The organism is Novosphingobium sp. FSW06-99, from assembly GCF_001519065.1.
In the GTDB taxonomy this organism is placed as follows: Bacteria; Pseudomonadota; Alphaproteobacteria; order Sphingomonadales; family Sphingomonadaceae; genus Novosphingobium.
This window is the reverse complement of record NZ_KQ954264.1, coordinates 1-56,584: the sequence shown is the minus strand read 5'-3', so window position 1 is coordinate 56,584 and position 56,584 is coordinate 1. Positions and strand designations below refer to the sequence as shown.

Sequence of the window (56,584 nt, the reverse complement as noted above, 5' to 3'; positions counted from 1 at the left end):
CGAAAAGCTGCCGGTCGAATCTCTGGGGGCCGATCGTGTTGCGGTGGTGGCGGTCATGCTGTCCTGTCTTGCCCCTTGGCGCGCTGCGGTCGTGTTCAGCGAGGCTGGGCGATGGCGGGCCTTTAGCCTGCCTTGCCGCGCAATGCCACCGGGCATGCTGCCGGCGCCCGATTGTCCCGCTGCGGGACGTTTGCCCGGCATTATTGCCAGGGTCGTGACATTACTGCGCAGCATGGGCCAATGATCGCGAAATCGATGGAATTTCATGGTCCGGCTTAACGCTTTTTCAAAGCGCGACGGGCCATGCCCGATTGCATGAGCGAGGCGGGCATCAACGATATCCATGCGGCAGGGGCCCGCACCAAACCCTATGCGCGCAGTCGACCGCGTCGCGAACGGGCCGGGGGCTATACGCCCGACCAGCCGGGCGCGGGTTTCCTGTTTGGCGCATCGTACCACCGATCGATGGTCGCGCCCGAATGGTGGCAGATTGCCCTGCCGATGGTGTTGGGCGTTGCCGTGCTGTTGCTGGCCAACCGCGCCTTTGCCGATTGGCTGTCGCCCGTGGTTGCGCTGGTTTCGGCCGGGGTTGCTTTGTCGGCACGGCTGATCGGGCGGCTTGACCATGCCGCCCACGGCACGCGCGATCGTATGGTGATGGTCGCGGTGATGATCGTTGCGCCGATGTTCGGGTATGGCTGGGGCATTGCCCACTGGGCGCAAGTCGGCGCTGTGCCCTGGCTTCAGGCGCTGGCGGTGCTGGTCAGCGTCGCGTTGATCGCAACCATGATCCAGTCGGTGCGTCTGGCCGGGCTGCTGTGCGGGCAAGTGGCGATGTGGGCGGCGATCACGTGTGTGGTGTCGGCGCTGGGCGGTATGCTGGCGATGATCATCGGCGTGGCGATCGGCAGCATCGCCTATGCCCGCCAGCGCGAGATCGATCTGGCCGAATACCGCCGGTTGCAGGACGCCGCGCGCGAACAGACCCGCGCGCAGGAAATTCTCGCCGATTTCGAAGAAACCGGGCAGGGCTGGTTCTGGGAAACCGACCGGCGCGGGATGATCCTGTATATTTCGGCGCCGGTTGCCGATTTGCTGGGGCGTACAGCCGAAGACCTGGTGGGGCGGCCGCTGACCGACTTGTTCCAGGTCGAGGATCAGGCCGCCGGGCAATCGGGCAACCGGGGCGAACGCACGTTGACCTTTCATCTGTCGGCGCGGTCCAGCTTCAGCGATCTGACCGTGCGCGCGGCGGTGCGCGACGAGGAACGCTGGTGGGCGATCACCGGGCGGCCGATCTATGACACGTTCGACAATTTTCAGGGCTTTCGCGGGTCGGGTGCCGATCTGACGCAACAGCGGCGTACGCAGGAACACGTGTCGCGGCTGGCCCATTTCGATTCGCTGACCGGGCTGTCGAACCGGTTTTTCATGTCGCAGTCGCTCGAAAAGATCCTCATCGCGCCGCAGATGCGCCAGCGCGCCTGTGCGGTGTTCCTGATCGATCTCGACAGGTTCAAGCAAGTCAACGATACGCTGGGCCACCCGGCGGGCGACCAGTTGCTGAAACAGGTGGCGCAACGGCTGGAACGCGGGGTCGGCTCGGCTGGGCGCGTCGGGCGGCTGGGCGGCGATGAATTCCAGATCATTCTGCCGGGCCGGATCGAACGGCCGATGCTGGCGCAGATTGCCGCGCATATCATCGAAAGCCTGTCGCAATCGTACAACCTCGATGGCAGCCGGGTAATGATCGGCGCCTCGATCGGTATCGCCATCGCGCCCGATGACGGGGTGACCAGCGAAGCGCTGATCCGCAACGCCGATCTGGCGCTCTATGCCGCCAAGGATGGCGGCCGCGGGCGGTTCCATTTCTATGCGCCCGATCTGCACAGCGACGCCGAGGAACGCCGCCAGCTTGAAGAAGACTTGCGCGATGCGCTGGCGCACGGGCAGTTGGAACTGTTCTATCAGCCGGTGGTGCAGACCACGACCGAGAAGATCACCGGGTTTGAGGCACTGCTGCGCTGGACTCATCCCGAACACGGCAGCATTTCGCCGGCCAAGTTCATCCCGATTGCCGAAGATGCCGGGCTGATCGCGCAGATCGGCGAATGGGCGCTGCGCCAGGCCTGCAGCGATCTGGCCAAATGGCCGGGGTCGGTGCGCGTGGCGGTGAATGTTTCGGCACTGCAATTCGCCAATCCGGCGTTGCCGGGCATCGTCACCAGCGCGCTGGCGTCGTCCGGGGTCGCCGCCGACCGCCTGGAGCTCGAAATTACCGAAAGCGTGTTCATCAACGACGATGACGGCAACGAGGCGATGTTCCGCGCGCTGAAACGGGTGGGGGTGCGGCTGGCGCTCGACGATTTCGGCACCGGCTATTCCTCGCTCGGCTATCTGAAAAAGGCGCCGTTCGACAAGATCAAGATCGACCAGTCGTTTGTACGCGGCGCGACCCAGCCGGGCAGCCGCAACGGCGCGATCATCGCCTCGATCGTCAGCCTGGCCGAAGCGCTCAATATGGAAACCACCGCCGAAGGGGTGGAAACGCTCGACGAGCTCGATCTGGTGCGCCTGCTCGGGTGCAGTCATGTGCAGGGCTATATCTACGAACGCCCGCTGTCGGCGCAGGCCGCTGCCGACCGGCTGGGCAGCGGGCTGGTGGCGATTGCGCGCGGGCCGCGCGCGGCGCGTGCGTTGCGCCAGTCGATCCTGCGCCGCGTGGTGCTGGAACATGGCGGCCAGCGCTATGATGCCAATGTGCGCAATATCAGCCAGTCGGGCGCGCTGGTCGAAGGCTTGCGCAATGTTCCTGCGGGCACCGTGTTCCGCATCCAGCTGTCCGATGGGCAAGTTGTCAACGGCACCACCCGCTGGTCGGAAGAGGAACGCATGGGCATCGAATTTTCCGAGCCGCTGGAACTCGACGAAAATGGCCGCATCGCGGTGATTTCGACGCGGCGCGCGCGCCAGGCACCACTTTCTCCCGCCGGGACGACGGTCGATGGTGCACAGCGGCGCACCGGTTGATGACAGGACGCGGACACGCTGCTAACGGCCACGCATGACCGACCTCGCGCTGATCCGCAATTTCTCCATCATTGCCCACATCGACCACGGCAAATCGACGCTGGCCGACCGCCTGATCCAGTTCACCGGCGGCCTGTCTGAACGTGAAATGTCGGCCCAGGTGCTCGACAACATGGATATCGAGCGCGAACGCGGCATCACTATCAAGGCGCAGACCGTGCGCCTCGATTACCCGGCCAAGGACGGCAAGACCTATCAGCTCAACCTGATGGACACCCCCGGCCACGTCGACTTTGCCTATGAAGTCAGTCGCAGCCTGGCCGCGTGTGAAGGCGCGTTGCTGGTGGTCGACGCGGCGCAGGGGGTCGAGGCGCAGACGCTCGCCAATGTCTATCAGTCGATCGAGCACGATCACGAAATCGTGCCGGTGATCAACAAGATCGACTTGCCCGCCGCCGAACCCGAACGCGTCAAGGCGCAGATCGAGGATGTGATCGGGCTCGATGCCAGCCAGGCGGTGATGACCAGCGCCAAATCGGGGATCGGCATTGCCGAAGTGCTCGAAGCGATCGTCACGCGCATTCCTCCGCCGTCGGGCGATCGAAATGCGCCGTTGAAGGCGATGCTGGTCGATAGCTGGTATGACCCCTATCTGGGCGTGGTCATTCTGGTGCGCATCATCGATGGCGTGATCCGCAAGGGGCTGCAGGTCCGCTTCATGGCCGGCGATACCGAACACCTGATCGACCGCGTGGGCTGCATGCGGCCCAAGATCGAGCAACTGGCCGAACTGGGGCCGGGCGAGATCGGCTTCATCACCGCGCAGATCAAGGAAGTGGCGCAGGCCCGCGTGGGTGACACCATCACCACCGTCAAGGGCGGCGCGACCGAGGCTCTGCCCGGCTTCAAGGAAGTGCAGCCGGTGGTGTTCTGCGGGCTGTTCCCGACCGATGCCGCCGATTTCGAAAAGCTGCGCGATTCGATCGGCAAGTTGCGGCTGAACGATGCCAGTTTCAGCTTTGAAATGGAAACCAGCGCGGCGCTCGGCTTTGGCTATCGTTGCGGGTTTCTCGGGCTGTTGCATCTGGAAATCATCCAGGAACGGCTGAGCCGCGAATATGATCTCGACCTGATCACGACGGCGCCCAGCGTGGTCTATCGCCTGTCGATGACCGACGGGTCGATCGTCGAACTGCACAACCCGTCCGACATGCCCGACCCGGTCAAGATCGACACGATGTACGAACCGTGGATCAAGGCGACGATCTACACCCCCGACGAATATCTCGGCTCGATCCTGAAGCTGTGCCAGGACAGGCGCGGCATCCAGACCGGGCTGACTTATGTCGGTGGCCGGGCCCAGGTGAACTATGAACTGCCGCTCAATGAAGTGGTGTTCGATTTCTACGACCGGCTGAAATCGATCAGCCGGGGCTATGCCAGTTTCGATTATGAACAGATCGGCCTGCGCGAGGGCGATCTGGTCAAGATGAACATCCTGGTCAACAACGAACCGGTCGACGCGCTGAGCATGATCGTCCACCGCAGCCAGGCCGATGCGCGTGGGCGCGGCCTGGTCGAACGGCTGAAGGATCTGATCCCCCGCCACTTGTTCAAGATCCCGATCCAGGCCGCGATCGGCGCCAAAGTGATTGCCCGCGAAACCATCGCCGCAATGCGCAAGGACGTTACCGCCAAATGCTATGGCGGCGACATCAGTCGCAAGAAAAAGCTGCTCGACAAGCAGAAAGAAGGCAAAAAGCGCATGCGCGAATACGGCAGCGTGCAAATCCCGCAGGAAGCCTTCATTGCCGCGCTGCGGATGGGCGAAGAGTAAGACTGCTTCGGGTTCGAGAATCGGTCGCCATCATTGCCAAGGTGGACAACGTGGCATTACGCGGTGATTGCCGCCGCAAGCGTTCCGGTTCTGCGGCAATGACCTTGGGATAGACCTGCACTGCAGGCGGCGGCATCGTGCGGCCGATCTTGTATTGCCGGATATTGGCCACCGGAATGCCATAGCGGTCCGCGAATTCGGTCCGGCTGAGGCCAAGCGCATGACGCAATTTACGGATGTTGCGACCCATCAGCGCACGTTCAACCCCGGCTTCGGACACCGCGAAATCATCCGGATCGTCAAGGTCAGCCGGAATGGCGATGATAGGCTCTTTGTTCACCTGTGTTGTTCCTGCGCACGTCAATCCGCGTCGTAAGGCGCCAGCAGGTGGCGCCAGATCAGCGCGCCGATTGCCGCACCTGCCAGCGGCGCGGCCCAGAACAGCCACAACTGGCCCAGCGCGCCGGTCTGCGCGATCAGCGCGACGCCGGTCGAGCGGGCCGGGTTGACCGAGGTGTTGGTGACCGGGATGGCGATCAGGTGGATCAGCGTCAGCGCCAGGCCAATCGCGATCGGGGCAAACCCGGCCGGCACCAGGCGCGAGGTCGAGCCCAGGATAACGACCAGAAACCCGGCGGTCAGGATCACCTCGATCAGGGCAGCAGCAAACAGCGAATAGTGGCCGGGCGACAGATCGCCATAGCCGTTCGAGGCAAAACCGCCGACTACAAAGCCGGGCTTGCCGCTGGCCACGGCATAGAGCGCGACGGCGGCGATCACCGCGCCGAACACTTGCGCGATCCAGTAGGGGATCAGATAGCGCCATTCGAACCGGCCAGCCACCGCCAGCCCGAGTGATACGGCGGGGTTGAAATGGCCGCCGGAAATGCCGCCCACCGCGTATGCCATCGTCATCACGGTCAGGCCAAAGGCGAGCGCGACGCCCGCAAAACCGATGCCGAGCGTGGGGTACGCCGCAGCCAGCACCGCCGCACCGCATCCGCCAAACACCAGCCAGAACGTGCCGAAAAATTCGGCCGCCAATTTGTGTCGCATGTCCTGTCTCCCACCTTGTTGCCTGCACATGGTTAATTTCATTCTATGGCCATGACAACCGGTGCCGGGTGTGCTGGGATGGGACGATGGCTGAACATTCTCCCGCACTTGCCCCGGTATCGCCCGCTTCGATGGGAATTGCCGCGATTTCCACCGTGGTCGAATGGTACGATTTCACACTCTATCTCTATTTCGTCACGGTGCTGGCGCGGGTGTTTTACGGCGGCGGCAGCGGGTCGGTCGGCGTCGCGCTGGCCGGATTTGCGGTGTCCTATGTAATGCGGCCGCTGGGCGCGGTGGTGCTGGGGGTGTTTGGCGACCGGCACGGGCGGCGGCGCGCGATGATGGTGTCGATGGCGGTGATGACGCTGGCAATGGCGGCCACCGCCTGTCTGCCGACACGCGCCGTGGCGGGGCCGGTGGCGGGGTGGCTGTTGCTGGCCCTGCGCTGTGTCATGGCCTTTGCGGTGGGCGGCGAATATACCGGGGTGGTTGCCTATCTGGTCGAAGGCGCCCCCGCCGTGCGGCGCGGGCTGATCGCCTCGCTGGCCTCGGCGGCCAGCGAAGTCGGCGCCCTGCTGGCCGCGGCGGTCAGCGCGGCAGTCGTGCTGACCCTGCCGATCGCGGCGCTTGATACCTGGGGCTGGCGGGTGCCGTTCGCGGTGGGCGCGGTGCTGGCCGGGGCGATCTGGATCGGGCGGTCGCACATGGCCGAATCGCCCGAATTTCTTGACAACGTGGCGCATGGCGCGATCGACGCCCAGCCGCTGGCGCGTGCCATCGGGGCCGAACGCGCAGGGGTGTTGCGCGGCTTTTCAATTTCGTCGCTGGGGTCGATCTCGTACTACGTCGGCATCAACTATGTTCCGGCCTTTCTGGTCGGATCGGGCGCGATGGGCGAAGGCGCGGCGCTGTGGCTGTCGACCCTGGCGGCGTTGATGGTGATCGCGATCACGCCGATTGCGGGCGCGATGTCCGACCGATTGGGGCGGCGGCCGATGCTGGTGGGGATTGCCCTGGCCGGATCGGTGCTGCCGATCGTGCTGTTTCCGCTGATGCTGCGTGGCGGTATGGGCATGGCGCTGGGCGGGGCGATGATGCTGGCCGCGATTGGCGGCGCGTGGAGCGCGGTGGCCGCTTCGGCCACGGCCGAACAGTTTTCCGGTCGCGCGCGGTTGTCTGGCCTGGCGCTGGGGTTTTCCACAGCAACAACCGTGTTCGGCGGTTTGTCGCCGTGGGTGGCGCATGTGCTGATCGTGGCAACCGGCGCGGCCTGGGCGCCCGGTGCGATGATCGCGCTGGTGGCCGCCGCTGTGGTGCCAGTGCTGATCATGATGCCCGAAACCGCTCCGCGCAAGCTGACGGCACAATAGACGGTTGACCCGCGCAATGCTTCGCGACACGGATGGCAACGATGATCGATCCAGCTTTGTTTCGCAGCGTGCTCGGCGCCTATCCCACCGGTGTTGCGGTGATCACCGCTGTCACGGACGATGGCGTGCGCCATGGGCTGGTGGTCGGCTCGTTCACGTCGATTTCGCTGGACCCGCCGCTGGTCGGCTTTTTCCCCGATCGCAAATCGCGGTCCTGGGCCCAGATTGCCCCGGTCGGCCGGTTCTGCGTCAATGTGCTGGGATCGGACCAGCTCGACTTGTGCCGCCGATTCGCCGCGCGTGCCGAGGACAAGTTTGCCGACCTGGCGCATGGCCACACCCCGTCGGGCCAGCCGCTGCTGGAAAATGCGATCGCCTGGATCGATTGCGTGGTCGAACGGGTGACCGACGTCGGGGACCATTTTCTGGTGGTCGGCTCGGTCGAATCGCTCGGTCGCCGCGACGTGGGCACGCCGCTGCTGTTCTTCAGCGGCCAATATCACGACCTGGCCGAGCTGGATTATTGAGTTCGGAGCGTATTTGTTGGCGTCAATTTGACTTTGGTCAACGCCGACCTCTTTCGCATCTGCGAGAACGGTTTTCGACGGAAGGGCGACGGTCACCACTCTCGACAGCGTGTCTTTCCGCCGATTTCTCCCCAACTTGGGCGGCCGGTGACCCCGGTCGCCCTTATTTTTGTGGGGAGGCCGATTTACCAAGGTGGAATTGTCGTTTCACCAAATATTTGGTAGATGGCCCTCTATGTCATCTTGCGAAACATGCGTTGTACGCAACCGAGCGATCTGTGCAGGCCTCGACAGTCGTGAACTGGTCGCCCTCAATACGATGGGGCGGCGCAGGAACGTGTCTGCGGGCGAACCGCTGATCTGGGAGGACGATGATTCGCTGCTGGTCGCCAACGTGATCGACGGTGTGCTGAAATTGACCACCTCCACCGAAGACGGGCGCGAACAGATTGTCGGCGTCGCCTATCCGTCGGATTTCATCGGCCGGCCGTTTGGCCAGACCAGCCGGGCCAGCGTGATCGCGCTGACCGACGCGCGGGTCTGTGTGTTTGCCCGCAACGATTTCGACCGTTTTGCGCGCGAACATCCCGGGCTTGAGCACAAGCTGCTCGAACGTACGCTGGCAGAGCTTGATCGCACGCGGTCATGGATGATGCTGCTGGGCCGCAAGACCGCGTCGGAAAAGATCGCGACGTTCCTGCTCGATATGTCGGATCGCTTTGGCGAGACCGGCTGTGCGCCGACGCTGATGCCGGCCAAACGCTTTGCCTTGCCATTTTCGCGCCAGCAAGTGGCCGATCTGCTGGGCCTGACCATCGAAACGGTCAGCCGCCAGTTCACCCGGCTGAAACAGGACGGGGTTATCGGCCTGCCATCGCGGCGCGAAGTCGAAGTGCTCGATCGCCGGGCGCTGGTTGCGCAGGCGGGCTGACCCGCACAAGCGCACATTCCAAAAAAGCGGCGGGCGGAACGCTGCCGGAGGATCCCAGACTCCGGCGCATCCCGCCCACCTTCCCCGGCGATTAGGCCGGGGATCTCGTGGCATTCAATCAGAAGCGGTACGCGACACCCGCGCTCAGCACCCAGGGATCGAGCTTGTTCTTGGTGGTCAGCACGTCGGCGCTGCCCGCATAGAAGTTCGCGGTGGTGTCCACCCAGTACTTTTTGGCGTCGAAGCTGAGGCTGTAGGGGCTCTTGCCGATCGGGATATCGACGCCGGCCTGCACCGCAACACCCACATCGCTCGACAGCTTCGTCCTGGTCACGCCCAGCGCAAGCGCATCGGCACCGGGCCGTTCGCCACCGACGATGAACCAGGTCGGGCCAACGCCGACATAGGGTTTGATCGGCCCAAGCGGCAGGTGGTATTTCACCGTAAGGGTTGCCGGAACGATCAGCACGTGATCAATCAAGGCGGTTCCGGCCAGCGAGCCCGCGCCACCGACATGGTGTGCGGTGACGCCTGCGATGGTTTCAACCGACACGTTGGGCGTGAAGAAATATTCGACTGCCAGCGTCGGGGTGAACGCGTTGTCGCTGGCATAAGTCTGCGGCGCGGACACCAGCGGGCCGGTCAGCGTGGTCTGTTCGACTTTGCTGATCTTGCCGTCGGGAATCACTGCCGTGTAGAACAGTTTGACCTGCCAGGGACCTGCCGCTGCGTCGTCGGCAAACGCCGGAGCGGCTGCGGCCAGAACGGGGGCGACCAGGCACATTGCCAGGGTCCGGCGAACAAATGTCTTCATGTCTCATGTCCTGCCGCCGCGGTTGGCCAACCCCTCGTTGGCCCGTCTGTTCAGCCGTGGCGTTGGCAGCCTGATGGGGCATCGCCAGACCCCCGGCATTGACGGAGCGCAAAATTGCGGACGCATTCGATGTTCCAATCCGGTGATGTTGCAATTGCACAACAAGGAACCCTGGCGCCCATTCCTTAATTGACCGGTGTCAATGCGCCGCCCCTGTCCCTCGCGCAGGGCCGATCGGTGAGATTGGCTATGGAAGGGAAGGCTCCATGGAATTGGTTGTGATACGTGCGGGCGTGTGGTTCGCCGCGCTCGTGCTGGCATTGATGGCGTGCGCGCTGTCGGTCGACTGGGGTTTTGCAGTGCATATGGTGATCTGCGCGCTGGCGGCTGCCATCGCGCTGATCGTTACGCTGCGCGGCAAGGATGTCGATGCGATCTCGCGCGGCATCCTGCGGTCGCCCGACCCTGGCAAATACGATGACGAAGTGATTCGCTGGGCGGTTATCGCCACGGTGTTCTGGGGCATGGCCGGTTTTATGGCCGGGCTCTACATCGCGCTCGAAATGGCGTTTCCGGCGCTCAATTTCGGCATCGAATATATCAACTTCGGCCGCCTGCGCCCGCTGCACACGTCGGCTGTCATCTTCGCCTTTGGAGGCAATGCGCTGATCGCCACGTCGTTTTACGTCGTGCAGCGTACGTGCCGGGCCAGGCTGGCCTTCCCCGGTCTCGCCCGTTTCGTGTTCTGGGGCTATCAACTGTTCATCGTGCTGGCCGCCACCGGCTATCTGATGGGGATCACCCAGGGCAAGGAATATGCCGAGCCCGAATGGTATGTCGACATCTGGCTGACGATCGTGTGGGTCAGCTATCTGGCGGTGTTCGTGTTCACGATCCTGCGCCGGTCCGAACCGCATATCTATGTCGCCAACTGGTTCTACCTGTCGTTCATCCTGACCGTGGCGATGCTGCATCTGGTCAACAACGCGGCCATTCCCGTCAGTTGGTTCGGCAGCCGGTCGATTTCGGTCGCGGGCGGGGTGCAGGGCGCGCTGATCGAGTGGTGGTATGGCCACAACGCGGTGGGCTTTTTCCTGACCGCCGGGTTCCTTGGCATGATGTACTATTTCGTGCCCAAACAGGCCAATCGTCCGGTCTATTCCTATCGCCTGTCGATCATCCATTTCTGGGCGCTGATCTTCCTCTACATCTGGGCGGGGCCGCACCATCTTCACTATACGGCGCTGCCCGACTGGGCGCAGACGCTGGGCATGGTGTTTTCGATCATGCTGTGGATGCCGAGCTGGGGCGGCATGATCAACGGGCTGATGACGCTCAACGGCGCGTGGGACAAGTTGCGCACCGATCCGATCCTGCGCCTGTTCGTGATGAGCCTGGCCTTTTACGGCATGAGCACGTTCGAAGGCCCGATGATGTCGATCAAGTCGGTCAACAGCCTGTCGCATTATACCGACTGGACGATCGGCCACGTGCATTCGGGTGCGCTCGGGTGGAACGGCATGGTCACTTTTGGCGCGCTCTATTACCTGACGCCGCGCCTGTGGAACCGCACCCGCATGTATTCGGTGCGGATGATCAACTGGCATTTCTGGCTGGCGACGCTGGGGATCGTTTTCTACGCCGCCAGCATGTGGGTCGCCGGGCTGACCGAAGGCCTGATGTGGCGCGAATATGGTCCTGACGGCTATCTGGTGAACTCGTTCGCCGAAACCGTCGCGGCGGTCCACCCGATGTACGTGCTGCGCTGCTTTGGCGGGCTGCTCTACCTGTCGGGCGCCAGCATCATGGCGTGGAACATCACCCGCACCATCCTGGGCCACGCGCAACGCGATGAAGCCCCGTTTGGCGACATCACCTTCGACCCCGCCAGGGACGTGCCGCTCACCCCGGCACCCGTCCAGTGATCTGAAGGAGCAACGACAATGGCAAACTCATTCCTTCAGCGCCACAAGGTCATCGAGCGTAATATCACGCTGCTCGCGGTCCTGGCATTCGGCGCGGTGACGATCGGGGGGATCGTCGAGATCGCCCCGCTGTTCTGGATCGACAACACGATCGAGAAAGTACAGGGCATGCGGCCCTATACCCCGCTCGAACAGGCCGGGCGCGACATCTATGTCCGCGAAGGCTGCTATCTGTGCCACAGCCAGATGATCCGTCCGTTCCGCGACGAGGTCGAACGCTATGGCCACTACAGCCTGGCCGCAGAATCGATGTACGACCACCCGTTCCAGTGGGGGTCAAAGCGCACGGGCCCCGATCTGGCGCGCGTGGGCGGCAAATATTCGGATGAATGGCATGTCCAGCATCTGAAAGACCCGCGTTCGGTCGTGCCTGAATCGATCATGCCGACCTATCAGTTCCTGGCCGAGCACGATCTCGATGCGGGCGACATGCGCGCCGAGACCAAAGTCCTGTCCGAAGTCGGTGTCCCCTATACCAGGGACGACATCGCCAAGGCCAACGACGATCTCAAGGCGCAGGCCGATCCCGACGCCGACACCACCGACCTGAAGAAGCGTTATCCCAAGGCGCAGTCGCGCGACTTTGACGGCAATCCCAAGCGCCTGACCGAAATGGATGCGCTGGTCGCCTATCTGCAGGTGCTGGGCACGATGGTCGATGTCAACGCGCCCGCCGCGCAGGAACAGTTCTCGAAGGAGAAGGGACGATGAACAGCGGATCGACCTATGAGGTGCTGCGCGGGCTGGCCGACAGTTGGGGCCTGGCTGCGATGACCGTGGTGTTTGTCGTGCTGTGCCTGTGGCCGTTCCGGCCGGGCGCGCGCAGCGAAGCCGACAAGGCCGCCAACTCGATTTTCGAGGATGACAACGATGGCGCATGATCATGGTGCGGCCGGCACCGAAACCGGCCACGCAAAGCAGCACGGTGCCCGCCTTGACGAGGCCACCGGCACGCATACTGTCGGCCACGAATGGGACGGGATCGAGGAGCTCGATACCCCGCTGCCGCGCTGGTGGCTGATCCTGTTCTATATCTGCATTGCCTTTGCAGTGGTCTATGTGATCCTCTATCCGGCGCTGCCCGGCCTGCGCGGCGCGACGCCGGGCGTGCTTGGGTGGACCAGCCGGGGCGCGCTGGCGACCGAGATCAAGACTGCCGACGCCAGCCACGCGGCAGTGCGCGCCGCGATTGCGCAGACCCCGGTCGAAGATCTGATCAGGAACCCCACCCTGCAACGCGCCGCGATCGAGGGCGGGCGCGCAGCGTTCAAGCAGAACTGCGTGCAATGCCACGGCGCGGGCGCGGCTGGGGGCAAGGGCTATCCCAACCTCAACGACGATGACTGGCTGTGGGGCGGCGATATCGGCGCGATTTACCAGACGCTGCAACACGGCATCCGCTATCCCGGTGATGATCAGACCCGCACCAGCCTGATGCCCTCGTTCGGCCGCGACGGCATCCTGACCCCGGCGCAAGTCCAGGATGTGGTCAGCCATGTCCGTGTGATCAGCAAACAGGACCCGGCCTCGGCCTCTTCGCAACGCGGGGCGGTGATCTTCGCCCAGAATTGCGCGGTGTGCCATGGCGCCAATGGTGAAGGCGGACGCACGGTCGGTGCGCCACGGCTCAACGACGCGATCTGGCTTTATGGCGGCGATCGCGCGGCGATCACCAACACCGTCACCAACGCCCATGCCGGGGTGATGCCGGCCTGGGGGCAGCGGCTCGATCCCGTCACGGTCAAGATGCTGGCCGCCTATGTCCATTCGCTGGGCGGCGGTGAAGCGACCCCCACTGTGCCGGTTGCGGCCAGATAACCACAGGACATGCCAGACATGAACGCGCCAGATCCCAGGCTCGTGGCAAGGACAGACCCGGACCCCGTACAGCTTTATGCCAGGCGGGTTCCGGTCTTTCCGCGCAAAGTTGACGGACCGTTTCGTCGTTTCAAATGGGCGGTCATGGCGCTGTGCCTGATCGTCTATTGGGGCACGCCGTGGCTGCGCTGGAACCGGGGGGAGTGGGCTCCGCACCAGGCCGTGCTGATCGATCTGGCGCACCGGCGGTTCTACATGTTTGCCATCGAAATCTGGCCGCACGAATTCTATTTCGTGGCCGGCCTGCTGATCATGGCGGGGATCGGGCTGTTTCTGGTGACCAGCGTGGTCGGCCGTGCGTGGTGCGGCTATGCCTGCCCGCAAACGGTGTGGACCGATCTGTTCCAGCATGTCGACCGGTTGATCGATGGCGATCGCAACGCCCAATTGCGGATGCAAAAGGCGCCGTGGACAGCGGGCAAGCTGGCCAGGCGACTGCTCAAATGGGCGATCTGGCTGGGCATTTCGTTCATGACCGGCGGGGCGTGGATCTTCTATTTCGCCGACGCGCCCACGCTGCAGCGCGCGTTCTGGACCGGCACGGCCGATCCGGTTGCCTATGCCACGGTCGGCGTGCTGACGCTGACCACATTTGTGCTGGGCGGGTTCATGCGCGAACAGGTGTGCGTCTATATGTGCCCCTGGCCGCGCATCCAGTCGGCGATGCTCGATGAAAAATCGCTGCTGGTCACTTACAAGCACTGGCGCGGCGAACCGCGCGGCTCGCTCAAGACCGCGCAACGCCATCTTGAAACCGGGCTGGCGCCGGTCGGCGATTGCATCGATTGCCACCAGTGCGCGGCGGTCTGCCCGACCGGGATCGACATTCGCGAAGGCGCCCAGATCGGCTGCATCACCTGCGGGCTGTGCATCGATGCCTGCGACAGCGCGATGGCGCAAGTGGGCCGCCCGCGCGGGTTGATCGATTATTGCACGCTGGAAGACGCCACCCGCGAAGCGCATGGCGAGGCCGATACTCCGGTGCTCAAGACCATCCTGCGCCCGCGCACGCTGATCTATTTCGCGGTGTGGGCGGGGATCGGCGCGGGGCTGCTGTTCATGCTGGGCACGCGCACGCGGTTGACGCTGTCGGTGGCCAAGGATCGCAACCCCGAATTCGTGCAATTGTCTGGCGGCGCGGCGCGCGACGGGTTCACCGTCAAGGTGCGCAACATGGAAGATCGCCCGCGCCCGGTCACGCTGACCACCAGCGGCGTGCCCGGCGCCTTGATCTATACCGACGACATGGATGAGCACGGAGCGCGGGGCACGCTGGCGATGAGCGTCCCTGCCGACACCACGCTGCGCCTGCGGCTCTATATGCTGGGCCCGGTCGGCACAAAACCCGGCCCGGTGTTGTTCCAGCTCAAAGCGGGCGATCGTGAACAAGGGCACGATCAGGTGCGATCGACATTTTCCAATGCGGAAGGAAACGGCCAATGACCCGCCAAGCTATCGTTCCACACCGGTTGTGGCGCCCGTTCACCGGCTGGCACATGCTGGCGATCCTGACTGCCGGGTTTGGCGTGGTGCTGGTCATCAATGTCGCCATGGCGCGGCTGGCGCTGTCGACGTTCAGCGGCGAAGTGGTGGAAAATTCCTATGACGCCAGCCAGCGCTACAATGGCTGGATCGATCAGGCGCGGGCCGAACGCGCGCTGGGCTGGACCGCCGGGTTCGGCACGGCGGGCGACCGGCTGTCGGTCACGCTGGTCGATCGTCAGGCACGGCCCTTGCGCGGTGCGCGGCTCAGCGGCGATGCCACGCATCCGCTGGGCGCGACGACCGATCTCGGCCTGGACTTCGTCGAGACCGCCCCCGGTACTTATACGGCCACGCTGCCTGCCGGACGCTGGCGTATCCACCTGGCCGTGCAGGCCGCCGGGCATTCCTGGCACCATGTTGCCGAAGTGACCAGCGGAGCGCGTCCGTGACCAGCCTGGCCGTGCCCGGCACCGATGCGGGGCACACGATCGCGGGCGAGACTGTGCACACCGTGCTGTCGGTGCCCGGCATGCATTGCGCCGGGTGCATGGCCAAAGTCGAACGCACGCTGGGGCGGATCGAAGGGGTTGCCACCGCGCGCGTCAATCTGACCGCGCGGCAGGTGGCGGTCGATCATCACGATACCGTCGCGGTGCCCGATCTGGTGGCCAGTCTGGCGCAGGCGGGGTTCGAGGCACAGCCCCGGCTTGACCGGGCCGAGCCGGTGTCGGCGGTGCGCCCGCTGATGGCCCCGCTGGCGGTGGCAGCGTTTGCCTGCATGAATGTCATGTTGTTGTCGGTGTCGGTGTGGTCGGGGGCCGATGGGGCCACGCGCGTGCTGTTTCACTGGCTGTCGGCGGTAATCGCGGTGCCGGCGGTGGCCTATGCCGGGCGCCCGTTCTTTGCCTCGGCGTGGGGCGCACTGCGGCACGGGGCGACCAATATGGACGTGCCGATCTCGATCGGCGTGCTGCTGGCGACCGGGCTGTCGTGCTATGAAACGATGACCGGCGGCAAGGAGGCCTGGTTTGACGGCACGCTGATGCTGTTGCTGTTCCTGCTGGCGGGCCGCGCGCTCGATGCGATGATGCGCGATCGTGCGCGGGCCGGGGTCGATGCCCTGCTGCGCCAGGCGCCGGCCGGGGCCACGGTGGTGGCCGCCGATGGCACGCCTGCGTGGTTGCCGGCGACCGATCTGGTGCCCGGCATGGTGATGCGCGTGGCGGCGGGCGAACGGCTGGCCGCCGACGGCGCGATCGCGCGCGGCGCCAGCCGGTTCGACCAGTCGCTGCTGACCGGCGAAAGCGCGGCGGTGCGGGCCGATACCGGGGATACGGTGCTGGCAGGCACGCTCAATCTGGACAATCCGGTCGATGTGCGCGTGGGCGCCAGCGGCGAGGACACCTCGCTGGCCGAAATCGCCCGGCTGATGGCCAGCGCGGGGCAGGGGCGATCGCGCTATGTGCGGATCGCCGACCGCGCGGCGCGGCTCTATGCCCCGGCGGTGCACAGTCTGGCGCTGCTGGCCTTTGTCGGCTGGCTGATCGCGGGGGCGGAGCTCTATCACGCGCTGGTGGTCGCGATTGCGGTGCTGATCATCACCTGTCCTTGCGCGCTGGGGCTGGCGGTGCCGGTGGCGCAAGTGGTGGCGGCGGGCGCGTTGCTGCGGCGCGGGGTGCTGGTCAAGGACGGGGCGGCGCTCGAACGGCTGGCCGGGGTCGATCACGCGCTGATCGACAAAACCGGTACGCTGACCCATGGGTGTCCGGTGCCCGACGCGGCCTGCCTGGCGGCGCTCGATGGGACCGACGCGGCGATTGCGCTGTCGCTGGCCAGCCACAGCCGGCATCCGCTGTCGCTCGCCCTGACGCGGGCGCTGGCGGCGCGCGGTGTGCGCACCGTCGATCTGACTGATGTGGCCGAGATCGCCGGGCGCGGGGTCGAGGCGCGCCATGGCGCGCTGGCGGTGTCGCTGGGGCGTCCGGCAGGTGCCGAAGGCATGGCTGCCGCGCTGTCGATCACTGGCCAGCCAGTGCGGATTATCCGCTTTGCCGACGCCTTGCGCCCCGATTGGGCCGAGGCGCTGGCGCGGCTGGCGGCGCTGGGTGTGCCTTGCGCGATCCTGTCGGGGGACAATCGGGCGGCTGTGGCAGAGGCCGCGCGCATAACCGGCCTGCCTGCGCGCGCCACCGCCAGCCCGGCGGAAAAGCAGGCGGCGATTGCCGATCTGCAAGCCGCCGGGGCCCGCGTGCTGATGGTTGGGGACGGGCTGAACGATGGCCCCGCGCTGGCCGCCGCCGATGCCTCGATTGCGCCGGGCACAGCGAGCGATGTCGGGCGGCAGGCCGCCGATCTGGTGTTCACCGGGGATTCGCTGCTGGCGCTGCCGCGCGCGGTGTCGGTCGCGCGGGCCACGATGCGCGTGGTGCGGCAGAATTTTGCGCTGGCGATCGGCTACAACCTGCTGGCGGTGCCGTTGGCGATGGCGGGGCTGGTCACACCGCTGGTGGCGGCGGTGGCGATGAGCCTGTCGTCGCTGGTGGTGATCGCCAATTCGCTGCGGCTGGCGCGGGTGCCGCGATGACCTCGCTCGCGCTGCTGATCCCGATTGCGCTCTTCATGGGGCTGATCGGGCTGATCGCGTTTTTCTGGGCGCTGCGGCGCGGGCAATTCAGCGATCTCGATGGCGCGGCGGCGCGTATCCTGATCGAGGAAGACGAGGATCAGCCATGACACTGGCGCGGGCATGGATCGCGGGCGGGCCCGCGCTGGTCGCGCTGGCGCAGATGACGGCGCCTGCACCGGCCAGGGCGGGCTGGATGCTGGTGCCGATCTGCGGCGAATATGGCGGCCACGCCGTGCCGATCCGCCTGCCGGGCAAGGATGATGCCCCCGGCGGCGCGCCATGCTGCAAGATTTGTCATAGCGCAATGCGCAAGCGGCTGCCCGGCGATAGCTGTTGCGACGGAGAGGATGATGCCGATGCCGCCTGAGCGCCATGCCGACTGGACCTATTACCCGGACCTGCTGGCGCAGGCGGTGCCCCGCTATACCAGCTATCCAACCGCCGCCGAATTTGGCGATGAAAGTCTGGAGACGGTGCAGCGCGAGGCCCTGGCCGCGGTGCGTGGCGATGTCTCGCTCTATGTGCATATCCCGTTCTGTCAGGAGATCTGCTGGTATTGCGGGTGCAACACGGCGGCGGCCAATCGCGCCGAGCGGCTCGCCGCCTATCTCGATGCGCTCCATGCCGAAATGGTTGCGGTGGCGCGTTTGCTCCACCCTTCGGTACGGGTGTCGCGCATCGCCTTTGGCGGGGGCAGCCCCAACGCGATCCAGCCGCATGAAATGGTGCGGCTGGTCGATGCGCTGCTGGTCAATTTCCGCGTGCCGTGGCCGGTCATCTCGATCGAGATCGATCCGCGCAGCCTGACCCCGGCGTGGCTGACCGCCATTCGCGGCATCGGTGTCGTCAAGGCCAGCCTTGGCGTGCAGACATTCGATCCGCGCGTGCAATCCGCCATCGGCCGGGTGCAGCCGCGCGACGATATTGCCCGCGCGGTGGCGGGTCTGCGCCAGAGCGGGGTGGAATCGATCAATTTCGACCTGATGTATGGCCTGCCGTTTCAGGATGACGCGGTGCTGGCCGAAACGCTTGATGAAACCGCGGCACTGGGTGCCGACCGCGTTGCGCTGTTCGGCTATGCCCATGTGCCGCACATGATCCCGCGCCAGCGGCGGATCGATGCGACGGCCTTGCCCGATCAGCGGGCGCGGTTTCGCATGGCCGCGCTGGGTTATCGCCAACTGGTCGATGCGGGGTATCAGCCGGTCGGTTTCGACCATTTTGCCCGCCCTGGCGACAGCCTGGCGCAGGCCACGCTGGCCGGGAGACTGCGGCGCAATTTCCAGGGCTTTACCGAGGATCAGGCGGCTGTGCTGATCGGGCTGGGCGCCACCTCGATCAGCCAGTTCGACACCGCCTATGTGCAGAACGAAAAGAACACCGGCCGATACCGCATGCTGACCGGGGCCGGGCAGCTTGCCGGACGGCGCGGGGTGCGGCGCAGCGCCGAAGATCGCCGTCGGGGGGCGGTGATCGAGGCGCTGTTGTGCCATGGCGCGGCGCATATCGATGCCGACCTCGCCATGGCCGCCGCGACCCGGCTTGCACCCTTTGCCGCGCGCGGCCTGATCCGGTGGGATGCCGACCGGTTGATCCTCGAACGCGGCAGCGAACCTTATGCGCGGTCGATCGCGGCGGTGTTCGATGCCTATCGCAGCGGCGAGCGCCGTTTCAGCTCGGCGGTGTGAGAGTCGGATCGGAAATTCCGGCTTTGCCGAAATTTCCGAAGGCCGCACCGGCCCGCTCCCCCACCCGACCACCCATAGGGTACTATCGTAGGGTGGTCGGCTCCTCAGCGAAAACGTCCCCCGGACGTTTTCGTGCTCTTCGTCGCGGGGAGCGGGCCGGTGCGGCCTTCAAAATTCGCTCTCTCGCGAATTTTGAATCAGACTCTGATGCGCGCATGCCACAGGAAATAAGTATGCGGCAGTCGTGTTAGCGGCTGCACAAGAAAGGGTTGCGGGCTAGGTTCGCGCGTCCATAGATACGCGAGACCTTGCCATGAAGCCGATTGAAACCATCATGCGCACCGCACCGGTCATTCCGGTCCTGGTGATCGAGGACGCCGCGCACGCGGTGCCCGTGGCGCGCGCGCTCGTCGCGGGGGGGCTGCGCGTGCTCGAAGTGACTTTGCGCACGCCCGCCGCGCTCGACGCGATCCGTGCCATGCGCGGGGTTGATGGCGCGATTGTCGGTGCCGGCACGGTGACCAATCCCGATGACCTGAAATTGGCGATCGACGCGGGCGCGGAATTCATCGTGTCGCCCGGGTTGACCCGGCGGCTGGGCGAAGCGGCGATCGATGCGGGCATTCCGTTCCTGCCCGGCACCGCCAATGCCGCCGATATCATGACCGGGCTCGATCTCGGGCTGACGCACTTCAAGTTCTTCCCGGCGGCGACGTCGGGCGGGCTGCCCGCGCTCAAGGCGCTGGCGGCCCCGTTCTATCAGGCGAAATTCTGTCCGACCGGCGGGATCAACCTGCAAAATGCCCCCGAATGGCTGGCGTTCGACCCGGTGCTGTGCGTCGGCGGCAGTTGGCTGGTGGGCAAGGGCACACCCGACGAAGCCGCGATCGAGGCGGCGGCGCGCGCGGCAACCGCTCTGCGACCATAAATGACCAGTCCCGCACCGCGCCGACCCAGAGGAAAGACACGGACGATGACCACCGTCGATACTTTGCGCAGCAGGTTGCGGGACTTGCACGAGCGCACCACCGAAACGCCGCTGTTCAACCCGGTGTTTCAGCTCAGCCACGATCTGTCGCGCCAGTTGGAGGCCGGCACGATCGGGCTCGATGCGATCGAGGCGCTGGTGGCAGAGCTGGAATGCGAGGCCTTGCAAACCCGCGCCGCGCGGCTGCGCGCGCTGGTCGCGCCGACCGAGCCCGACGCCAATCTCGACCGCATTGTCGGGCTGCTGCACGAAGAAGACGGCTTTTCCGAATTCCGCCGCCGCTGGGAACGGCCCTTGCTGCATGCGGTGTTTACCGCGCATCCGACGTTTCTGCTGACCCCCGGTGATGCCGATGCGGTGGCCACGGCCGCGCTGGCCGACGATCCGCGTGCCGCCACGGTCTGTGCGGTGCCGGGGCCGGGCCCGGCCATCACGCTGGAATTCGAACACGCCGAAGCGCTGGCCGCGATCGAGCGCGCCGCCACTGCGCGCGACCGGATCAATACCCGCCTGCTGGCCCATGCGCGCGCGCGCTGGCCCGGGCGGTGGCTCGATTTCCGGCCGTTGCCGTTCCGCTTTGCCACCTGGGTCGGCTATGACATGGATGGGCGCACCGATATCGGCTGGTCCACCTCGATCCTGTTCCGGCTGCGCGAGAAGGCGCGCCGCCTGTCGAGCTATGTGGCGACGCTGGCGGCGATCGATGGCGATCACGCGCTGTTGCCCCGGCTGGTTGCCGGGCGTGACCAGGCGGCGGAAATGGCAGAGCTGTTTGCCCAGCCGCTGACCGATCCCGCCGTGCTGGCCGATGTCGCCAACCGCATGACCGCCGACAATCCGGCGCGCCTGCTGTCGCTGACGCCGATCATCGCCGCACTCGATGCCGATGCCCGCACCGCAAAGGATGACAGCGCGGTGGCTTATGCCGCGCTGGCGGCGGCGATGCGCGCCGATGGTCTGGGGCTGGGGTGGATTCACTTCCGCGTCAATTCGTCGCAATTGCACAATGCCTTGCGCCGTCGCATCGATCCCGATGGCACGCTGGATCTGGGCAGCCGGGGCGCATTGTCGCGATTGCGCGAAGTGCTGGCGGCGGCCAAGCCGCTGCGCGTCAATTTCGCCGCGCTGGCAATCGAAACCTCGACCGCGATGCGCCAGTTTCTCGTCATGGCGCAGATCCTGCACCATATCGATGCGGATACGCCGATCCGCATGCTGATCGCCGAATGCGAACAGCCGCAGACCGTGCTGGCCGCGCTCTATTTCGCGCGGTTGTTCGGGATCGAGGACAAAGTCGATGTCTCGCCTTTGTTCGAAACCGAAACCGCGCTGGAACATGGCGGGCGCTTTCTCGACGCCTTGCTGGCCGAACCCGCCTATCGCGACTATGCGCGGGCGCGTGGCCGGGTGGCGATCCAGACCGGCTTTTCCGATGCCGGGCGCTTCCTCGGCCAGATCCCGGCGGCGCTGGCGATCGAGCGGTTGCAGGGCCGGCTGGCCGAAGCGATGCGTGCACACGACATGACCGGGGTGTCCGCGCTGATCTTCAACACCCATGGCGAAAGCATGGGGCGCGGTGCGCATCCCTCGGGCATGGTCGACCGGTTGTCCTGGCCGCTCAGTCGCTGGGCGCGCAGCCGGTTTGCCAAGACCGGCATCGTACTGGAACCCGAAGTCAGCTTTCAGGGTGGCGACGGTTATCTGTTTTTCCGCAATCCCGATCTGGCGCTGGCCACGCTGACCCGCGTGGCCGAGGCACAGACCGCGCTGACCGGCGAATATGGGCGCGATCCGTTTTACGACCGCACCGATCTCAGTCTCGATTTCTATCGCTCGATCCGCCGCGTTCAGCGCGATTTCCTGGGCAGCACGACCTATTCGCGCGCGGTGACTGCCTTTGGCCTGGGCATGCTGAAAGTGACCGGCAGCCGCGTGTCGCGTCGCCAGTCGGATATCCAGGCCGACCGCACGATGAGCCTGCGGCAGATCCGCGCGATCCCGCACAACGCCATCCTGCAACAGATCGGCTATGCGGTGAACGTGATCGCCGGGGCGGGCACGGCGGCGGGCGAGGAAATCGAATCGATTGCCGAACTGCTCGGCGCGTCGGACCGGGGCAACCAGTTGGTGCGCCTGTTGCGATCGGCCAACGGACTTGCCTCGATCAAGACGGTCGGCGCGTTCGGCGAACTGTTCAATTCGGCCTATTGGGCCAGCCGTCCCTATCGCGGCACCGAAACCGGCCTGGAAAACGGCTGTCTGGCGCTGGCCGATTACCTGACCAAGGATGACCGCGCGGGCGTGTTCCGGCGCATGGTGTCACGCCTGCGTGTTGACTGGATGAAGCTGCACCGGCTGTTGTCGCTGGTGCCGGGGGCACCGGCCGGGCGCGATCCGGCCAGCGACGATGCGCGGCGCACGATCGGGCTGTTGCAGGCGGTGCGCCTGACGCTGCTGATGCATATGTTCCTGCGCGCGGTGCAAGTGCCGCAGTTTTCGCGCGCCAACGACATCAGCCGCGAAGACGTGCTGGAAATGGTGCTGTCGCTGCGCGTGGACGAGGCACTGGCGCAATTGCGGCGGGCCTATCCGGTGATCGAACCGGGCATCGGTGATTTCGTGCTGACCGAGCCGACCGACTATCCCGACGACGAAGCCGAAGACTACAGCGCGATCCGCACCCGCTTCATCGACCCGATCGAGCGAGCGCATGCGCTCAATCTGCGCATCGCGGTGGCCATCGCCAATTATTTCGGCGCGCACGGGTAGCGCGAGGCGCAGATCTGGTGGATTCATGCATCCCTGCGTTCTCGAAGTCCGTTCATCCTGAGCTTGTCGAAGGATGCGCGCGGCAGTTGCCCAACGGGCGTATTGCTGGCGTGCGGGGTCGAGGTCGGCGCGCATCCTTCGACAAGCTCAGGACGAGCGGATTTTGCGGATAGTATTGGCGTAAAGTCGCCCAACGCACTTGTGTCAGCGCCGTAGTCCCTGATGGGACTTTCAGCCGATGAACATCCGCCCGTGACGTTGCGGGCGTTGCGGCGCGTTGAAGATGGCGCCGGCCGACAGGCGGCTGCCGCGCACCACCAGCAGGATCAGGTCGCCCGGCTCGATGCGCACGTCTTCGCCGGGGTGCTGGATCGACTGGCCGCCGTCGCGATCGATCTGCACGATGAAGAATGCACCCGCGCCGCGCCGTTCCGCCTCACCCACGGTCACCCCGGTCAGCGCGCCGCGCTCGCCTGCGGTCACCACTTCGAGATCGAGCCCGAAATCGTTGAGGTTGCGTTTGATCGTGCCGACCTCGCGGATATCGCCCAGCATCGATTCGGTGGCGGGAAACAGGATCAGTTCGGTGATCCGTTCGGCGCCGATGTGCGTGGGCAGCACGACTTTGTTGGCCCCGGCGTGGAACAGTTTGCTTTCGGTGGTGGGTGCCTCGCCGCGCGCGATGATCTGCACCGCCGGATTGAGGTTGCGCGCCGACAACGTGATGAACACATTGGCGGCATCGTTGGGCAGCGCGCAGACCAGCACGCGCGCGCGATCGATACGGCCCTGCATCAGCACGTCTTCGTGGGTGGCCTCGCCGGTAATCGTCAGGTATCCGGCAGTGCGCGCCTCTTCGGCTTTGGCCGCTTCGCGCTCGATGATCACGAACGGATGGCGCGCTTCGGTCAGCGCCTTGGCCAATTGTACGCCGATGCGGCCATAGCCGCAGATGATGGCATGGGTGTCGAGCCGTTCGATTTCGTTCTGCATGCGATCAAGCCCCAGAAAACGGCGGAATTGGTAGAGATTGAACACCTGGATCAGCGCGCCGGTCAACACGATCATGCCGGTGCACCCCAGCACGATGGTCATGATCGTCCACATCCGCAGAAACGCGGTATCGACCGGGCGCACTTCGCCATAGCCGACCGAATAGACCGTGGTCAGCACCATATAGGCCGCATCGCCCAGCGGCCAGCCGGCCATGGCATAGCCGATGGTCGACACCATGAACACGATCGCCATCCACACGATCGTGCCCGACAACAGCTTCAGCGGCGAGGCGAGCAAACCGCCCGTTTCGTGCTGGTTCCCGAAAATCGGGGTGTGGGGTGGTTGAATTCCGGCCATGGTTGCGCGGACCAGATGACCTATCGGCCACCGGTTTGTCCAGTCGGGCGAAACCGCAGCCATGCAAAAGGGCGCGACCGACGGCCGCGCCCTTTTGCATGGCGACGCAATCGCGCCGGGTTACTTCGGTGCGAGCACCATCAGCATCTGGCGGCCTTCCATGCGCGGAAACGCCTCGACTTTGGCGATTTCGGCCACATCGTCCTGCACGCGGCGCAACAGGTTCATGCCCAGTTGCTGGTGCGACAGTTCGCGACCGCGAAAGCGCAAGGTGATTTTCACTTTGTCGCCATCTTCGATGAAGCGGTGCACGTTGCGCATCTTCACGTCATAGTCGTGGTCATCGATATTCGGACGCATCTTGATCTCCTTGATCTCCTGCGTCTTCTGGCTCTTGCGGGCAAGGTTGGCCTTTTTCTGGGCTTCGTAACGGAACTTGCCGACATCCAGGAATTTGCACACGGGCGGATCGGCATTGGGAGACACTTCGACAAGGTCAAGACCGACCTCGGCTGCCTGCTCGATCGCTTCGCGGGTGTACATTACGCCCAGGTTTTCGCCGTTCTCATCGATCACGCGCACTTTGGGCACGTTGATCATCTGATTGAAGCGTGGCCCGCTCTTGACGGGGGGCGCCATCATGCGCCGAGGTGGGGGAGCTATTTTCGGTTCTCCTGTGGTTTTCGAAACGCGCTCATACCACAACGCGCCAACAGTTAAAGCGTAAGTTCAGGCCGCGTCGCGCCACAGCGCAAAGCGTGCCAGACGCCCGCCCGCGGGCACGAGCGCATCGGCCGCCGCGGCGGGGGCGAGCGCGGCGCGGATCGCCGGGGCATCGGCATCGAGGCCCCCGGTCAGCGTGCCGAACGCGGGCAGCACCAGCCGCGTGTCGCTGGCCACCACGCAGGGCCGCCGGATCGTGCGGCCGCGTTGCACCACGCGCAGGCGCGGATGGAAATGGCCCGACAATTCGGGGCGGAGTTCGCCCGCCAAAGCCTCGTGCCGCAACACGATCCCGTCCAGTTCCGCCTCGACGAGATGCGTGCCGGGCAGCGCCGGGCTCTGCGGCGCGGCGCCCTTGATATCGTGATTGCCGGTGATCCACACCCAGTCGGTGGCGCGGGTCAGTGCCGACAGCATCCCGGCGGCATGCGGATCGAGCCGGTCTGGCCCGCCCGCGTCGTGAAAGTTGTCGCCCAGGCAGAACACCCGGCGCGCCCCCGTCAACCGCAAGGCATGGGCCAGCCGTTCAAGCGTTTCGCGGCTGTCATAAGGCGGCAGCATCTGCCCGCCGCGTGCAAAGAAACTGGCCTTTTCCAGATGCAGGTCGGCCACCAGCAATGCGCGCTGTTCCACCCAATAGAGCGCCCGCGCCGCATCGGCCCCGGTGCCAAGGCAGAATTCCTGGCGATGAAAGGGAAATGACGCGAACGAAACGGGAACCATTTGTTTCTCTTGCGGGACGGCGCAGAGCTTGGCAAGCCGTTTTCACCCCCTTTGCCGGGGGCGATTGGGAAGAGGGCACGCATGACCGAGACGACCCCGGCGGACTGGACCGAAGCCACCGCGCGCGCGCGCGCCTGGTTTGAAAGCCTGCGCGACAGGATCTGCGCCGCGTTCGAGGCGATCGAGCGTGAGGCTGGCAGTGACGCGGCGTTCGGTTATACCCCCTGGGCGCGCGAGGCTGATGGCAGCGGTGAAGGCGGCGGCGGCGTGCAGGGCCTCATGAAGGGCAAAGTGTTCGAGAAAGTCGGCGTCAACGTGTCGACCGTCGGCGGTGCGTTCAGCCCCGAATTCGCCAGGACCATCAACGGCGCCGATGCCGAAAACCCCGGCTTTACCGCAACCGGCATCAGCCTGGTGGCGCATATGGCCAATCCGCATGTGCCGGCGGTGCATTTCAACACGCGGTTCCTGACCACGCGCAAGGCGTGGTTCGGCGGCGGCGGCGATCTCAACCCGCCTTTGCCCTATGACGAAGACACCGCCGATTTCCACGCCGCGTTCAAGGCCGCCTGCGATGCGCATGATCCGGCCTATTACCCGCGCTTCAAGGCCTGGGCCGATGACTATTTCTATATTCCCCATCGCCAGGTCCATCGCGGCGTGGGGGGGATCTTCTACGATCACCTCGAATGCGCCGATGCTGCCGCGTTCGACGCCCATTTCGCCTTTACGCGCGCGGTGGGAGAGGCGTTTGTCGATGTGTTTCCCCGGCTGGTGCGCCGCCGCATGAGGCATGACTGGACGCCTGTCGACAAGGCGCAGCAACTCGCCTGGCGCGGGCGCTATGCCGAATTCAACCTGGTCTATGATCGGGGCACGCTGTTCGGGCTGAAAACCGGGGGCAACATCGATGCCATCCTGATGAGCCTGCCGCCCGAAGCGACCTGGGCGTGAGTGCAGGACACGGCTGATGGCGATCACCCACGACGACACGCGCGCCCCGCTGGCGCAGGGCTTTCATGCGGTGGCACCAGGCGATCTGGCGGCGGTGGTCACCGCGCTGGAAATGACCGCCTTGCCCGATGCACTGCGGCGCCCGGGCATCGAGCCCGACGTGCCGCTGCAACTGGTGCGCTGGGCCGATTGCGCGCCCGAACGCTATCGCCTGCTCTATCAGCGGATCGGGGCGCCCTGGCTGTGGTGGTCGCGGCTGGCCCTAGACGATGCGGCGCTGGCCGGGATCATCCATGATCCGGCGGTCGAGCTTTATGCCGTGACCGACCGCGCGCGCGTGGAAATCGGCATGCTGGAGCTTGATTTCCGCCATGCTAATGCCTGCGAAATTGCCTTCTTCGGGTTTGTGCCAAAGGCCGCCGGGCAAGGCTTTGGCAAATGGCTGATGCGTCGCGCGCTGCAGCGGGCCTGGGCCGGGGGCGATGCCAGGGCGCCGGTGGCGCGGGTGTGGGTGCATACCTGCACACTCGATGATCCGCGCGCAGTGGGGTTTTACCGGGCCCAGGGCTTTGCGCCGGTCGCGCGCTATGTCGAGGTATTCAGCGATCCGCGCGCATCGGGGCTGTTGCCCGCCGACACTGCCCCGCTCCACCCGCTGATCGTCGACTGAGCGCCGGGCAGGCGCGACAGCACCACGCAGACCAGCGCCAGCCCCGCCAGCGGCATCAGATTGGCATGGAGCGGCAGCGCCGCCGAGCGCGTCGCCAGCGGCGCCAGCCACAGCATGATCAGCGCGGGTTTCTCCCACGCGCGCCAGCCCAGCCGCTGCGCCTGTGCCACCAGCCACAATGTCGGCTGGATCAGGAACGGGAAGTCATAGCTGAACAGATAGGGTGAGGCGATCGCCGTCGCCGCCAGCATCAGCGCTCCGGTAGCGGCGGTGGCGCCCTGTTGACGTGCAATCCGCCACAGCAGGATCGCCGTGGCAAACGAGATCGCCGCCTGCCCGGCCAGCGCCACCGACGGCCCCATCGTCACCCGCAGCAGCGCATAGGGCGTTGCCATGCGCAGGAAAAACGGACCGCTGGTCTGCGCCATCAACACTGCATCGACATGCAGCCCGGTCGGCCAGGCGGCCCATGTGGCAGGCCCGAACACCACCAGCGAGGCCAGACACAGCAGCGCCGCCGAAGCCGCCCCCGCACCCAGCACGCGCCAGCGCCGCGCGGCAATCAGCCACAGCGGCACCAGCAGCGCCAGATGCGGCTTGATCACCAGCGCGCCGAACAGCAGGCCCGCCACAATGTCGCTGCGCCGGGTGTTGCGCGCCACCGCCAGGACCCCGCCGATCAGCAGCGCGCCGGTGATGAACCCGTTTTGCGCATGACACCCGGCCAGAAACGCCGCCGGATAGGCCAGCACCGCCAAGGGCTCGTGCGGCAGCACCCGGCGTGCCACGGCAAACCATATCAGCCAGCCGCCCAGCGCCCAGATCAGCCACGCCTGGGCATAGGGCAACAGCCCCAGCGGCCAGGTGAGAAACAGGTATGGCGGCGGATTGACATAGGCGACCATCTGGCCGGTGTGGCTGGCGGCCTGGGCTGCGCGTTCGGTGGCAAGGTCGAACACGTCCCACGGAATGCCCGCGGCCACGATCCGCCCGGCGCCCCAGAAGGCCAGAAAATCGCTGCCGACATGGCCCACCGCATCGCGATAGACATGCCCCATCATCGGCACATAGGCGATCAGCATATAGAGCGCGATTACCCGCACGCGCAGCCGGTCGGGCCAGGCATTGGCGCGCAACGCCGCCAGCCAGCCGGCACACCCATTGGAAATGGTCCTGCCCAAGAACGCCACCCAGTCCATGATGGCGTCACCTTAACCCCGCAATATTGAACGAATCGTATGCGCGGGGGGAGTTTTGCCTTGCCCTTGCGGCAATCGTGCGCCCATTCTGGGCAGACCATGTTGCGTCAGTATGAACTTGTCGAGCGCGTGCTCGCCTATGCCCCGGATGCGGACGAGGCGATGCTCAACCGTGCCTATGTCTACACCGTGCAGAAACACGGCACCCAGAAACGCGCGAGCGGCGACCCGTATTTTTCGCATCCGGTCGAAGTGGCGGGGTTGATGACCGAGCTGAAGCTCGATCAGGAAACCATCATGACCGCGCTGTTGCACGACACGGTCGAGGATACGCTGGCGACCCCTGAGGAAATCGAGCGCCTGTTCGGGGCCAATGTGGCGCGCATGGTCGATGGCGTGACCAAGCTGTCGAAAATCGAAACGATGTCGGAAAACGAGCGCGCGGCGGAAAACTTGCGCAAGTTTCTGCTGGCCATGAGCGAAGACTTGCGCGTCCTGCTGGTCAAGCTGGCCGACCGGTTGCACAACATGCGCACGCTGCATTTCATCCGCAGCGAGGAAAAGCGCCGCCGCATCGGGCGTGAGACGATGGAAATCTATGCCCCGCTGGCGCAGCGCGTGGGGATGTACGAATATATGCGCGAGATGCAGTTGCTGGCGTTTCAGCAATTGGAACCCGACGCCTATGCCACGATCACCGGTCGGCTTGAGGCGATCCGCACTGCGGGTGAAGGCCAGGTCGATGCAATCGCGCTGGAAATCAAGCAGGTGCTGGCCGGTACGGGCATGCGCGTCGAAGTCGCGGGCCGCGAAAAGCATCCTTATTCGATCTGGAAAAAGATGGCCGAGCGCCATGTCTCGTTTGAACAGATCACCGATATCATGGCGTTTCGCGTGGTCACCGACACGGTCGAGGACTGTTATGCCGCGTTGGGGCTGTTGCACCGCACGTGGCAGATGATCCCCGGCCGGTTCAAGGATTACATTTCCACGCCAAAGCTGAACGGATATCGTAGCCTGCACACATCATTGATTTATAACAATGCGATGCGTGTTGAAGTTCAGATCAAAACGCAGGAAATGCACCAGACCAACGAATATGGGCTGGCCGCGCACTGGGCCTACAAACAGGGCGGGACCCAGCCCGACGAACAAGTCGGCTGGCTGCGCGATCTGGTCGAAATCCTCGATGCCAGCAATGATCCCGAGGAACTGCTCGAAAACACGCGCATGGCGATGTACCAGGATCGCATCTTTGCGTTCACCCCCAAGGGCGCGCTGTTCCAGTTGCCCAAGGGCGCGACGCCGATCGATTTTGCCTTTGCCGTGCACACCAATCTGGGCGCGGCGGCGGTCGGCGCGAAGATCAACGGTCGCCACGTGCCGCTGCGCACCCCGCTGACCAATGGCGACGTGGTCGAGATTATCCGCAGCCGCACGTCCGAACCGCAATTGTCGTGGCTGTCGTTTGCGGTGACCGGCAAGGCGCGTGCCGCCATCCGCCGCGCGGTGCGCCAAAAGGAACGCGCCGATATCGCCGCGATCGGGCGCAAGCTCTATGATGAAATCGTCGACCGCCTGCCCACCAAGATCGGCAAAAAGGCGCTGACCGAAGCGATCAAGCGGCTGAAATTCAACAATGAAGACGAACTGATGGTGGCGATCGGCCAGGCCCGGATCAGCGACCGCCAGGTGATGGAGGCGCTGGTGCCCGGCAGTGCCGCCAACTTGCCGCAAAGCGAGGAATGGCCGCAGGATTCATGGCCGCGCCAGCAACGCGCGATCGCCGTGCGCGGCCTGAGCCCCGGCGCCGCGTTCAAGCTGGCGACCTGTTGCCATCCCGTGCCGGGCGACCGCATTGTCGGGCTGCGGCGCCCTGAAAAGAGCGTCGAAGTCCATTCGATCGATTGCCTGCAACTGGCCAACGGGGTCGATGCCGACTGGATCGACCTGTCGTGGGAAACCCCCAACGACGGCGCGGTCGGCCGCCTGCGCGCAGAGCTTTACAACCGCCCCGGCACACTGGCCGAAATGGCCGGGATTTTCGGCAAGAACCACGCCAACGTGGTCAACCTGGAAATGACCCAGCGTGAAAACCCGTTTCATACTTATGTGGTCGATCTGGAAGTGCGCGACCTGGCCCACCTGACCCGGATCATCAGCGCCCTGCGCGCCAGCGATGCAGTGGCGCAGGCGGAACGGATCTGAGGCGCCAGTCTCGCCGGGTTGCGATCAAACGGGTGCCGCGCCCAATTCCGCATTGTCCTGCCCGATCGTCGGCGCCGGCCCGGTTGCGCACGATCCGACTGAAAAACGCACCGGTGCCTTCAGGTGCAGGTATTCGCCCTCGGTCGGATGGGTGCGCGGCTGGAACAGGCCAACTTCGATCAGGTGCGGGTCGCTGGTGATATCGGCCAGATCGCGCACCGGCATCGCGGGGATCTGGTTTTCGGCGAAGATCCGCGTCCATTCGGCGGTGGTGCGCGCGGGCGTCCGGCGCGCGATTTCGCGATAGGCCTCGGTAATATTGGCGGCGCGCGCACGCGGTGTGGCAAAACGGTCTTCCAACGCCAGCTCGGGCGCGCCGAGCAGGGTGAACACCTTGATCAGCGCGGCGTCGGTATAGGGCACCAGGCTGATATGGCCATCGGCGGTGGGGAAGGGCTGGCGCGCCGGGTCGATCTGACGGGGATAGCCTGCGGGTTCGAGCGGGGGCACCAGCGTGGCGCCAAACAGGTGTTCCTGCGCCATGAAATGGGTGAACGTTTCGAACATCGGCACTTCCACGAATTGTCCGCCGCCAAAGCGCAGCTAGTGCACGATCGCCGCCAGGATGGCATAGGCGCCGTGCAGTCCCGCGACTTTGTCGGCGATCAGCGAGGGGATATAGCGCGGGGCCGGGTTGCCATCGGCGCGCGGCAACAGCGTCGCCGTTCCGGTCGCGGCCTGGATCACATCGTCATAGGCCTGCAAATCGGCATAGGGCCCGTCCGAACCGAACCCGACGCAATGGACATAGACGATATCGGGCCGGATCGCGCGCACCGCGTCATAGCCGAACCCCAGCCGCTCGATCGCCTTGCCCCGCACGTTGTGGATGAACACGTCCGCCTCGGCCAGTTGCGCGGCCAGCGCCGTCTTGCCCGCTTCGGTTTTGAGATCGACGGCAAGCGAGCGCTTGCCCTTGTTGAGGTTGAGCGTGCAGGGGCCCATGCCCGGCGTGGTGCGAAACTTTCCGGCATGGCGGAACTGGTCGCCGGTCGGGCCTTCGACCTTGATCACATCGGCGCCCAGATCGGCCATGATTTCGGTCGCATAGGGGCCGAACACCACGCTGGTCAGATCGACGATGCGAATGCCTTCGAGCAGTTTTTGTCCGGTCACGCCCAAATCTCCCGTTATGACCTGCCGGGGCTTAAGTGATCGATTAAAGCTGTGCAACCGGGCTGCGTCAGAATGTCAGGCAAACCTCCAGCGCATCGCCCACGACCAGCCCTTCGGCCTTGCGCACTTTGGCCGATACCGGGATCGACCAGCCCGCGTGCTTGATCGGAAAGGCGGAGGTGCGCCATTCGGTTTCGCCGATGCGGATGGTCAGTTTCACCGAGCCAAACCCGCTGCGCCGCCCGGATTCAAGCCGGTGCATCAGCGCCGTGCCATCGAGCGCCTCGGCCACATCGGCGGTCACTCCGATGAAATGCCACACACCATGCCCTTCGCTGCGCCATTGCACCAGCGTGGTGGTAAACCGATGGGTTTCCTCGCCGGTCACGGCGCGCGGCGCACCGGCACAGGCACGTTGCAGGCATCGACCCCGCCCGCAGGCTGAATAAAGAACCGGTCGCGCCGGTTGGCGCGCGCGGCAGCATAACGGGCAAACGTGCTGCCGGTGGTCGACAGATACTGGTATGTCGGCAGACCGGGCACATCGGTGCCGATGCGGCTGGCGGTGATCGGCACGCGCTCGGCGGCCGTGGCGTAAAAGCCGAGCGCCGCGGTTCCGCGCGGCAGCGTGGACAGATATTCGATCCCCTCGATCACCCGCCCGACCAGCGCGATATTGCGGTCGAGCTGGCGCGGGGCCTGGCCGATCACGGCGTAGAGTTCGGCCCCGGTGCCGGTATCGGGCGGATTGTCGCGGCCGACGCCCACCATGCCATAGCAATGCAACGGCCAGGCATGATCCTTGTCGAGCCCGACCGGCCAGCCCGCGATGATCCGCGTTTCGGGCGCATAGGCATCCGCGCCCAGCGACAACGCGCTGTCCGCCCCGGCCGGCAGCGCAAAGCGCGGTGCCACGTAAGCGCCTTCGCCATTTTCGATCAGCCCGCCCGGCAGCGGTTTGGCATGGGCCTTGTCATCGCCATCGGGATCGCCCCATTGCACCACATAATTGTCCTGCGCGCGGTTGATGCTGGTGCCGTCCCACCAATGCGCCGCCGCCAGTTTGCGGATATTGCCAATCCACCCTTGCGAAAACGGCGCTGGCAAAAGCTGGATCACCACGCGCCGCGCATGCCCCGCCGCCGCGGGCGCCAGATCGATCACCAGCAGATCAGCGGGTGCAATCGCCACCCAGTCGCCCGCCGGTGCGGAGGCCACGATGTCGGGCGGCGTGGGCACAGCCGCCGCATCGTCCCGCGCAAATGCGGCAGGCGAGCCCAACAGGGCCAGCGCAACAGCGATCAAGGAAAGGGCAGGGCGGGCGAAACGATCGGATGCTTGCAACATATCCCCACCATGCCACTGCCTGCGCCCTTGCGAAACCCCCACCATGCCGCTAGGGCGCGTGCCTCATCCAGAGCATGCGGAGCGGTGGCCGAGTGGTCGAAGGCGCTCGCCTGGAAAGTGAGTATACGCCAAAAGCGTATCGAGGGTTCGAATCCCTCCCGCTCCGCCATTTTAGACCAGTAATGATAATAAAATAAGTTACTTAGGGCAAAACTGGGCCCTCTGGGTCCACTTTGGCATCTACAGTCATATTTCGGGACCGATTCGCGGTCGGTCTGGCTGAAATTTGCGCGATTGCGTTGCTTTTGGCCGTTCATGCGTCCTCCCAGACGTTGATAACCCGGGGCGGGTGGAAGCCGTAGAAGGCCGAGGCCGGATCTGGGTTTATCAAACGGATTTGCCCGAAGAGCGGGCTGCTGCGCGTCCACCGAAGCCATCTCCGCGCTGACGGGCACCAAGTGCCCACTTTCGCGCAAAGCGCTGGTCATACCTCCGGCCCCTCCTCGCCGCCCGACCACCAACGATACTCGCTGGTTATGGTGGTCGGGCGGCGAGGAGGGGCGGGAGGTATGATTGCACGTCAGCGCCGCTTGGTATGCGGCTGTCCAATCCGTTCGGGCGTCGCCCTTTCGTGCGCTGCGGCCTAGCAAAATCCTCCGCTTCAAATTGCTGCGCGACGCAATTGGCCTGGTCGGGATGAACCAAAGCCAGCCGCAAAGCCACTAGCGGTAGAGCGGGCCAGACATGCGGGCCGCGCCTTATTGCCAGCTTGGCGGGAGTGAACATGACGGTGGATGGACTCGCTTTGGGGGATTTGCCTTTGGCAATGCGGGCTTGGTCGGGTCCGCGTCGCCGAGCGTTGGGTCTGTGTCTTGCGGCCCCGGCGCTCTGCGGTTTGCTGGCGGCGCTGATCACGCCACCTGCTCGCGCGCTACCGGCTTACGCTGATCAGACCGGTCAACCATGCGCCGCGTGTCACGTTGGCGGCTTTGGCCCGCAGCTTACCCCGTTCGGGCGCGAGTTCAAACTGGGAGGGTATACGCTGCGCACCAGGGACAGCATTCCTTTGGCGGCGATGGTGCAGTCGTCGTTCACGCATACTGCCAGGGACCAGAGCCCGCCGCCTGCCAATTTTGCCGGTAACGACAATGTTGCACTCGACCAGGCGAGCCTGTTCGTAGCGGGAGGCTTGGGATCGCATATCGGGGGTTTTTCCCAGTTTACCTGGGATGGTGTCGCGCACCAGTTCCATTGGGACAACCTTGACCTGCGGCTGGTCAACAGTGGCAGGCTGTTGGGGGCCGATGCGACCTATGGCCTCTCGTTCAACAACTCGCCCACGGTACAAGATCCATGGAATACCACCCCCGCCTGGGGGTTTCCCTATACGGCCAGCGCATTGCCGCAGGTGCCCGCCGCCGCGCCGCTTATCGACGGAGCGCTGGCGCAAAACGTGGTTGGCCTGACTGCCTATGCCTGGTTCAACCACCACCTCTATGTGGAGGGAGGTGGCTATTCCAGTCCGGCGGCCGGCACGCTCTCGTGGCTCGGCGTTGACCCTACCAGCCCCGGCGCCATTCATGGTCTGGCTCCTTATGCGCGGCTCGCGTACCAGACGGACTTTGCCGGTGGCACCGTTGAGACAGGCGCCTTTTTGCTCAAGGCGCAGATTTATCCGGGCCGCGATAGCAGCTCTGGCTTTTCCGACCACTACGCCGATGTCGGCCTCGATGCCTCATGGCAAAAGGCGCTCTCGAAAGGTGACACCGTGGCGCTCAACCTGCGCTATGCGCACGAGGCGAGCAATCTGGAGGCCAGTTGCGCCCTTGGTCTTTTTGGTAATGCCGGCACGCCGGATTGCGCGCGCACGACGCTTGACGAGGTGCGCGGCGATATCTCCTATTACTGGCACGGCAAGGTCGGGCTGACACTGAACCCGTTCCTCATCACCGGATCGAGCAACGCTAACCTGTTTGCGCCCACCAACCGGCCCGACAGCAACGGCATCATCACTCAGGTCGACTATACGCCCTGGGGCGCGGGCAACTCGCCGCTTGGCCCGCTCTTCAACGTGCGCATGGGGGTGCAATACACCGCCTATGGGCGCTTCAACGGCGCAGTCCGCAATTACGATGGCAACGGTGCCAATGCGTCCGACAACAACACACTGAGGTTTTTTACATGGCTCGCATTCTGATCAACACCGCCGCCGTGGTTGCAATCGGTTGTGCATCACCGGCATTGGCGGCAGACCTGGCGACGGGAGCAAAAGTCTTCAGGACCAATTGTGCCGTGTGCCACTCGACCGGTACCAATGCTGTCGTTGGACCAGGGCTTCACGGCCTGGTTGGGCGCAAGGCGGGATCGGTCCCCGGCTTCAGCTATTCGGCGGCCATGAAGTCGGCAGGCTTTGCCTGGACCGCCGAGCAACTGGCCAAATATGTCACCAATCCGCAGGCGGTGGTCAAGGGCAACCGGATGCCCTTTTCCGGCCTGCAAAACCGCTCACAGGCTGTCGACCTGGTTGCCTATCTTGAAACGCTGCGCTGACACCCATCCGGCAGTGTGTCGGATGGGTGTCAGAAGGACCAGATCGCGCCCACTGTCGCGCTCGCCGGCCGATTGGCACGTGCCACCGGAGAGCCACGGTTGCCAGCACCGATCAGGCTTGCGCGCAGTTCGAATGGACCAAGCTGTCTGGTTGCAGACAGGCTCCAGTCGCAATTGTCGGGCTGGTACGGAAACGCGGTCGCAGAGGTATCGTAATAGCGCGTCCTGGCGGGGGCAGGTTGGTTCAAGTAGAGCAATTCTGCAAAATGTGCGCTTATCACGAGATGGCGGGCCACCGCCTGGCTGATGGCAAGATCGGCGTACAGGGTCTGCGTATGGCTTGCCTGGTATTCTGGCGAATAGGACAGGCGCAAGGTGACCGGGCGATAGGTCAGACCGGTATAGATCTCGTTGTAGCTTATGCCCTTTGAGTAGACGTCGACCTGACGAAAATCGACGCGGCTGACGCCCAGGTCCATTGACAGCATTCGATTCAGCCGCCGGACAAAGCCGATGTCGCCCTGCCAGCCAACAAATTTTGCCGTGCCGTCCACCAGCGTGCTGGTTGCCGATCCGGAGACATAGACCCCCGCTTGCGTGTCATAATCGACCTGGCCGGTGATCGTGGGCTGGTTGTCGCTGATGCTATACCCGCGCAGGTAGGTGTCACTCTCGACGCTGATCGACCCTGCAAGTTGGGCATGGGCCGGATGTCCGGCGGAAGCACCGATCACGGTTGCGCAGGCACCCGCCAGCCGCCAGGCCGGTGATCGATTGGGAACCGGCATGTGGCGCTTTGCTCGGCTGCTCGGCTGATGCTGGTGAGCTGACATTCAACCTTAGTTGTTGCCGTGGGCCTGGGCGACAAGGGCCAGCCGGTTGTCGGTGCCGCAGCGATAGCCCACGGCGAGATGGGCCAGCGTCAGGCAAGCGTTGATCTCGCGCTGATCGTTGTGCGCCAGCGCGATCTGCGCGCTGCCGGAACGTTGTCGTACCAGTGCCAACAGGCCACTGACATGCGCGGCCGAAAACGAAGAGCCATTGACCAGCCCCCATCCGCCGCCGGGTACAGTCGTCGGAACATCGCGACCGGGTGCGACATAGGAGGTGGCGAGCATGCCGGAATGCGCATCGGCGGTCACGGAGATGACACCGGCCAGCGATGCCGGAAAGCTTGCCGCCGGATTGTGCGGATCGACTGCCGCGACGATCGCGATGTGGCGATGTTGCGCAACTTGCACCAGGTTGGCCAACAAGCGATCAGGCGGGCCCGATATGCTGAGATTGATGATCTGCGCGCCCTGCTCGATCGCGAATTCAAGCGCCTGCCCGAGGGTGAAGCTGTTGCAGGTGGTTGCAGGTGTTGCCGGACTTTGCCAGCACGCCCGCAACGCCATCAGGCGCGATTCCGGGGCAAGCCCGGCAACGCCGATCCCGTTGTCGGCACGCGCCGCGATAATTCCGGCAACAGCGGTGCCGTGGCGTTCGGCAGGGCCGGGCTGGGCGGCATGCGGGGTGACGAAATCGCGCACGTGCGAGAACTGACCGGCAAGGTCGGGATGGCTGGTATCAATGCGACTGTCGATGACCGCCACGCTCACGCCGCGGCCGGTCGCCAGCTTGTGCAGATCGCTGATGTGCCACGCCGTTTGTGCCGGTTGGGCATCGAGCAAAGGATCACGCCTTCCCTCCAGTGCAAGGCCGTTGAATTCTTCCATGGGCTGGGCCCAGGCCACGTTGGCTTCGTGGGAGAGCACTTGAATGGCGTGATCGACGGTGGTGCCGGCCGGCAGCGTCATGACGAAGCAATCGACCCCCAGCAGGGGCATCGGCCAGTTGTCCTGCAGGTCAAATCCGTTGCGCGCCGCGATCTCTTTCGCGCGGCGACGCCGGGCAACCTGATCTTCGCCATCGCCATAGCTGGTGGCATAATCGGCCGTTGCCTTGCGGTGGGGCGGTGCGATCCGGATCATCACCAGCACTTGCCGGGGCGCATTTTCCGCCCGAACGGGTTCCGCATCGACCAACGCGGGCGTCAACCAGAGTAACGCCAATGCCAGTGCAACGCGCGCCCCGCGTCGCAACCATCCTTGTGCGATCATTGCTGCGCATCCGGTACGAGAGGTTGGGCCAGGGTCACGATCGAGGCTTGCTGCAGTCTGTGCAGCGCGGTGTCACGCTGATCTGGCTGAACGCGCAGCACCCAGGCATCGGCAACAGTGGGCCCATCGACGACCCGGGCGCCGACTTTCTGCAGCAAATCGCGCACCTGATTTTCGCTGGCATCGGGCTGCAGCTTTACCAGCAGATTGCCCTGTCCTGGCGAACTGGCGGCACTCAGGGCCACATAAGGACCGGCCTGACCGAGGGACGGGGCGCCGGGCCGCAGGCCAAGCACTGCAATGGCAGCGAGCGAAGCGGCCAGCAGGGGGCTGGCAAGGGCCCAGCCAATGCCCACGCGACGATGCCAGAACGGCTGGGCCCGCGCGGGGAATCTGGGGGCTGCGGGTGTTTCTTCCAGGTGTGCGTCAAGCGGCAGCATCTTGACCTGCCTGGCCAGCGCTTCTTCAACCGCCAGACTGTCGCGGCAGGCCTGGCATTGTCCGAGATGCGCATCGACTTCGCCGGTTTCTTCGGCCGTAAGCGTGGCATTGACGTACCACGGCAGCAGTTCCTCGATCCGGTCGTGGATGGTCTGTGGGTGGGGCGTAGAGGATTGTGACATCGCGGTATCCTAGATCCAGTCGCCCAGCGCACCGTCTAGGTGGCGCTTGAGATGGCGGCGTGCATGGAACATGCGGGTTTTCACTGTATCGACCGGACATTCGAGAATATCAGCGATCTCGCGATAGCCCATGTCGTGAAAATAGGCCAGATCGACAACTGCCCGATGAGAGGGGGATAGTTCGTCGATGGCCTGGCGCAACAGGCGCTGGATCCGTTCTTGTCCTGCCACATTTTCCGGCAGCGGAGCGTCGCACGGGCGGTTCTCGGCCTGTTTGTCTTCTCTGGCTTCGTCCTGCCGGCGCAATCCCTTCATCGCCTTGCGGTAGGCGATGGCGAAAATCCATGTCGACAATTTGCTGGTGCCGTTGAAATTCGCGCCTTTCTCCCAGACCACCATCATTGTGTCGTTGAGCACTTCTTCCACCAGCGTGGGCCGGCGGATCAGGTTCATCAAAAACCGCGTCAAGCGGGGATGGTACACGCGGTACAACTGCTCAAAGGCGGGGCGATCCCCTTCGATCACCCTTTGCAAAAGTCGCAATTCCACATCCAGCGGCAGGCGGGCGGGAAGCGGAGCAATCGAGTTGGGGGGGCGGTTGGTGGTCACGGTTGGTCAGGTCTCGGCAAAGCTGTGTCGGTAGGTGCCGAGATTGGCACGACAGGTTCAATGTGCTGGTTGCAGAGACTCAAAAGAGGTTTCGTTTTATGTCAGGAACACCGGCAAGACAAAGGCCGATTGTCCGCATAGCGCGCCTCGTCCCGTTGCTGGCCGCCGTGCGAGGTCCGTTGGGCCACACATCCCCTTGCCAGCGGTGCGATCAGGACAGTATCCGGATATCGACGATACGGCGTGCGCCATCGATCCGCCCGAGTTGGATGATGACATCGATCAAAGACCGCGTGTAGATGATTGTCTCCTCGCGCGAGAGCGACAGGCCGGATTGCAACACCATCAGCGCAATCTGATCGAGCGCACCTTCAGGCGTGTTGGCGTGGACAGTCGTGAACGAGCCCGGGTGGCCGGTGTTGATCGCGCGCAGAAAAGTCGCCGCTTCACGGCCGCGAATCTCGCCGACGATAATGCGGTCGGGCCTCAGCCGCAGCGAGGCCTGGAGCAAGTCCTCGACGCTGACTGCCGCCTCGCCAAGCGCACCTTTGACCGCAACAAGGCCCAGCGTGTTGGGCTGGCCAACGACGATCTCGGGCGTATCCTCGACCGTAAGTATCCGTTCATGTGCCGGCACCAGCTTCAACAGCGCGTTGAGGAAGGTGGTCTTGCCTGATGACGTGCCGCCCGAAATCAGGATGGTCTTGCGGGCAAGCACGGCATCGCGCAGATAGGTGCCCGGCGCTTGGCGGATGTTGGCTTCCGTCGGCGCTGTGTGGTCTGTGCCGGTCGATGGCGGCGGGAGAGGCTGGTCATAGTCCGCGATCGTGCGATCGAGGGTAAGATGACGGCGAATAGACAGGCCCCAGCCGGAACGGGTTGCCGGAGGCCCGACCATCTGCACGCGCTCACCGCCGGGCAAGATCGCCGCGAGCAACGGATTTTCCCGATTCACGCCTTGGTGGGTCGCCCGCGCAATCTGTGCGGCCAGACGTCCAAGCAGGACTTCAGTCACGGCAGGTGCATTGAGGCAGTGCATGACCGGCTCGCCAACACGTTCGATCCAGACTTCCCCTGGCCGGTTGACCATCACCTCGGTGACATCAGGCTGGTCGAGCCAGGCGGCGAACGGGCGAAGATAGAGGTTGAGATAGACGCCCGGATCGGCGGATGCCTCGGCGGTTGCAAGTGTCAGCGCGGTCATCGTCCGTCCTCGGTGAAGTCGAGGTCGCGCGCGGCAAAGACCTGTATCGGCGTCCCCTGGAGGATGCGCACGGTTGGTGGGATCTTGATCTGGTTCTGGAGCGCAACGCCGGCTGCGCCCGTGCTGCCACTGACCGAACCGAGCACTACGGTATTGCCCGAACCGCCGACCGCGCCGGCCAGTCCGTCGATCACGGACAAAAGAATGGCCGAGCCATAGCGCTGGAAAAAATGGCTGTCGACTTTGCCGGCCAGCCCGGTCTGGCCAAGATCGTCCGTGGCAGGCGAACCAAGCTGGATCGAAATGCCATCGGGCCGAAGCAAGCGGTTCCATACGATCAGCGCCCGGCTTTGCCCAGACTGGAGCGCACTCTTGTACTGGCCGATCAGGCGCGAACCGCGTGGGATCAGCAAGTGTGAGCCATCGAACGAGCGGACGTCGCCGCTGACCAGCGCGCGGGCATAGCCAGGGAGATCGGAATTGAGCGCGGTTTCCAGCACGGCCGGTATCACCGTGCCTTGCGGAACGATTTTGCCGGGATGATCAAGCCTGTGGGCATGGCTGGTTGGCACCGGCTCATCACCCGCACGCGCGGAAAACTGCTCTTCGGGCGACAGATTGGCTTCGGGTTTGGCAAGGCCTGACGCAGACGATCCGGGCGCGGTCCGGTTCGGGGCAGAGGCGCCCGACAGCGTGGGCGGTGTGCTGTTGTCGAGGACCAGCAACGGCGGCGGGGCGGGCGCAGTTGCCGCAAGGGCGGGCGGGGTGGTGGGGGTCGGCAGTGGCACCGGAGCACCCGGCAAGACTGCGACCGAGGGCGGCGGAGAAGGCGCCGGCACCGTCGGAATTGCCGCCTTGGCTGCGACCGGCTGTTTATGGGCCGCCAGACTGAAGATGGTGGCGCTCCCGATCGCCGTCGCTCCGATCAAGCCAAGCGCGAGGCCAAGGCCTTCGGCCAAGCTTGCGCGCCTGCCGACGACGGGCGCCGAGCGCACGCTGGCAGCGTGGAGATCACTTTCGTCGGCATGGACGCCTGGCTCGGCCGGCGCGCGGCCGTCGCTTGCACCAAGGCCGGTCATGGCGCGCTACTCGCCGTCCGGGCCCCGTGCAGCAACCGGGCGAGACCCCCATGCCGGGGGGCCTTGCCGGTCCGCGGCTGGGGCGCATCGGCGTCAAGCTTGGGTGCCTGAAAGCCGTCATTGTAGAGGACGGCCACGGCCGTCCCGCGCCGCAAGACAAAGGCCGGCCCGACGCTATCAATCACAACGAAGTCACCTTTGATCCTTGAGTTGAGCAGGGTTTCGCCCTTGTCCGATCCGAGCGCATAAATGGCCGGTGTCGCAACGCCATCGGACCAGCGCAGCCAGGTTGAATGTCCGTCGTCGAACACCCGGATCGGGACATTCGCCGAAGCACCGGTGTAGCTGTAGGCGGTGTTGCGCGCAGTTGGTGCAGGCAGGTCGCTTTCCGGCGCCGGGGGTGGCGGCGGCGCCGGGACCTCTGGCGCCGCCGCCTGAGCCGCAGGGGTCGGCGGCTCATCTGGATAGGCGAACTGCAGATCGTACGTGACCCGTCCGGCGCGGCAAGCGGCGGCAGCCTGGGCCCGTAGATCGAAGGCATAGCGATGCCGGTCTGTCACCACGGTCATATTCGTCTGCGCGCTTCGCCCGACCGGCTTGAGGAACAGAAGATCGGAGCGCTTGTTCGGCACCGCCTGCCACAGCGCCGCATTGCCAAGTGCAATGTTTTCTATGTGCTCACCTGATCCGAAGGCCACCGTCGACTGGAAGCCGGGGCAACCCAGCAGGGTCGTGACAGACCGGGCATGATAGGAGGTTTCACGGATCCGGGGGTCGCCGGCCATGGCTGCCGTCGGGCAAAGCAGAACGGCGAGAATCGCCAGGCGCCCAATCATTGTACAACTCCAGCAAAGTGAGGCCGGCGCGCAGCGCGCAGACCCTGTGCCAGCCCTTCGGTCCGGCGTTGCGTGCCCGCCGGAGAACCGGTCCCGGGCGCGGAAATCGGGTTGGAGCCATTCGCGGCCACTTGTTCGACACGGATCGACGCGGTCTGGATGGCCATGTCGTCGCGTCCCGCCCGTGAAAGCGCGACGACGATCCCGTTCACGCGCGCATCGGTGGCGAGCGTGGCGGCTGAGGCTGATGCCGCGCCGTGCAAGGTGGTCGGCGGCAGACCGGCCTGGTGGACCTGGTCGAACGAAGCCGGTTCTCCCTCCGATCGGCCGAACCGCCAGCCGCGTACCAGGCTGGCTGACGCCCACATCAGCATCGCGACCAGTCCGACATAGACGAGCGAGCCAAGGAACAGTTCGATGATCGGGCGCAAATCGGCGACCGCACCGGCGGGGTCCTGCGCGATGATGTCGACAAGGGGTGTCAACAGCGTCAGCGCGGCCGAGCCTGCCAGCACGGTCAGCGTCGGTGCCAAAGCGAACAGCAGGCTCGTCCGCAGCCAGGCTTCCAGCAATCCGCGCGTCTGGCGGAACAGCCCGAACACGATGAACACCGGTCCAATCGCAAGCAGCAGCGCCAACACGATCCGCGTCAGCACCAGGGCGCCGGCGGACGCCAACAGGATCATCATCCCGCTCAACCACACCAATGCCGAGGCGATCTGCGGACCAGCCAAAGGTCCCAGCGCCTTTGCATCGCTGCTGGGGACATTATCACCAATGACTTTGGCCAGAGTGGCGAAGGCGTCGAGCAGAAGGTCGAGCCGGTTCGCGAATCCGAGCGTGTCGCCGTTCGCACCGGCCAGCGCGGTCGCAAGTTGTTCCGGGCCACCCACGAGCAAACCAAAGACCAGGGCATGATACGCCGGCCACGAGGTCGCAAATGTCAGTACCAGGCCGATTGCGAGCACTTTGGGAACCATGCCCGAAAGCGTCAGCCGGGTGCGGCCTGTCATCAGACCGAGCGCGACAAAGCCGACGTACAACGTCAGAAGTCCGGTCAGAACGGTGCCGAACACACCTTCTGTACCGAACAGCCGACCATAGCTCGAGGTTACCAGCAAGCCGACATTGCAATCGACCGCGCCAAGCGCATTGCTGATGCCGAGCATACCGGCGTCGGCTGCGGGACAAGCTGCAAGACCGGCCATTATTGTACGATCCGCAAGTGGCGCGGGGTGTCGTCCTCTGCTGCCAGCCCCGGCCAGGGTGTTCCGATCAGATGGGGCCACCATTTGGATGGCGCATCGCCAAATCGATCGCGCAGTTCATCGAGCTTGCGCACCGAGGATTCACGCCCCGACAGCAGCACGAGCAGATCGGGCATGTCGGACAGATCGAGTCTCGCGACGACACTGTGGTGGCCATGCTTGACGAGGAAGCCATGCGAATGCGGGGGCAGCGCCCGCACCAGGTCCAGTTCGTGCGAGGTCAGGCCGAAACCCTCGCAATAATCTTCAGGCTGGGCGCGCGGGTTGGGCATGAAGATCTGGGTCGCGGCCTGTTCGATGATGGCCGAAGCGATGCTGCTGTCCAGCGCATCGCGGGCCGACTGGGTGCCGAACCCCAAAATCGCGTTGCGTTTGCGCAGTGTTTTCATCCAGTCGCGAATGCGTGCCGCAAACACTTCGTCGTCGAGCGCTTTCCAGCCTTCGTCGATCAGGATGATGGTGGGCTCACCATCGAGGCGCTGTTCGATCCGGTGGAACAGATACATCATCGCAGGGGTCCGCAGCACCGGATCTTCAAGCAATGCGGTCATGTCGAAACCGAGTGTGCGGGTCGAGGCATCGAGCCGGTCGACCGGATTGTCGAACAGCCAGGCATGCTCGCCATCGCCAACCCAGGGCGCCAGCCGCGACGCGAGATCGCCCTGCTGGGGACGGCGATCACCCGCCAGCAACTCGACGAAATAGCGCAACCGCCGAAAGCCGGTTTCCTGTTCGTAGTTGGCAACGACCGCAGAGGCGATGGTGGCGTCTTCATCGGGGGTTGGCCGTTCGCCGGGTTTGCACACCAGACGTGCGATCAGCGATCGCAGGAAGGCCCGGTCGTCAGGCGTGCCATCATTCTGGAGCGGATTGAAGCCGGTCGGGTGGCCCGGTCGCAACGTTGCATAGTGGCCGCCGATGCCACGCAGGAATATCTCGGCACCGCGATCCTTATCGAAAAAGATGGTCCGCGGTCCAAAGCGTGCGGCCTGCGCGGCCAGGAAGTTCAGCACCACCGTCTTGCCGGAACCCGAGGGCCCGATGACGGTGAAATTGCCGAGATCGCCGGAATGGAAATTGAAGAAATAGGGCGTTGCCGAAGTCGTTTCGAACACGCTGACCGCCTGGCCCCAGTGGTTGCCGTCTGCCCGTCCGATCGGAAAACCGTGAAGGCTGGCGAAGCTAGCGAAGGCTCCGGTCGAAATCAGCGATTTGCGCGCCGTATAGTGCTCATTGCCAGGGAATTGTGCCCAAAAAGCTGGCTCGAGGTTGAGCGTCTCACGCACCGGCACCGCACCGATATCGGCGAGCGCAGAGGCGCATTCCGCCGCTGCCCGATCGAGCTGAACCAGCGAAGGCGCGCGTACCAATACGCTGAAACTGTGGTCGCCGATTGCCGATCTGCCCGATGCGAGATCGTCCTTCGCCTCAACCAGGCCACGCCGCAGACTCTGTGCATCGTCGTCGGCGGCCCGGAACCGACGCAAGGCGAGATCGACCCGTTCGACACCGATCTGGCGGTCCACGAACGACAGGCTTTCGGACAGGGCCATCTCATAGGGCAGGCGCAGCAAGGCATCGATCATGCCCGGTTGCGCCTGCGGTGGATATTCCTTCAGAGACAGGATGGCAGCAAAGGTCCTGTCCGCACCGGCACCTTTCTGCTCCAGTGCCTCCGCGCCGAAGCTGGTCCGCTTATAGGGCAGGTGATGACCGGCATCGCCGTCGGGCGCGAGCACCGGCCGCAGTTCGCCATTATACAAGGCAGAGAGCAGTTCGAGCGGCTCTGAACAGCGCCCGTGCGGCGTGTCATAGCCAGCCAGCAGCGTGGGCGCGTAGCTCGCAAGTCCTGCCTGCAGCGCTTCGCGTGCAGCATCGAGTTCGCGGATATCTCGCTTCAACACCGCCGCACGTTCGGCCGATCCGAGCCCGCGTGAAAGGGGGGCGGTGAGACGTTCGGCAAACCCCGCCTTGCCGCGCGATGGCCGCCGCAGCACGCTGATGAACAGGCTGTTGACGAACAGCCGCCGCGACTGCAGGCGGCTGTGCCAGCGCCGGTCGACTTCGGCACAGACAGGATCAGCGAAGGGCGCGACAAGCTCGACCGACACGCGGCGGCGCAGGATGTGATGATGCACGACGAACCGCGAGTTCGCGATGGCCTTTAGCGCGGTATCGCGCATGGCCTGGCGATGATTGAGATCGAGAGTTTCAGCAGTCTCGAAGGCAAAGCCTTCGAGGTGCAGGCATTGCAACAGGCTGCCGTCGCGCAGCACGACTGTGCGCTCGTCCTCGACGCGCAGATAGGGCAGGCGCGCACCTGCCTTGTCCTCACGACGCGAGCGCCTGCCCGAGATAGTCATGGGTAGTAACTGTTGCAGCGGTGCTGCCGCCAGGTACGTCCGCGAGGGCAACGGCTGACCCGCACCAGCCAGAGATCAAAGATGCGCGGCTCGCGCAGGCAGGCAAGATACCCGACAGCGTGGACGGCGATGGCGACCCCGAACACCAGAAAGGAGCGTGCGATCAGGAAGGCTTCGGTCGTGACGACGCCATTGATCACAAAGAAGCTGTAGGTGACGCCAGCGAACATTTGCGGCTGGGTGAGCGCGCGAAACACCGGAGAGCGGACAAGATCGATCATGCGCGATCACCCGGCCGCGGCGCGGATGCCGCCAACGATGGTGGCCGCTCCGAACAGGACGAAGCAGCCGACAATGACCGTCGCGCCATAGCGCCAGTTGAGCCGGCCGCTCAGCATCAGAAAGCCGACCGCAGCGACCGCAATCACCGCGACCCCGCTGGCGACTTCACCCAGCAGCGTATCCTGCATCCAGGTTACGGCGTTGAGAATGGGACCAGACCCGCTTGGCGCGGCAGCGTGAGCGGCGGCTGGCGTGGCAAGGGCCAAGAGGAGGGGAGAAGCGAGAAACGAACGGCGTAAACGGGTCATGGCATTGCTCCTGAAGGGGCGGGTGGCACGAGACTTTGCGAGGCAAGACGGCGAAGGCCGGCGGCGACATAGGCTTGCGTTTCGCGAAAGGGCGGCACGCCGCCATAGCGTTCCACGGCACCGGGGCCGGCGTTGTAGGCGGCGAGAGTCAGGTCGATGCGCCCGCCGAAGCGATCGAGCAGTTGCCGCAGATAGAGTGCGCCACCCTCGATGTTGGCGAGGGCGTCGTGCGGATCGACGCCGAGCGCACGCGCCGTTTCGGGCATCAGTTGCATCACGCCGATCGCGCCCTTGCGCGATACGGCATCGGCCCGATACCCGGACTCCTGGCGGGCGACAGCGTCGACGAGCGCTGGCGACACCCCATGCCGGGCCGCCGCGCCAGCCGCCGCCGCCGCCCAGGCGGCAGGCGGCGGCAGGCGCGATGCCGGTTTGCGGGGGGCTGAACCGACCTCCTTGACGCCGTCCGATCCAACCTCGAACACTTGGGCCGAGGCTGGACTGGCGGAACAGGCGGCAAGCAGCAGCATGATCGGGAACAACCGAATCCCGGCCCGACCTCTCTCCGGTGCCGTGCCGGGTGCCAGGCGCGAGGCGGAGATGCGGCTGGTCATGGGTTTAGTAGCTGTAGCCACCGGAAGACGACGTCGGAGTTGACGTTGGTGCCGGTGTTGGCGTGGGAGTTGGGGTTGGAGTCGGCGTCGGTGCTGTGTAGGTTCCCGGCAGATCGATGCGGCCATAAAGACCGTGGGTCTCGCCGTTCGGACCGGCGGCGAAGAACAGCGTATTCGTCGGTTGGTTGAAGGCCCCGTTTCCGAAAGCGATGCCCCAAAGTCCACTGATGACAATTGGCGCGCCGGTGGAATCACTCAGCGTGCCGATCATCGCGCCGGTGTTCGGGTCATAGACATTTATCTTGCCGTCACCGAAATTCCCGACAAGCAGGTCATTGCTGAATGCGCCGAAATTCGCCGGAGCGATCGCCATTCCCCATGGCGCGTTCAGGGCGCCTCCGCTGACCAGACGTTTGACGAGGGTTCCGGTGATGTCGAACGCGTCCACATAGCCCTGGCCGGCGCCGTCGATCTCGTTGAACCCCTGCGCATCCTGTTTGGCGTAGGATACATAGACCATGTTGCCGATGGTCTGAATGCCGAACGGCGCATATCCGGCGGGAAGTGACGAGTCTGTAAAGCCCCCGGCGACCGTGGTTTTGTTGAAGGAAGAGTCGAACACATCGACTTTGCCGGTGTGAAAATTGGCGGCGAAAAGTAAATTGGTGCTGCCTTGCGTGTATATTGCCAGTCCCTTGTAGACAGCGCCACTGGTGCTGTTGTCGACCACCGTGATGGCATTGCCATTGTTGACATTTTGCGACCAGCCAGAGATCGTTCCTTCTTCGCCCGCGAAAATGAAACTGGCAGGCCCCGTGTTGCCGCCTTGACTGACCGTGAATCCGTTGGTGCCATTGTAGACGATGCCAGTGGGATTTGCCGTGCCCCCGGTCGGGTTGGAGGAACCTGCCGAACCGGGCGGAATTGACACGACGAGCGACTGCACCACGCCGTTACCGTCATAGAGAGTGGATTTGTTGGTGCCGTTGTCAGCCACCCACACAGCCTGGCCCGGCGCGAAAGCGATGCCCCAGCCGTCAACCAGATTGGGGTCCTGGTTGGGGTTGCCACTGGTGTCGGACACCAGGTTGGTCACCGCATAGCCAGTTGGTGTTGAAGTCGGTGCTGGCGCGGGCGCGCTGCCGCCTGCGGTCGAGCCGCTGCCGCCGCCGCAACCGGACAAGATGACGGCGCTTGTGCCCAACGCCAAGCAAGCCAAGCGGAAACCAGTTCTCTTCATTGTCGCAAACTCCCGGAATGGTCGGGGCCGAAACGACCTCATCCCTGCGGTGGATGACTGGCGAGCGCTCCAACGTTCAATTCCAGGCGAGATTTATTTTCCAGATCGCGTTTGAAACTGTTCAACAGCCCATTGCGTGCGCCGTGCTGCGGGGATCTGAGCTGCGGATATCGACTGTGCTGGCGCCGTTCGCGATTTTTTGGGTTGTTCAGACGGCCTTGCGCCTCGGTCACCGGGGGCCTGGTTGCGTAGATTCCGACCCGATCACGCTGGGATGAAACGCGACATGCAAGGCCTGTTGCAATTCGCAGTGATCGGCCGGTTTCGGCCAGGAGAACCAGATTGGCCAGACTTTATTCCACGCGCACCGCCGGGGCGCTGTTCGAGCGTGTCGATGTTGGCGCATTTCACTGCGCAAATCGCATTGTCATGGCCCCGCTGACGCGCAACCGCGCGGGCCCCGGGCTGGTGCCGGGGCCGCTGGCGGCGCAATATTATGCGCAACGCGCCAGCGCCGGGTTGATCATTGCCGAGGCCACGCAAGTGTCCGCGCAAGCGCAAGGCTATGCCGACACACCGGGCTGCTATACCGAAGCGCAAGTGATCGGCTGGCGCAAGGTTACCGATGCCGTGCATGCCCGCGGCGGCACCATCGTGGTGCAGTTGTGGCATACCGGGCGTGTTTCGCACACCACGTTTCAGCCTGGCGGGCTGGCTCCGGTCGGTCCTTCGGCAATCCGCGCGAACACCCGCACGTTTGTCGGTGCCGGATCGGGCGAGGGCGGCTTTGCCCCCTGTTCGATGCCGCGCGCGCTGGAATTGTCGGAAATTCCAGGGATCGTCGCCGATTTTGCCAATGCGTCGTTGCGGGCCCGCGATGCCGGATTTGACGGGGTCGAGATCCATGGCGCGCATGGCTACCTGCTCGATGCCTTTTTGCGGGACGGCAGCAATCACCGGCAGGACAGCTATGGCGGATCGATCGACAATCGGGCGCGGTTGCTGATCGAAGTCACCCGGGCTTGTGCAACGGCCATCGGCGCTGACCGGCTTGGCGTGCGCATTTCACCGGTGTCCACCGCCGGGGATTCGCACGACAGCAATCCCCAGCCGTTGTTCGACCATGTGGTGGACCGGCTCGATCAGCTTGGCCTTGCCTATGTCCATGTGGTCGAAGGCGATACTGGCGGTGCGCGCGACCAGCCGCCGTTCGACTATGTCGCCTTGCGCGACCGCTTTCACGGGACATGGATTGTCAACAACGGCTATGACCGTGCCATGGCGATGGCGGCTGTAGCCAGCGGCCGGGCAGATCTGGTCGCGTTCGGGCGGGCGTTTCTCGCCAATCCCGATCTGGTCGCGCGCCTGCAACAGGACGCCGCGTTGAACCCGATGATGGCCGCCGATACGATCTATGGCGGCGGCGCGCACGGTTACACCGACTATCCCGCGTTGACGCCCATCGCCGCGCCGGTTCCGGCGGGCGTGGGCTGACCGGCGGAGGCTGCCAGGCAAACTGGCAGCCTCTGTCGTGCTATGCTTGCGCAGTCTTTCCGGCGGCCAGATCGATGACGAACCGGTATCGCACCTCCTTGTTTTCGACCCGCAGATAGGCTTGGGTGATGTCATCCGGGTGGATCAGTTCGATCTGCGGGCGGATCGCGTTTGCGCAGCAGTAATCGACCAGTTCCTGTGTTTCGGGCATGCCGCCGATGCAGGATCCGACCAGCGAACGCCGCTGATCCCACAGTGCGCCGCCCGTTACACCGCCGATCAGACCCGGCGCGCCAACATTGACGAACGCACCATCGCGCCGGATCAGGGGCAGGAACGGGGCCAGATCATAGGGTGAGGGGATGGTCGAGAGCATGAAATCAAACCGGTTGGCGAGCTCCTTTGCCAGCGGAATCGGGTCGTTTGCGGTCGGATGCCATACCACCACGTCGGTGGCGCCCATGGCATACGCGTCCTTGGCCTTGTCGGCGCTGGTGGTGAACACGGTGGTTTCGGCCCCTCGATGCACGGCAAGCTTCAACGCCATGTGCCCCAAGCCGCCAAGCCCGATCACCGCAAAGCGCTGGCCCGAGCCCAGTCGCCAGTGCTGCATCGGTGAAAACGTGGTAATCCCCGAACACAGCAGCGGTGCCGTCTTGGCCAGATCGGCCCCATCGGGAATTTTGACCGCAAATCGATCGCGCACCACGATGCGTTCGCTATAGCCGCCCATGGTTTGCCCCGGGCCGCGCGTATCGGGTGAGGCATAAGTCAGCGTTGCGCCATTGGTGCAATATTGTTCCAGCCCGGCCATACAGTTGTCGCAGGCGCAGCAACTGTCGACCATGCAGCCAACGCCTGCGATATCACCTGGAGCGAACCGGGTCACGTCGCGCCCGACAGCGGTGACCCGCCCGACGAATTCGTGGCCCGGAACCATCGGAAAGGGCTGGGCACCCCATTCGCCACGAACCATGTGAATGTCGCTGTGACACACGCCGCAATAGAGCACATCGATCGCGACATCGTCGGGCAACAGCGCTCGTCGCTGGATAGGCATCGGCGCGATCGGGCCATTTTCGCGCTGAGCGCCCCAGGCTTGCGCAGGCGTCGTCCGACCCGCAGCGGCAGGCGCGGTGCCGATCAGCGGCCCCGCGGTGTCGACACGGTCGGCAAATTTTTCCGGGAAAAATGTTTCGGTCACGCTCGTCTCCAGGGTCCGGGTTAGGCGAGGGGCAGGCCGCCCATCGCACAGGCCACGGGCAAAGCTGGGCGCCGTCATCCCAACCCACCACCGTCGGAATTTACCCAGCTATGCCCTGTGCAACCGGCGGCGTGCGGCGGCGCTGGCTATGTGGGTGCAAACCCTTCACAGGGGAGTGTCCTGGCGTTCCATGCCTGGGCCGAAACCTGCGTTTCGGGAGCGAGCCGGTGCCGACTCCCGAAATTCCGGCTTTGCCGGAATTTCGGCACAAATACGCGGAGAGAGAGAGAACCATATGTGCTTTTCGCCGACGGCCAGTTTCATTGCATCTGGCGGAATAGGAACGATCGGCGTGGCGACATTGCGGCATGTCCGTGAACCGCGGACGCTGTTGTTTGCAGCCGTGCCGCTATTGTTTGCGGTGCACCAGTTTTGCGAAGGCTTTGTCTGGCTGGGACTTGATGGGCGGATTGGCAAAGTCGCGTTCGACCATGTGGCGTTCCTGTTCATGATCTATGCGCAAGGTGTGCTGCCCCTGCTGATGCCGGTCGCCGTCGTGCTGATGGAACCGGCGGGCTGGCGGCGCCGGGCGATCCTGGCATTGGTCTGCATCGGCGCGATAGCCTGTGTTTGGGACATCGTAGGGCTGGTGGCCTGGCCCAGCCGGGCGTTCGTGCAGTGTCATTCGATTGCCTATCGCAATCCGGTCACCGGCAATTTCCTGATTTCGTGCCTGTACATCCTGGCCACATGCGGGGCGCTGATGCTTTCCACGCATCGCGTGGTCCGGTGGTACGGGGTGCTCAACGTCATCGGGTTGACCGTCGTCGAGATCGTCCGCGAATTTGCCTTTGCCTCGGTGTGGTGTTTCTACGCCGCGATGCTCAGCATCATGCTCTATTGGCAATTCCATCGCGGCAGCATTGATGTGGAAACGCCCAACGGGCTGTCGGCAAGATTCCGGCCATACCTGCTTCCCTGGCTGCGGTGGCGCAAGCAAGCGGCAGGGTGACCTACCGCTCCGGTCCGCCCCAGACTGCGTAGTTTCCGGGGCTCGCCATAAAATTTGCAAAGAGCAATGGTTGAAAAGGCGGTGAAGTATACTCGGTCATCGATCGATCTTCGCTGGTTTACCCATTTCAACGAGGCCGCTATGATGAACTACAACGATGGATATTATTTCGGCTGGGGCTGGTTCTTGTGGCTTGGATTCATCATTCTGATGTTTTCCAGCTTTGGCAACTGGGGTTATTCCTATCGCGCGCACCGCAAGTTCGACAACTGGCCGGACAAGGATGCCTTGGCGATACTGAAAGAACGGTATGCCGCCGGAAAGCTGACCCGTGAACAATATCTCGAACAGAAATCGGATATCGCCGCCGCATAGATTTCGTCTGCAGATCTGGCCTGCAGGGAACGCCGGTCCGCGTTGTGGACCGGCGCTTTCATTGCAATCATTTCGCCAGATTCTTGCGGATTTCAAATAGTTCCTCGATGCGTGCGGGTGAAGGTTTGGGGAACGCCATTTTCAGCTCGTCGAGCGTATCGACCAGGATCTGCGATACGATCAGGCGCGCGTTGTCCTTGTCGTCGGCCGGTACGATATACCACGGCGATTGCTTGGTGCTGGTGTTGGACAGGCATGCTTCATAGGCCCGCATGTATTTGTGCCAGCACTTGCGTTCCGCGATGTCGTCAAGGCTCAATTTCCAGTTTTTGTCGGGCTGGTCGATGCGCTGCAAAAACCGTTTGCGCTGTTCTTCCTTCGACAGGTTGAGAAAGATCTTGATGATGCGCGTGCCGTTTTCGTGAAGATGGCGCTCAAGATTGGTGATCGACCGGAAACGGTCTTTCCACACCGAACGGCCCGGGGACGCCTTGTCCGGCAATCCCTCGCCTGCGAGCAGGTGCGGATGGACACGCACGATCAGCACGTATTCATAGTAGGATCGGTTGAAGATCCCGATCTGACCGCGTTCGGGCAGATCGCGCGTGGTACGCCACAGAAAGTCATGCTCCAGTTCGGCGGCGCTGGGATGCTTGAAACTGAACACCTGGCACCCTTGCGGATTGACCCCGGACATCACGTGCTTGATCGCACCGTCTTTCCCGGCTGAATCCATCGCCTGAAAGATCAGCAGGATGGCATGGCGATCGGAGGCATAGAGCAATTCCTGCAATGCGCTCAATCTGGCCACGTGGCTGGCCAGACGATCCTGATAGTCCGCCGGTGATCCGTAAATCGGGTCGGTCCGCGTGGGCAGCTTGTGCAGCTTGACGGTGTCGCCTTCGTGCACGCGAAACTGTTCGGTCCTGATGGTCATGGTACCAGCACCGCCGCGCCGTCGAATTTGCCCGCCCGCAGATCGGCCAGCGCCTGGTTGGCCTGTTGCAGCGGATACGTCGTCGTCTTGACGACCAGGCCGATCCTGGGGACCAGCCCGAGGAATTCGATCCCGTCCTTTCGGGTAAGATTGGCGACCGACACGAGCTGGCGTTCTTCCCACAGAATATCATAGGGAAATTGCGGGATGTCGCTCATGTGGATTCCGGCGCAGACCACGCGCGCGCCCTTGCGCACGGCGCGCAGCGCGGTTGGCACCAGATCGCCGACGGTGGCATAGATGATCGCCGTGTCGAGCGGTTCGGGCGGCTGTTCATCCGAACCCCCGGCCCAGACTACACCCAGGCTGCGCGCAAAGTCCTGGGTGCCGGTATCGCCCGGACGGGTAAACGCATAGACGTGTCTGCCCTGCCATTTGGCCACTTGCGCCACGATATGCCCGGCGGCGCCAAAGCCATAGATTCCCAGCTTTTTGCCATCGCCCGCAATCCTGAGCGAACGCCAGCCGATCAGTCCCGCGCACAGCAGCGGCGCGAGCGAGACATCGCTGCCGGCCTCGCCCAGCGGAAAGGCAAAGCGCGCATCGGCAATGACCGCGGTCGCAAATCCACCGTCGCGCGTGTACCCCGTGAACAGCGGCGCATCGCACAGGTTTTCGCGATGGGCATGGCAATAGGGGCATACCCCGCAGGTGTGCCCCAGCCATGGAATGCCGACCCGCTGGCCCATTTTGAGATGGGTCACGCCCGCGCCGATGGCATCGATCCGGCCGACGATTTCATGGCCGGGAATGATCGGTGACACAGGGTTGGGCAATTGCCCGTCACAGACGTGCAGGTCGGTGCGACAGACTCCGCAGGCCAGCACTTTGACCCGCACCTGGTCCGGGCCGGGCTGGCGGTCGGGCAAGTCGGTCCAGACCAGCGGCGTGCCGGGGTGGTTGAGTACCATGGCCTTCATCGGCGTATCCTTTGGGTTGGCAGGCTGTCGGCTTGCACTTTTCGGCGTTTGCAGCACGCCGGACAAATCCTGTGCGACCAGCCCCGGCGCGCTGTGTTTGAAAGTGTGTTGTGTGATCATGTTCCTCCGCCGGAAAAAACCATGATGGTCGCCCATGACCATCGCCGGGCAGCGTCGGATTCTACGCAATGCGGGTAGTTTCCGGGGCTGCCCGTGTGCGCCGATCGGCTGCACCAGGAGTATCGTACAGTCAGGAGACCAGCATGACCCGGTTGTTGACGCACCAGCGCAACGCCTTGCCCGACAGCGCCTTTGGCTTGCCCGAACAGCGCGTCTATCCGATGCCCGACGCCAGCCGTGCCGGGAACGCCAAGGCGCGCGCCGCCGAGGAGTTGCACAAGGGCAGGCTGAGCGCGGCAGACAAGGCGCGCATCGACAGCAAGGCCGACGACCTGCTGGGCGAACCCTGAGCGCCGGCTATCGGAGCAGATCGCGCTCGATCTGATCGAGCGCGGCGCGCACTTCCTTGAAGATCAGGGCGTCAGCACAAGTCTGGTCGATGTCCGGCACATCCCAATCGAACACCGCGCGCCAATGTTCGATCAGTTTGGTCAGGTCGGCAACAATTGCGCGACTGTGCCGCTCCAGCTCGATGTGTTCCATCCGGGGCATTGTCTGTCGCCTTTTGAAAACGGCCGGTCGGTCAGCCCGGCGTCGAAGGCAACGTCAGTGGCACCGACGGCGAAGCCTGCTCTGCCGGATCGACGGGGGTCGACTGGCTGGTTGTCCCACCGGTCGGCGGCACGCGCATGCTGCCCAGCGGGTTGGCGAACCACATCACCACGACCACCAGCAGCGCAATCAGCAGGAGCAGCCAGAACCATTTGCTGTCTGGCAGCTTGCCGCGATCAAGGTCGGTCATGTCAGGGTGTCCTTCGGGAATGAGCACCCCGCCTCACCTGGCGTGAGGCGGGGCAGTGTCATGTCAGGCGCCAGCCGGCTCGATCAACTTGCCATCGGCATGATGCGCCTTGGCGGTGCCGGGCCCGGTACCGACAAAATCGAGCACCACGCGCGATGGCACATCGCCGTGCGCCAGGCGTTCGAACACGGTGTTGATGGCCGACAGGGGTTGCAGTTCGATATCGGCATGGACTTTGCCGCGGGCCGCGAAATCGAGCGCTTCGGCCATATCCTTGCGCGTGCCGACAAACGATCCGCGCACGGTAACGGCGCCAGCCACCAGGTTGAAGATATCGAGCGGAAAGCTGCCCGGTGGCAGACCGACCAGCGCGCAAGTGCCGCGCTTGCGCGTCATCGCCACGCCCTGTTTGAATGCAGGCAGCGAAGGCGCGGTGATCAGCACGCCGTGGGCGCCGCCGCCGGTTTCCTTTTTCAACACTGCGGCCGGGTCTTCGTTCTTGGCATTGATCACCAAGTCTGCGCCCAGGCGTCTGGCATGGTCAAGCTTGCCGTCCTCGATATCGACCGCGCAGACCAGCAGGCCCATTGCCTTGGCATATTGAATGGCCAGATGGCCCAGTCCGCCGCACCCCGAAATGGCGATCCATTCGCCCGGTTTGGCCTCGGTTTCCTTGATGCCCTTGTAGGTGGTGATGCCCGCGCAGATCAGCGGCGCGGCCTCTTTGGCGCCCAGCCCGGCGGGAATGTGCGCGACATAGTTCGGATCGGCCAACAGATATTCGGCGAACCCGCCGTTTTGCGTATAGCCGCCAAATTCGGCCTGATCGCACACGGTTTCCCACGCCGACAGGCAATATTCGCAATGCCCGCAGGCTGAATAGAGCCAGGGCACACCAACCCGGTCGCCTTCCTTGACGATGGTCACACCGGCACCCAGCGCGACGACGATGCCGATTGCTTCGTGGCCGGGAATGAACGGCGGTTTGGGCTTTAACGGCCAGTCGCCGTTGGCGGCGTGGAGATCGGTGTGGCACACGCCGCAGGCCTCGGTCTTGACGAGGATCTGGCCGGGGCCGGGTCTTGGCACATCCCATTCCTGCAATTGCAGCGGATGTTTGAACGCCGTCACGACGGCGGCCTGCATGGTCTTGGGCAACATGGGGCAATCCCTTGTGTTGGCGGGGGCATGGGGCGCCCTGGGGCGCCCCTGTCATCGGATCATGCGGGTGCTTTTTCGTGG

The 56,584-nt window shown here is 64.3% G+C and carries 55 protein-coding genes, 1 tRNA gene and 1 pseudogene (1 of these 57 cut by a window edge); 27 read left to right on the top strand and 30 right to left on the bottom strand.

Features of this window, described 5'->3' with window-relative positions:
- Positions 1-57, bottom strand: partial view of an alpha/beta fold hydrolase gene (locus tag AQZ49_RS19175; protein ID WP_231739324.1) — the beginning only. Its footprint begins 765 nt before the window's first position; only the first 57 of its 822 coding nucleotides appear in the window; the start codon lies at positions 55-57; its stop codon lies beyond the left edge, outside the window.
- A gap of 258 nt (positions 58-315) precedes the next feature.
- Between AQZ49_RS19175 and AQZ49_RS19165 the strand changes: the two genes are divergently transcribed.
- Entirely contained in the window at positions 316-3,030 is a 2,715-nt protein-coding gene (locus tag AQZ49_RS19165; protein WP_156428401.1) for an EAL domain-containing protein, read from the top strand.
- Positions 3,031-3,064: 34 nt separating this feature from the next.
- Positions 3,065-4,867, top strand: coding sequence for a translation elongation factor 4 (gene lepA / locus AQZ49_RS19160; protein WP_067619678.1), 1,803 nt, complete (start codon positions 3,065-3,067; stop codon positions 4,865-4,867).
- Here the strand turns inward: lepA and AQZ49_RS19155 are convergent.
- Positions 4,836-5,207, bottom strand: coding sequence for a helix-turn-helix domain-containing protein (locus AQZ49_RS19155; RefSeq protein WP_067619675.1), 372 nt, complete (start codon positions 5,205-5,207; stop codon positions 4,836-4,838). The two genes, lepA and AQZ49_RS19155, sit on opposite strands and share 32 nt — an antisense overlap.
- A gap of 20 nt (positions 5,208-5,227) precedes the next feature.
- Complete coding sequence (gene aqpZ / locus AQZ49_RS19150) at positions 5,228-5,923, bottom strand: aquaporin Z (RefSeq protein WP_067619672.1); 696 nt, start codon at positions 5,921-5,923, stop codon at positions 5,228-5,230.
- A gap of 86 nt (positions 5,924-6,009) precedes the next feature.
- On the opposite strand from aqpZ, the gene AQZ49_RS19145 reads away from it, so the two are divergent.
- The 3 genes from AQZ49_RS19145 (at position 6,010) to AQZ49_RS19135 (ending at position 8,754) form a co-directional block, all read left to right on the top strand.
- Positions 6,010-7,296: an MFS transporter gene (locus AQZ49_RS19145; protein WP_231739323.1), complete on the top strand. Its 1,287-nt coding sequence runs from the start codon at positions 6,010-6,012 to the stop codon at positions 7,294-7,296.
- Positions 7,297-7,337: 41 nt separating this feature from the next.
- The gene (locus AQZ49_RS19140; RefSeq protein ID WP_067619852.1) at positions 7,338-7,823 is read left to right on the top strand and encodes a flavin reductase family protein; all 486 of its coding nucleotides are present in this window, start codon (positions 7,338-7,340) and stop codon (positions 7,821-7,823) included.
- A gap of 235 nt (positions 7,824-8,058) precedes the next feature.
- Complete coding sequence (locus tag AQZ49_RS19135) at positions 8,059-8,754, top strand: Crp/Fnr family transcriptional regulator (protein WP_067619666.1); 696 nt, start codon at positions 8,059-8,061, stop codon at positions 8,752-8,754.
- Positions 8,755-8,872: 118 nt separating this feature from the next.
- On the opposite strand, the gene AQZ49_RS19130 is transcribed toward AQZ49_RS19135, so the two are convergent.
- Positions 8,873-9,568 carry an OmpW/AlkL family protein gene (locus AQZ49_RS19130; RefSeq protein ID WP_067619662.1) on the bottom strand — a complete coding sequence of 232 codons (696 nt, stop codon included), beginning with the start codon at positions 9,566-9,568 and terminating at the stop codon, positions 8,873-8,875.
- Between the two features lie 266 nt (positions 9,569-9,834).
- Here AQZ49_RS19130 and ccoN point away from each other — a divergent pair, with 266 nt between their 5' ends.
- The 12 genes from ccoN (at position 9,835) to AQZ49_RS19070 (ending at position 22,987) form a co-directional block, all read left to right on the top strand.
- Positions 9,835-11,493, top strand: coding sequence for a cytochrome-c oxidase, cbb3-type subunit I (gene ccoN, locus AQZ49_RS19125; RefSeq protein ID WP_067619659.1), 1,659 nt, complete (start codon positions 9,835-9,837; stop codon positions 11,491-11,493).
- Positions 11,494-11,511: 18 nt separating this feature from the next.
- The gene (ccoO, locus tag AQZ49_RS19120; RefSeq protein WP_067619657.1) at positions 11,512-12,264 is read left to right on the top strand and encodes a cytochrome-c oxidase, cbb3-type subunit II; all 753 of its coding nucleotides are present in this window, start codon (positions 11,512-11,514) and stop codon (positions 12,262-12,264) included.
- A complete protein-coding gene (locus tag AQZ49_RS19115; protein WP_067619653.1) occupies positions 12,261-12,434 on the top strand; it encodes a cbb3-type cytochrome c oxidase subunit 3 in 174 nt (57 codons plus the stop codon). The genes ccoO and AQZ49_RS19115 overlap by 4 nt, the downstream gene beginning before the upstream one ends.
- A complete protein-coding gene (gene ccoP, locus AQZ49_RS19110) occupies positions 12,424-13,371 on the top strand; it encodes a cytochrome-c oxidase, cbb3-type subunit III (protein WP_067619650.1) in 948 nt (315 codons plus the stop codon). The genes AQZ49_RS19115 and ccoP overlap by 11 nt, the downstream gene beginning before the upstream one ends.
- An 18-nt stretch (positions 13,372-13,389) precedes the next feature.
- The gene (gene ccoG, locus AQZ49_RS19105) at positions 13,390-14,874 is read left to right on the top strand and encodes a cytochrome c oxidase accessory protein CcoG (protein WP_067619647.1); all 1,485 of its coding nucleotides are present in this window, start codon (positions 13,390-13,392) and stop codon (positions 14,872-14,874) included.
- Complete coding sequence (locus AQZ49_RS19100) at positions 14,871-15,365, top strand: FixH family protein (RefSeq protein WP_082701919.1); 495 nt, start codon at positions 14,871-14,873, stop codon at positions 15,363-15,365. Before ccoG ends, AQZ49_RS19100 begins: the two co-directional genes overlap by 4 nt.
- Positions 15,366-15,370: 5 nt before the next feature.
- On the top strand, positions 15,371-17,500 hold the full coding sequence (locus AQZ49_RS19095; protein ID WP_369819157.1) for a heavy metal translocating P-type ATPase: 2,130 nt from the start codon (positions 15,371-15,373) through the stop codon (positions 17,498-17,500).
- The gene (ccoS, locus tag AQZ49_RS19090; protein ID WP_067619637.1) at positions 17,497-17,649 is read left to right on the top strand and encodes a cbb3-type cytochrome oxidase assembly protein CcoS; all 153 of its coding nucleotides are present in this window, start codon (positions 17,497-17,499) and stop codon (positions 17,647-17,649) included. The genes AQZ49_RS19095 and ccoS overlap by 4 nt, the downstream gene beginning before the upstream one ends.
- Complete coding sequence (locus tag AQZ49_RS19085) at positions 17,646-17,909, top strand: hypothetical protein (protein WP_067619636.1); 264 nt, start codon at positions 17,646-17,648, stop codon at positions 17,907-17,909. The genes ccoS and AQZ49_RS19085 overlap by 4 nt, the downstream gene beginning before the upstream one ends.
- Positions 17,899-19,230: an oxygen-independent coproporphyrinogen III oxidase gene (gene hemN / locus AQZ49_RS19080; protein ID WP_067619849.1), complete on the top strand. Its 1,332-nt coding sequence runs from the start codon at positions 17,899-17,901 to the stop codon at positions 19,228-19,230. The genes AQZ49_RS19085 and hemN overlap by 11 nt, the downstream gene beginning before the upstream one ends.
- Positions 19,231-19,543: 313 nt before the next feature.
- A complete protein-coding gene (gene eda / locus AQZ49_RS19075; protein WP_067619634.1) occupies positions 19,544-20,158 on the top strand; it encodes a bifunctional 4-hydroxy-2-oxoglutarate aldolase/2-dehydro-3-deoxy-phosphogluconate aldolase in 615 nt (204 codons plus the stop codon).
- 45 nt (positions 20,159-20,203) lie between these two features.
- A complete protein-coding gene (locus tag AQZ49_RS19070; protein WP_067619633.1) occupies positions 20,204-22,987 on the top strand; it encodes a phosphoenolpyruvate carboxylase in 2,784 nt (927 codons plus the stop codon).
- A gap of 231 nt (positions 22,988-23,218) precedes the next feature.
- Here the strand turns inward: AQZ49_RS19070 and AQZ49_RS19065 are convergent, their stop codons facing one another.
- From AQZ49_RS19065 to pdeM, 3 genes are all read right to left on the bottom strand, one after another.
- Positions 23,219-24,340, bottom strand: a complete 1,122-nt coding sequence (locus AQZ49_RS19065; RefSeq protein WP_067619846.1) for a potassium channel family protein — start codon at positions 24,338-24,340, stop codon at positions 23,219-23,221.
- Between the two features lie 120 nt (positions 24,341-24,460).
- On the bottom strand, positions 24,461-24,982 hold the full coding sequence (gene infC / locus AQZ49_RS19060; RefSeq protein WP_067619631.1) for a translation initiation factor IF-3: 522 nt from the start codon (positions 24,980-24,982) through the stop codon (positions 24,461-24,463).
- An 87-nt stretch (positions 24,983-25,069) separates the two neighbouring features.
- Complete coding sequence (gene pdeM / locus AQZ49_RS19055) at positions 25,070-25,786, bottom strand: ligase-associated DNA damage response endonuclease PdeM (protein ID WP_067619629.1); 717 nt, start codon at positions 25,784-25,786, stop codon at positions 25,070-25,072.
- Between the two features lie 81 nt (positions 25,787-25,867).
- On the opposite strand from pdeM, the gene hemF reads away from it, so the two are divergent.
- Positions 25,868-26,740: an oxygen-dependent coproporphyrinogen oxidase gene (hemF, locus tag AQZ49_RS19050; protein ID WP_067619626.1), complete on the top strand. Its 873-nt coding sequence runs from the start codon at positions 25,868-25,870 to the stop codon at positions 26,738-26,740.
- 16 nt (positions 26,741-26,756) lie between these two features.
- Complete coding sequence (locus tag AQZ49_RS19045; protein ID WP_067619623.1) at positions 26,757-27,410, top strand: GNAT family N-acetyltransferase; 654 nt, start codon at positions 26,757-26,759, stop codon at positions 27,408-27,410.
- Here AQZ49_RS19045 and AQZ49_RS19040 read toward each other — a convergent pair.
- Complete coding sequence (locus tag AQZ49_RS19040; protein WP_231739322.1) at positions 27,326-28,591, bottom strand: glycosyltransferase family 87 protein; 1,266 nt, start codon at positions 28,589-28,591, stop codon at positions 27,326-27,328. The two genes, AQZ49_RS19045 and AQZ49_RS19040, sit on opposite strands and share 85 nt — an antisense overlap.
- Positions 28,592-28,708: 117 nt before the next feature.
- Between AQZ49_RS19040 and AQZ49_RS19035 the strand changes: the two genes are divergently transcribed.
- On the top strand, positions 28,709-30,817 hold the full coding sequence (locus AQZ49_RS19035) for a RelA/SpoT family protein (protein ID WP_067619617.1): 2,109 nt from the start codon (positions 28,709-28,711) through the stop codon (positions 30,815-30,817).
- Positions 30,818-30,841: 24 nt separating this feature from the next.
- On the opposite strand, the pseudogene AQZ49_RS19030 reads toward AQZ49_RS19035, so the two are convergent.
- The 3 genes and pseudogenes from AQZ49_RS19030 to AQZ49_RS19020 all read right to left on the bottom strand — a co-directional run bounded on the left by AQZ49_RS19030 (position 30,842) and on the right by AQZ49_RS19020 (position 33,340).
- Positions 30,842-31,993 (bottom strand): annotated as a pseudogene (locus AQZ49_RS19030) (CaiB/BaiF CoA transferase family protein).
- A gap of 67 nt (positions 31,994-32,060) precedes the next feature.
- Positions 32,061-32,381, bottom strand: a complete 321-nt coding sequence (locus AQZ49_RS19025) for a DUF1905 domain-containing protein (RefSeq protein WP_067619614.1) — start codon at positions 32,379-32,381, stop codon at positions 32,061-32,063.
- Positions 32,378-33,340, bottom strand: coding sequence for a peptidylprolyl isomerase (locus tag AQZ49_RS19020; protein WP_067619611.1), 963 nt, complete (start codon positions 33,338-33,340; stop codon positions 32,378-32,380). The genes AQZ49_RS19025 and AQZ49_RS19020 overlap by 4 nt, the downstream gene beginning before the upstream one ends.
- A 78-nt stretch (positions 33,341-33,418) precedes the next feature.
- Between AQZ49_RS19020 and AQZ49_RS19015 the strand changes: the two genes are divergently transcribed.
- The 3 genes from AQZ49_RS19015 to AQZ49_RS19005 all read left to right on the top strand — a co-directional run bounded on the left by AQZ49_RS19015 (position 33,419) and on the right by AQZ49_RS19005 (position 35,890).
- Positions 33,419-33,509: transfer RNA gene (locus AQZ49_RS19015), tRNA-Ser, on the top strand.
- Between the two features lie 615 nt (positions 33,510-34,124).
- Positions 34,125-35,537, top strand: coding sequence for a hypothetical protein (locus AQZ49_RS19010; RefSeq protein WP_231739321.1), 1,413 nt, complete (start codon positions 34,125-34,127; stop codon positions 35,535-35,537).
- Entirely contained in the window at positions 35,522-35,890 is a 369-nt protein-coding gene (locus AQZ49_RS19005; protein ID WP_067619604.1) for a c-type cytochrome, read from the top strand. The genes AQZ49_RS19010 and AQZ49_RS19005 overlap by 16 nt, the downstream gene beginning before the upstream one ends.
- 29 nt (positions 35,891-35,919) lie before the next feature.
- On the opposite strand, the gene AQZ49_RS19000 is transcribed toward AQZ49_RS19005, so the two are convergent.
- The 13 genes from AQZ49_RS19000 to AQZ49_RS18940 all read right to left on the bottom strand — a co-directional run bounded on the left by AQZ49_RS19000 (position 35,920) and on the right by AQZ49_RS18940 (position 48,418).
- On the bottom strand, positions 35,920-36,678 hold the full coding sequence (locus AQZ49_RS19000; RefSeq protein WP_067619601.1) for a TorF family putative porin: 759 nt from the start codon (positions 36,676-36,678) through the stop codon (positions 35,920-35,922).
- A gap of 51 nt (positions 36,679-36,729) precedes the next feature.
- Positions 36,730-37,929: a S8 family peptidase gene (locus AQZ49_RS18995; protein WP_197411134.1), complete on the bottom strand. Its 1,200-nt coding sequence runs from the start codon at positions 37,927-37,929 to the stop codon at positions 36,730-36,732.
- A 59-nt stretch (positions 37,930-37,988) separates the two neighbouring features.
- Complete coding sequence (locus AQZ49_RS18990; RefSeq protein ID WP_067619596.1) at positions 37,989-38,615, bottom strand: zf-HC2 domain-containing protein; 627 nt, start codon at positions 38,613-38,615, stop codon at positions 37,989-37,991.
- A gap of 9 nt (positions 38,616-38,624) precedes the next feature.
- Positions 38,625-39,224 carry an RNA polymerase sigma factor gene (locus AQZ49_RS18985; protein WP_231739320.1) on the bottom strand — a complete coding sequence of 200 codons (600 nt, stop codon included), beginning with the start codon at positions 39,222-39,224 and terminating at the stop codon, positions 38,625-38,627.
- Positions 39,225-39,435: 211 nt separating this feature from the next.
- A complete protein-coding gene (virB11, locus tag AQZ49_RS18980) occupies positions 39,436-40,428 on the bottom strand; it encodes a P-type DNA transfer ATPase VirB11 (protein ID WP_067619594.1) in 993 nt (330 codons plus the stop codon).
- On the bottom strand, positions 40,425-41,216 hold the full coding sequence (locus tag AQZ49_RS18975; RefSeq protein WP_231739319.1) for a TrbI/VirB10 family protein: 792 nt from the start codon (positions 41,214-41,216) through the stop codon (positions 40,425-40,427). Before AQZ49_RS18975 ends, virB11 begins: the two co-directional genes overlap by 4 nt.
- A 287-nt stretch (positions 41,217-41,503) precedes the next feature.
- Positions 41,504-42,343: a TrbG/VirB9 family P-type conjugative transfer protein gene (locus tag AQZ49_RS18970; protein ID WP_067619589.1), complete on the bottom strand. Its 840-nt coding sequence runs from the start codon at positions 42,341-42,343 to the stop codon at positions 41,504-41,506.
- A complete protein-coding gene (locus AQZ49_RS18965; RefSeq protein ID WP_197411133.1) occupies positions 42,340-43,551 on the bottom strand; it encodes a TrbL/VirB6 family protein in 1,212 nt (403 codons plus the stop codon). Before AQZ49_RS18965 ends, AQZ49_RS18970 begins: the two co-directional genes overlap by 4 nt.
- The gene (locus AQZ49_RS18960; protein WP_067619583.1) at positions 43,551-45,974 is read right to left on the bottom strand and encodes a VirB4 family type IV secretion/conjugal transfer ATPase; all 2,424 of its coding nucleotides are present in this window, start codon (positions 45,972-45,974) and stop codon (positions 43,551-43,553) included. The genes AQZ49_RS18965 and AQZ49_RS18960 overlap by 1 nt, the downstream gene beginning before the upstream one ends.
- Positions 45,971-46,255, bottom strand: coding sequence for a VirB3 family type IV secretion system protein (locus tag AQZ49_RS18955; RefSeq protein WP_067619580.1), 285 nt, complete (start codon positions 46,253-46,255; stop codon positions 45,971-45,973). The genes AQZ49_RS18960 and AQZ49_RS18955 overlap by 4 nt, the downstream gene beginning before the upstream one ends.
- A 6-nt stretch (positions 46,256-46,261) precedes the next feature.
- Positions 46,262-46,564 carry a TrbC/VirB2 family protein gene (locus tag AQZ49_RS18950; RefSeq protein WP_067619577.1) on the bottom strand — a complete coding sequence of 101 codons (303 nt, stop codon included), beginning with the start codon at positions 46,562-46,564 and terminating at the stop codon, positions 46,262-46,264.
- Positions 46,561-47,178, bottom strand: coding sequence for a lytic transglycosylase domain-containing protein (locus AQZ49_RS18945; RefSeq protein WP_082701917.1), 618 nt, complete (start codon positions 47,176-47,178; stop codon positions 46,561-46,563). The genes AQZ49_RS18950 and AQZ49_RS18945 overlap by 4 nt, the downstream gene beginning before the upstream one ends.
- A 4-nt stretch (positions 47,179-47,182) precedes the next feature.
- Positions 47,183-48,418, bottom strand: coding sequence for a TIGR03118 family protein (locus AQZ49_RS18940; protein WP_067619571.1), 1,236 nt, complete (start codon positions 48,416-48,418; stop codon positions 47,183-47,185).
- Between the two features lie 342 nt (positions 48,419-48,760).
- On the opposite strand from AQZ49_RS18940, the gene AQZ49_RS18930 reads away from it, so the two are divergent.
- Entirely contained in the window at positions 48,761-49,912 is a 1,152-nt protein-coding gene (locus AQZ49_RS18930; RefSeq protein ID WP_197411131.1) for an alkene reductase, read from the top strand.
- 40 nt (positions 49,913-49,952) lie between these two features.
- Here AQZ49_RS18930 and AQZ49_RS18925 read toward each other — a convergent pair whose 3' ends face one another.
- Positions 49,953-51,116, bottom strand: coding sequence for an NAD(P)-dependent alcohol dehydrogenase (locus tag AQZ49_RS18925; RefSeq protein WP_304438462.1), 1,164 nt, complete (start codon positions 51,114-51,116; stop codon positions 49,953-49,955).
- 295 nt (positions 51,117-51,411) lie between these two features.
- Here AQZ49_RS18925 and AQZ49_RS18920 point away from each other — a divergent pair, with 295 nt between their 5' ends.
- Complete coding sequence (locus AQZ49_RS18920; protein WP_067619565.1) at positions 51,412-52,128, top strand: DUF6629 family protein; 717 nt, start codon at positions 51,412-51,414, stop codon at positions 52,126-52,128.
- Between the two features lie 81 nt (positions 52,129-52,209).
- Complete coding sequence (locus tag AQZ49_RS18915) at positions 52,210-52,503, top strand: SHOCT domain-containing protein (protein ID WP_231739317.1); 294 nt, start codon at positions 52,210-52,212, stop codon at positions 52,501-52,503.
- Between the two features lie 67 nt (positions 52,504-52,570).
- On the opposite strand, the gene AQZ49_RS18910 is transcribed toward AQZ49_RS18915, so the two are convergent.
- Together AQZ49_RS18910 and AQZ49_RS18905 are read right to left on the bottom strand one after the other, a co-directional pair.
- A complete protein-coding gene (locus AQZ49_RS18910) occupies positions 52,571-53,440 on the bottom strand; it encodes an ADP-polyphosphate phosphotransferase (protein ID WP_067619562.1) in 870 nt (289 codons plus the stop codon).
- Positions 53,437-54,420: a zinc-dependent alcohol dehydrogenase family protein gene (locus AQZ49_RS18905; protein ID WP_067619831.1), complete on the bottom strand. Its 984-nt coding sequence runs from the start codon at positions 54,418-54,420 to the stop codon at positions 53,437-53,439. Before AQZ49_RS18905 ends, AQZ49_RS18910 begins: the two co-directional genes overlap by 4 nt.
- 263 nt (positions 54,421-54,683) lie before the next feature.
- On the opposite strand from AQZ49_RS18905, the gene AQZ49_RS18900 reads away from it, so the two are divergent.
- Positions 54,684-54,890: a hypothetical protein gene (locus AQZ49_RS18900; protein WP_067619559.1), complete on the top strand. Its 207-nt coding sequence runs from the start codon at positions 54,684-54,686 to the stop codon at positions 54,888-54,890.
- 7 nt (positions 54,891-54,897) lie between these two features.
- Here the strand turns inward: AQZ49_RS18900 and AQZ49_RS18895 are convergent, their stop codons facing one another.
- The 3 genes from AQZ49_RS18895 to adhP all read right to left on the bottom strand — a co-directional run bounded on the left by AQZ49_RS18895 (position 54,898) and on the right by adhP (position 56,500).
- Positions 54,898-55,092: a hypothetical protein gene (locus AQZ49_RS18895; protein WP_067619556.1), complete on the bottom strand. Its 195-nt coding sequence runs from the start codon at positions 55,090-55,092 to the stop codon at positions 54,898-54,900.
- 31 nt (positions 55,093-55,123) lie between these two features.
- Positions 55,124-55,342 (bottom strand): hypothetical protein, encoded by a 219-nt coding sequence (locus AQZ49_RS18890; RefSeq protein WP_067619553.1) that lies wholly within the window; start codon positions 55,340-55,342, stop codon positions 55,124-55,126.
- Positions 55,343-55,405: 63 nt separating this feature from the next.
- Positions 55,406-56,500 carry an alcohol dehydrogenase AdhP gene (adhP, locus tag AQZ49_RS18885; RefSeq protein WP_156428402.1) on the bottom strand — a complete coding sequence of 365 codons (1,095 nt, stop codon included), beginning with the start codon at positions 56,498-56,500 and terminating at the stop codon, positions 55,406-55,408.
- Positions 56,501-56,584: the final 84 nt, after the last annotated feature.

Coding starts and splice junctions, on each gene's coding strand:
- AQZ49_RS19165 (WP_156428401.1), top strand. CDS start 316: ATGAGCGAGGCGGGCATCAACGATATCCATGCGGCAGGGGCCCGCACC.
- lepA (WP_067619678.1), top strand. CDS start 3,065: ATGACCGACCTCGCGCTGATCCGCAATTTCTCCATCATTGCCCACATC.
- aqpZ (WP_067619672.1), bottom strand. CDS start 5,923: ATGCGACACAAATTGGCGGCCGAATTTTTCGGCACGTTCTGGCTGGTG.
- AQZ49_RS19145 (WP_231739323.1), top strand. CDS start 6,010: ATGGCTGAACATTCTCCCGCACTTGCCCCGGTATCGCCCGCTTCGATG.
- AQZ49_RS19140 (WP_067619852.1), top strand. CDS start 7,338: ATGATCGATCCAGCTTTGTTTCGCAGCGTGCTCGGCGCCTATCCCACC.
- AQZ49_RS19135 (WP_067619666.1), top strand. CDS start 8,059: ATGTCATCTTGCGAAACATGCGTTGTACGCAACCGAGCGATCTGTGCA.
- AQZ49_RS19130 (WP_067619662.1), bottom strand. CDS start 9,568: ATGAAGACATTTGTTCGCCGGACCCTGGCAATGTGCCTGGTCGCCCCC.
- ccoN (WP_067619659.1), top strand. CDS start 9,835: ATGGAATTGGTTGTGATACGTGCGGGCGTGTGGTTCGCCGCGCTCGTG.
- ccoO (WP_067619657.1), top strand. CDS start 11,512: ATGGCAAACTCATTCCTTCAGCGCCACAAGGTCATCGAGCGTAATATC.
- AQZ49_RS19115 (WP_067619653.1), top strand. CDS start 12,261: ATGAACAGCGGATCGACCTATGAGGTGCTGCGCGGGCTGGCCGACAGT.
- ccoP (WP_067619650.1), top strand. CDS start 12,424: ATGGCGCATGATCATGGTGCGGCCGGCACCGAAACCGGCCACGCAAAG.
- ccoG (WP_067619647.1), top strand. CDS start 13,390: ATGAACGCGCCAGATCCCAGGCTCGTGGCAAGGACAGACCCGGACCCC.
- AQZ49_RS19100 (WP_082701919.1), top strand. CDS start 14,871: ATGACCCGCCAAGCTATCGTTCCACACCGGTTGTGGCGCCCGTTCACC.
- ccoS (WP_067619637.1), top strand. CDS start 17,497: ATGACCTCGCTCGCGCTGCTGATCCCGATTGCGCTCTTCATGGGGCTG.
- AQZ49_RS19085 (WP_067619636.1), top strand. CDS start 17,646: ATGACACTGGCGCGGGCATGGATCGCGGGCGGGCCCGCGCTGGTCGCG.
- hemN (WP_067619849.1), top strand. CDS start 17,899: ATGCCGCCTGAGCGCCATGCCGACTGGACCTATTACCCGGACCTGCTG.
- eda (WP_067619634.1), top strand. CDS start 19,544: ATGAAGCCGATTGAAACCATCATGCGCACCGCACCGGTCATTCCGGTC.
- AQZ49_RS19070 (WP_067619633.1), top strand. CDS start 20,204: ATGACCACCGTCGATACTTTGCGCAGCAGGTTGCGGGACTTGCACGAG.
- AQZ49_RS19065 (WP_067619846.1), bottom strand. CDS start 24,340: ATGGCCGGAATTCAACCACCCCACACCCCGATTTTCGGGAACCAGCAC.
- infC (WP_067619631.1), bottom strand. CDS start 24,982: ATGATGGCGCCCCCCGTCAAGAGCGGGCCACGCTTCAATCAGATGATC.
- pdeM (WP_067619629.1), bottom strand. CDS start 25,786: ATGGTTCCCGTTTCGTTCGCGTCATTTCCCTTTCATCGCCAGGAATTC.
- hemF (WP_067619626.1), top strand. CDS start 25,868: ATGACCGAGACGACCCCGGCGGACTGGACCGAAGCCACCGCGCGCGCG.
- AQZ49_RS19045 (WP_067619623.1), top strand. CDS start 26,757: ATGGCGATCACCCACGACGACACGCGCGCCCCGCTGGCGCAGGGCTTT.
- AQZ49_RS19035 (WP_067619617.1), top strand. CDS start 28,709: ATGTTGCGTCAGTATGAACTTGTCGAGCGCGTGCTCGCCTATGCCCCG.
- AQZ49_RS19020 (WP_067619611.1), bottom strand. CDS start 33,340: ATGTTGCAAGCATCCGATCGTTTCGCCCGCCCTGCCCTTTCCTTGATC.
- AQZ49_RS19010 (WP_231739321.1), top strand. CDS start 34,125: ATGACGGTGGATGGACTCGCTTTGGGGGATTTGCCTTTGGCAATGCGG.
- AQZ49_RS19005 (WP_067619604.1), top strand. CDS start 35,522: ATGGCTCGCATTCTGATCAACACCGCCGCCGTGGTTGCAATCGGTTGT.
- AQZ49_RS19000 (WP_067619601.1), bottom strand. CDS start 36,678: ATGCCGGTTCCCAATCGATCACCGGCCTGGCGGCTGGCGGGTGCCTGC.
- AQZ49_RS18990 (WP_067619596.1), bottom strand. CDS start 38,615: ATGTCACAATCCTCTACGCCCCACCCACAGACCATCCACGACCGGATC.
- virB11 (WP_067619594.1), bottom strand. CDS start 40,428: ATGACCGCGCTGACACTTGCAACCGCCGAGGCATCCGCCGATCCGGGC.
- AQZ49_RS18970 (WP_067619589.1), bottom strand. CDS start 42,343: ATGATTGGGCGCCTGGCGATTCTCGCCGTTCTGCTTTGCCCGACGGCA.
- AQZ49_RS18965 (WP_197411133.1), bottom strand. CDS start 43,551: ATGGCCGGTCTTGCAGCTTGTCCCGCAGCCGACGCCGGTATGCTCGGC.
- AQZ49_RS18960 (WP_067619583.1), bottom strand. CDS start 45,974: ATGACTATCTCGGGCAGGCGCTCGCGTCGTGAGGACAAGGCAGGTGCG.
- AQZ49_RS18955 (WP_067619580.1), bottom strand. CDS start 46,255: ATGATCGATCTTGTCCGCTCTCCGGTGTTTCGCGCGCTCACCCAGCCG.
- AQZ49_RS18950 (WP_067619577.1), bottom strand. CDS start 46,564: ATGACCCGTTTACGCCGTTCGTTTCTCGCTTCTCCCCTCCTCTTGGCC.
- AQZ49_RS18945 (WP_082701917.1), bottom strand. CDS start 47,178: ATGACCAGCCGCATCTCCGCCTCGCGCCTGGCACCCGGCACGGCACCG.
- AQZ49_RS18940 (WP_067619571.1), bottom strand. CDS start 48,418: ATGAAGAGAACTGGTTTCCGCTTGGCTTGCTTGGCGTTGGGCACAAGC.
- AQZ49_RS18920 (WP_067619565.1), top strand. CDS start 51,412: ATGTGCTTTTCGCCGACGGCCAGTTTCATTGCATCTGGCGGAATAGGA.
- AQZ49_RS18910 (WP_067619562.1), bottom strand. CDS start 53,440: ATGACCATCAGGACCGAACAGTTTCGCGTGCACGAAGGCGACACCGTC.
- AQZ49_RS18905 (WP_067619831.1), bottom strand. CDS start 54,420: ATGAAGGCCATGGTACTCAACCACCCCGGCACGCCGCTGGTCTGGACC.
- AQZ49_RS18900 (WP_067619559.1), top strand. CDS start 54,684: ATGACCCGGTTGTTGACGCACCAGCGCAACGCCTTGCCCGACAGCGCC.
- AQZ49_RS18895 (WP_067619556.1), bottom strand. CDS start 55,092: ATGCCCCGGATGGAACACATCGAGCTGGAGCGGCACAGTCGCGCAATT.
- AQZ49_RS18890 (WP_067619553.1), bottom strand. CDS start 55,342: ATGACCGACCTTGATCGCGGCAAGCTGCCAGACAGCAAATGGTTCTGG.